The following is a 56,716-nucleotide window of genomic DNA, read 5'->3' as shown; positions in this document are numbered from 1 at the left end:
GATCGCCTGCGTGACGCGGCCGGCCTTGATGTCCTCGATCAGCTGCGGGAACGGCCGCAGCGTGGGGACGAGCTCGACGACGCCGGCGGTGTTCGGGTTCTTGTCCTCGTCGATGAGGATGTCGTCCTGGTAGCCGGGGCCCGCGCCGGTGACGTACACCGCGTCGGCGCCGCAGAGCTTCGCGAGCTCGCGGAGCGCCCAGTTGTCCTCGAGCGAGTGCTGCGCCGAGAGGACGAACGCGACGCCGCTCTTGTTCGCGTCGCCGAGGCGCTTCGCCGTCTCCGCGATCGCGCCCTCGATCGTCGCCTTCTTGCCCTTCACCTTCGCGCCGGTGACGCGGCCGACGTGCGCGGCGCGGTACGAGAGCATGCCGCCGTCGCACATCCAGTACTTGTTCACCGCCTCGTTGTCGCGCGGGCGGTAGCGGTAGGCCTTGTTGTAGCGCGGGTCGTAGTCGAGGTGCGCGTTGCAGCCCGTCGCGCAGCCCTGGCACACGCTCTTCGCGGTGCGGAGGAACCAGACGCGCGCCTTGAAGCGGAAGTCCTTCGTCGTCAGCGCGCCGACCGGGCACACGTGCTCGGTCATGAAGGTGTAGTGCCCCTCGAGCTGGCGGCCAGTCGCGACGAAGACCTCGTTCAGGTTCCCGCGCTCGCGCATGTCGAGCACCGCGTCCTTCGCCACTTCATCCATGAAGCGGATGCAGCGCGTGCACATGACGCAGCGCTCGGCGTCGTAGACGATGGTGGGCCCGAACACGACCGCCTTCGGCTTGTGCACCGGCTCGTCGCGCATGCGCTTCTGCGTGCCCTGGTGCTCGAGCCAATAATCTTGCAGCTTGCACTCACCCGCCTGGTCGCAGATCGGGCAGTCGACGGGGTGGTTGAGGAGCAGGAACTCCTGCACGTCGGAGCGCGCCTCGCGGACGTGCGCGCTCGTGTCGCCGAGGACCTCCTGCCCCTCCGTCGCGGGGAGCTGGCAGGCGGGCTGGAGCTTCGGCTTCTGCACCGGCTTGTAGTCGCCGAGCGCGGCGTCCCACTCGACGATGTCGAGCATCATCGCGCGCTGGTTCGGGCCAGGCTTCACCTCGACGAGGCACATCCGGCAGTTCGCCGGCACGCTCAGGCCCGGGTGATAGCAGTAGTGCGGGATGTCGCCGCCCTGGCGTTGAACCGCGCGGATGATGCTATCGCCCGGCTCGAAGGGGATGTCTTTGCCGTCGTACTTGAACGTGGGCATGCGCGCCCGCGGGATTTACGACGAATCCCCCCGCGTTGGAAGCGCGTAATTTTCGGCGTCGCATCGCGCGACGCCGGGTGCGCTTCAGGGGACCGAAATGAGGCCCAGGCGGGCGAGGCGGGCGAGGACGCCGATGACCTCGTCGGCCGGCATGCCGGCGGCGTCCACGATCGCGGGGACGTCGCTCGACCCGTCGACGAGCGACAGGATGAAGGCGGTCCGCGAATCGAGCGGCGCGTTCGAGATCATCGACTTGGTCGCGACGACCTTCGGGGCGGTTTGCCGCGTTCCGCGCGCGATGCGGGTCGCCGCGGGTCCGACCGAGTCGACCGCGAGCGGCTTCCGCGACCGCGGCCCGCTCGGCGCCTCGTCTCCCCACGACGCGGTGGTGCGCTGCCCATACCGCTGGGACCGAGGCGGCTCGTCCTCGTCCTCGCGTGGAACGCGGGCGCGCGAGCTCGGCGGCGGCGTGATCGCCTCCGGCTTGAGCGCGGCGGCGCGCGCTTTCTCCAGCTCCGCGCTCTCGAGGCGCGGGATCCGATCCTCGGGGTCCATCCCGAGGCCGGGTCGCGTGGCGGTTTTCTTCGGCGGCTGCTTCGGGATCATGTGCGACCTACCCCCGGTCGAGCCCGTGAGGGCCAGCTCCGATGAAGCTCCCGTTCGGCCCGCGCGTCAACCCCCTGAGGGCTTAAAGCAGCTACGATCGGACTCACATCCCGACCGAGATGAAGAAACTCCATCATTGCCCCAAGTGCTCCAGTCGCAAGATCTGGGTCATCGAGCGCTACCGGATCCCCGGCGGTGAGACGATCACCGGGAACCCGCTCGCGGTCGTTCCCCATCAGCCCGATCCGACCGCCAGCCGCTTCAGCTTCGCGAAGGCCAATCCGGTCGGATCCTTCGACCTCTACCTCTGCGACGGCTGCGGCTATTCGGAGCTCTGGGCGGAGGACTTCCGGGGCCTCGCGGTCGATCCGGCGCGCGGGATCCGCCTCCTCGACACGTCCGACGCGAAGGCGGGGCCCTTCCGGTGACGCTCGTCCGTCACGTCGTCGCGAGCATCCTCGGCGTCGCCGCGGCGGCGGCCCTGTTCCTCAGCATCCGGGCCGCCGAGTGGTACATCCTCAGCCTCCCGCTCGGGCTCCTCCTCTCGTCGAGCGTCCTCATCCACCGGCCGTCGCTCGGCCCGCAGGTGCTCGCGCGCGCGATCTGGTGGGCGAACCTCGCGCTCGGCGCCGTCCTCGCGACGGCGGGGAGCAACCGCGAGCGGATGGCGGGCGGGCTCCTCGCCCTCGCGTGCGGCGCCGCGCTCCTCGTCGCCGGCCGCCGCGCGCTCGGCGAGACGAACGCGCGCGGCGCGGCGGTGCCGGCGGCGCTCCGCAGCATGCTCCTCCTCCTCATGATCTTCGCGCTCGCGGACGCGCAGACCTTCCTCCTCTTCGGGAGCGTCGGCCTGATCGAGGAGTCGGCGAAGCTCGGCGTGCCCGCGATCATGCTCGCGATCGGCGGCGCGTACGTCGCCGGCTTCGTCGGCCTCTACCGCCTCGAGCTCTGGGGCGCGATCGTCAACATCGTCGTCTCGCTCGCCGTGCTCGTGATGCTCCTCGGCACGCGCATCATCCACAAGTCCGACCTCGTGACGTTCCTCGCGATCCTCGCCGTCGTCCACGTCCTCGTCGCCCTCCCCGTCGTGCTCGCGGCGGTCCGCAAGGTCGAGCTGCCGGGGCTGCCGCCGCGCGTCCGCGCGACGCTGACGAACGTCGTCGTCGTCCTGCTCATGGTCTTCGCGACCGTCAGCTGGGCGTCCCGCTGAGGCGGCGCCCTCGCGCTCTCAGTGGTCGCACTCTCCGCCGATCATGTTCAGCGAGCCGAACGTCGGGACGATGTCGCTCAGCATGCCGCCGTTGATCAAGTCGGAGAGGCCCTGCGTGATCGGGAAGCACGGCGGACGGATGCGGACGCGCCACGGCGTGCCGGTGCCGTCGGAGACGAGGTAGAACCCGAGCTCGCCGTTGCCGCCCTCGGTGTACGAGTAGCACTCGCCCTTCGGGACCTTCGCGCCCTCCATCACGAGCTTGAAGTGCTGGATGGTGGCCTCGATCGTCGTGTAGACGTCGCCCTTCGCGGGGAGGATGACGCGCGGATCGTCGACGTTGACCGGTCCGTCGTCCGGCATGCGGTCGCACGCCTGGAGGATGATGCGCGCGGACTGGCGGAGCTCGCCGAGGCGCACGAGGAAGCGGTCCATGTTGTCGCCCGACGTCCCGACCGGGACGTCGAAGTCGACCTCGTCGTACTTGAGGTACGGGTGCGCCTTGCGCACGTCGTACGGCACGCCGGTGGAGCGGAGGCACGGCCCCGTCCACGAGAGCGCGATCGCGTCCTTCTGCGAGATGTTCCCGATGCCCTCGAGCCGGTCGATGAAGATCCGGTTCTTGAGCAGCATCCCCTCGCCTTCCTCGACGAGCTTGAGGATGGCGGGGATCGCGGTGCGGCACATCTCCTTCAGCGCCGGCGTCGGCGGGCTCGCCATCCCGCCGATGCGGCCGAACGAGTGCGTGAGGCGAGCGCCGGTCTCCTCTTCGAGGATGTCCCAGACCATCTCGCGCGCCTTGATGTACCAGAGGAACGGCGTGAACGCGCCGAGCTCCATCGCCATCGCGCCGTTGCACGTGAGGTGATCGCTGATCCGCGCGAGCTCGCCCAGGATCATGCGGTACCACTGGCAGCGGTCCGGCACCTGGATGTCGCACATCTTCTCGACCGCCAGCGCGTAGCCGACGTTGTTGAGCATCGGCGACACGTAGTTGAGGCGATCGACGTACGGGAACACCTGCGTCCAGGTCCCGCGCTCGCACATCTTCTCGAAGCCGCGATGCAGGTACCCGATCTGGACGTCGCTCTTCACGATCGTCTCGCCGGACAGCTCGAGGACGATGCGCACGGTGCCGTGCATCGCCGGGTGCGACGGGCCCATGTTGAGGTGCATCGGCTCCGACGGGAGCTCGAGCTCGCTCTCCTCGAGATCGAGGTCGATCGGCTCCATCTCAGTTGTCCCTCTCGTCGAAGGTCCGGCGACCGAAGGGCATGCCCTCGTCGATGCCGAACGGCGCTTGCTTGTCGAGCGTGAGGCCGGCCTCTTCCTCCGTGCGGTACGGGACGAGCGGCTGCGTCTTGTTCGCGGGGTAGTCCTTGCGGAGCGGGTGCCCCTCGAACTCCGGGTACATGAGGATGCGCCGGAGGTCGGGGTGACCCTTGAACTGGATCCCCATCAGATCGTAGGTCTCGCGCTCGTACCAGTTCACGCCGACCCAGACGTCGGTGACGGAGTCGATCGCCGCGTCGTCTCCCTCCGCGTCGCCGACGCGGGCCTTCAGCCGGAGGCGCTGGCGCTTCCCGACCGAGTAGAGGTGGAGGACGATCTCGAAGCGCGGGCTGCGCTCGGGGAAGTCCACCGCGCAGAGGTCGACCGGCATGTCGAAGGCCATCGAAGGATCGTCGCGGAGGAAGCGGCAGACCTCCTTCCAGCTCTCGGCCTTCACGACTGCGGTGTCGTCGCCCCAGTCGGAGTGGGTCTCGACCACGACGTCGCCGAACCGGTTCTTCAGCGCCTCGAGCGCGCGGACGCTCATGCGTTGTCTTCCTTGTCTTTGCGACGCAGCTTCACGAGGTCGCGGATGGGGTCTTCACGCGGCTTGACGATGCCGGGCCGGCGGTCGCCGGTCGCGTTCTTCGTGATCTTGTCCTGGAGCAGGATCAGGCCGTCGAGCACGGCCTCGGGGCGCGGCGGGCAGCCCGGGACGTAGACGTCGCACGGGATGATTTTGTCGATCCCGGGCACGGTCGTGTAGTTGTCGTAGAAGCCGCCGCAGCTCGCACAGGTGCCGAACGCGAGGACCCACTTGGGCTCCATCATCTGCTCGTAGATGCGCTTGAGCACCGGCGCCTGGCGCTGCGAGATGGTGCCGACGACCCAGAGCAGATCGCTCTGGCGCGGCGAGAAGCGCGGGGCCTCGGCGCCGAAGCGGGCGGAGCCGTCGAAGCGCGGGCTCGTGAGCGCCATGAACTCCATCCCGCAGCAGGCGGTGACGAAGGGGTACTTGAAGAGCGACCACTTGCGCGCCCACGCGAGGAGCGCGTCGAGCTTGGTCGTCGCGAAGCCGGAGGTGCCGCTCGCGCCGCCCTCGATCGTGATCTTGCTCGTCCCCTCCGCCGCAGCGCCGGGGCTCTTCAGCTCTCCCATTCGAGAGCTCCTTTCCGAACGACGTACACGAGCGCGACGATGACGACGGCGAGGAAGCCGAACATCGACGCGAGCCCGATCCAGCCGAGCGATTTGAACTGAACCGCCCACGGGTAGATGAAGACCGCCTCGATGTCGAAGACGACGAAGAGGATGGCGGTCAGGTAGAATTTGACCGAGAGCTTGAGGTGATTGCCGCCGGAGCTCTCCGAGCCGCACTCGAACGGCTTCATCTTCTCGGGCGTCTTGTCGAGCTTGCCGCCGAGGAAGGTCGCGCCCGTGAAGAAGAGAGCCGCCAGGATGACCGCGACCGCGATCATCATGAACATCGGCAGGTAGGTGGCGATCATCGGGCCTCCCTTCTCTCTCAACTCTGGGCGCGGGTCAATGTCAGCCAAGCCTTTCGCCAGCTTGCGCGAAAGAATTGCGGGCGTACGCTATGGGGTATGGCCGAGCCGCCGGAGCGCCTTTTCCGCGACGAAGCCGGGGCTGCGTTCGAGCGCGCGGCCCGGCTGGAGGAGGAAAACCAGCAACTTCGTGCGGAGATCGCGCGGATGCGCGAGCACGGCGGGGCCCCCCACCCGCGGAGCGCGCGCGACGCGACGACGGTCCGGACCGACCGGCACGGGGCGGCGCGGGCGGCGGTAGTGGTCGCCGTCGGCCTCCTCCTCGCGGGGACGATGGTGATGGCGCGGGCCTCGCGGCCGTCGCGCTGCCGCACGGCGCCGCTCCCGCGCATCGCGGTGACGTCGCCGAAGATCACGCCGGCGCCGACGCTCGCGGTCCCGGTCACGACGAGCGCCGCGACGGCGGACAGCTGCTCGCCGCCGTTCTGGTACGACGAGCACGACGTGAAGCACTACAAGATGCATTGCATCCACCCCGAGCGCGCGCCGCGCTGAGGCACGCGCATGGCCATCCGCAAGATCGCGACGATCGGACACCCGGTGCTGCGCGAGGTCGCGCGCGCGGTGACGAAGGAGGAGCTCGCCTCGGAGCGGGTGCAGCGCTTCATCGACGACCTCGTCGAGACGATGCGCGACGCCGCGGGCGCGGGCCTGGCGGCGAACCAGGTGTACGAGCCGATCCGCATCACGGCGATCGAGATCAACAAGAACCCGCGTTACCCGTACAAGCCGAACTACCCGCTCACGATCCTGGTGAACCCGGTCCTCACGCCGACGACGGACGAGCAGTTCCTGAACTACGAGGGCTGCCTCTCGGTCCCGAACCTCCGCGGCGAGGTGAAGCGGTACACCGGCGTGCACGTGAAGGCGTGGGATCGCCACGGCAACGACCTCGCCTTCGAGGTGAAGGGCCTCACCGCGGGCACCTTCCAGCACGAGTGCGACCACCTCGACGGCAAGGTCTTCCTCGATCGCGTGCATGATACACGCTCCCTCACGACCTGGACCGACTTCGAGCGCCACCACATGGCCGCCTTCGTCGAACGCGCCAAGGCCCTCGTCGCGAAGCACGGCGCCTGAGCGACGGGCTTACTCGCTACTCGCTACTCGCTACTCGACGAGGATGTCGTCGAGCTCGACCTGGGTGTTGCCGGCGGTCTGGGTATCGAAGACGCCGACGAAGAGGTTCGCGGCGGAGGGGTAGACGTCGGCGGCGGGGAACGCGTCGGCCTCGCGCGTGCCGACGACGACGCCGCCCACGGTGATGGTGGCGCCCCAGGTCACCTTCCCGCCGACGAGCTTCGGGACGTACTGGATCGCGGCGCGGTACCACGCGTTCTGATCGAAGGGCCGCCGGTTCACGACGTCGGGCTGCGGCGGCGGTCCGTGGGTGCTCTCGCCGAGGCAAGGCGGCGCGACGCAGCCGGTCGGGTAGACGGCGAGGCCGTGGACGTCGTTGCCGAGCGCCATCGCGCCGATGACGGCGTAGGTCTCGACGAGCGGCACGTGGAACGAGAAGCTGAGGGTGAAGCCCTGCGTGTTGTCGGCGAGCCCGGTGATGAGGTAGCGGAGCGCGACCTTGTGCGGCCCGTCCCCGGCGCTACGAAGCACGGTCGAGCGCAGCGCGCGCTGTCGCGCGGGGGGCCCGCCGCCGAGGAACTGCTCGTGGGTGCCGCCGGCGTCGAAGACCTCGTTCCACCCGCTGATCGCGGTGGCTTCGTCCGTGAAGTCCCAACAAAACTCCCACGCCGTCCCCAGCCCATCGCAATACCGCTCCGAGGCAACATCGAGCGACGCATCCCGCGGGTTGTCCTCCCGGTTCCACGCGGGTGGATAGAGCGTCTTTGGATCCACCGCGCCGGAGTCATCGGGCCCCGTCGGATTGCTCGGCGGCGGCAGCTTCTCCGGCGGCTTCCGCGTATCGGGCCCCGCATCCCGCGCCGGCGCCACCGCATCATCCTCCTCCCCACAAGCCGCCACGAACGAGAACGACGCAACCGCAACGGGGACCACGACCCATCCAAACCGCAAGACCAAGGAACGCGCAGGACGACGCATGGCTGGATCGTATCTCCAACGTCATCGACCGTCAGCGTGATGTCATCGAAACTCGGACATGCTCATGGCACGAAGCGAACAAGTCGGATGTCGTCGATGTCGACGGCGGTCTCTCCGGTCGTGCCAGCCTCGAGCACGCCGAACTCGAGCTGCTGCACGGTGGGGGCACCGGCTCTGAAGATGCCATCCTCACGCGTGCCGAGGGTCCGGTCCCCGACCACGACCTCCCCGCTCCATGTCTCCGCATCCGACAGCGGGCGCCGCGCAACGATGCGAACGCGGTATCTCCCGCCCACTTTGAACCTCGTCGCGTAGACGACATCTGCCCTGCCCGGCGTCACCGTCGCGAGACAAGGCTCTTCGCCCGGACAATCCGCGGCCGGAAGGACGCCGAGGGCGAGATACTCGTTGGCCATGCGAAGGACGCCGACGAGGCCCTTCGCCGCCGCTGTCCTGATCGTCAGGGAGAACCTGAGCTCGAGGCTTTCGCCAGGTGCAACGGGAAGCGGTGTCGTATCGCTGCCCGCCGCCCATTGGTGCCATGCGATCCCTGCGCTTCGGTTCGCCCCCATACCCGTCACGGTCGCCTGGAGGTATCCCTCCGGGTTCGGGGAAGACGCATCGACCTTGACGTCGAGAAAGTGCGAACCGCTGGTGAGCTTCAGGTTGAATCCGAAGTTCGGCCTGCCGAGGTCAGCGGGGTCATTGAAATCCCAGCAGAACTGCTGCCCGGCCACTCCTGTCTTGCAGTTGGTGCCGCCGTCGAGCTCGACCGGCAGCGACGCGTCGAAGGCCGGGGCACCGGTGTCGAGCACACCCGTGTCCGTGACGTCCGCGCTGTCGATCGTGCCCGTGTCCGTAGAGTCGCTCACGTCGTCGGCGGCGTCGTTCGGGGAGCCCTCCATGGGGAGGTCGGCGTCCGCGTCCGGTGAGGGCGGCTCCTCCGCGTACTCGTTACTGCATGCCACCGCGATGAAGAGCGGACCAATCAAGACGCCCGCCGCCAGCGCGACGCGTTGCGCACGACGGGCGCATGCGTTCATGGCGCGAAGCGAACCAGTCGGATGTCGTCGATGTCGACGGCGGTCTCGCCCGTTGCGCCGGCTTCGAGCACGCCGAACTCGAGCTGCTGCACCGCGGCGTCACCAGCTCTGAAGATACCGTCCGCACGCGTGCCGAGCGTCCGGCCCCCTACGATCACCTCCCCGCCCCAGGTCCCCGCGTTTGGACGCCGCGCAAAGATGCGAACGCGGTATTTCCCACCGACTCTGAACCTCGTCGCGTAGACCACGTCCGTCCGCCCCGGGGTCACCGTCGCGAGGCACGGTTCATCGCCCGGACAGTCTGCAGCCGGAAGGACGCCGAGGGCGATGTATTCGTCGTCCATGCGAATTACACCGACGAGGCCCATGGCCGTCGCCTGCTTGATCGTCAGCGTGAACCTGAGCTCGAGACTCTCACCGGGCGCGACGGGGAGCGGTGTCGTATCGTTGTCGTCCGCCCACTGACGCCACGCGAGACCCGCGTTTCGGTTCGGCCCCGTACCCGTTATGGCAGCGTGAAGGTAGGCCGCCTCCGGGAGCGGCCCACCATCACGAACCTCGAGGAGCCACGAGCCGCTCCTGATGCTGCGGTTGAATCCGAAACGCGGCGGCACATTGTCATCGGCCCCGTTGAAGTCCCAACAGAACTGCTGTCCAGACGTTGTCGTGTCGCAGTTGTTGTTCCCTCCTTCGAACTCGATCGGCAGCGACGCATCGAACGCGGGCGGGCCGGTGTCGACGATCCCCGTGTCAGCGACGTCTGACGTCGAGCCATCGGGTACGTCCCCACTGCTTGAGCTGGTACTCGACGTGCTCGTGCTGCTCGTCGTGCTTCCGTCATCCTCGCGTCCGCCGTCGGGGACGACGAGGTAGTCGCCGTCGATGCCTGCGATGGCCGTGCACGCTGCGGCCCCGAGGAGGAGCCCCAGCGTGGCGAGGCCGAGGAAGCGTCGAGCGCGCATCAGAAGCGCCCTCGCAGCACGAGGTTCGTCGGCCCAAACCCGACGTCGACCTTCGGCTCCGTCTTCTTGCCGCCGGTGAGGAGCCCCACGACGCCGACTGCAGCGCCGACGCCGCCGACAATGAAGGCGACGGTCGATACCGTTCCGAGCGACTGCGCCGACTCGGCGTTGTCGCGATCGGCCGAGTCGCGGCATTGCTTGTTCGGGCACGCGTCGTTGATCTCGCTCGCGCGGCTGAGCGTCATGAGCCCCGTGATCGTGCCGGCGATGATGCCGACCGCGCCGACGCCGAAGCCGATCGGGACGAGCGGGCTCATTCCTCCGCTCTTGGTCTCCTCGACCGGAAGCTTGGGCGGAGGGGGCGGGGGCGGCGTCGCCAGCGCGGGCCCGGCCTCGACCTCGATCGTCTGCTTCTCGCCTTCCGCGAGCGTGACCTCCTTGCTCGCGGGCTCATGGCCGCGCGCCTTCACCGTGATGGTGTGGGGGCCCGGGTCGAGCGGCAGCGGCACGCCGAGCGACGGCGAGCCGAGCGCGATGCCGTCTCGCTCCACCGTCGCGTCGGGAGGCGCGGTGCTCGCGAGGACGATCGTGAGACGCGGCATCTTCGGCTCGAGCGCCGCGGCGCGCGCGGAGGCCTCTTCTTCGATCGGTCGCTGCCCCTCCGCCGCGGCGCGGGCTCGTGCGTCGGCCCAGTGGACCAGCGCGTCGGTGAGCTTGCCCGTCTTCTCCTCGCAGTCGGCGAGGTTGAGGAGCGTAATCGCGCGCGCGTCGAGACGAAGGCTCTCGAGGAGATGCGGCAGCGCCTCGGCGCACTTCCCTTCCTGCGCGAGGCCGTAGCCGATCTTCAGCTGCTCCCGCGCACCCGCAGGATCGATCGGCCCGGCCGGTTGCGGCGGCGCGGCCGCCGCCGTCACTTGCCAGAAGAGCGCAGCGAGCCCGAACGCGCAGACGCGAAGAAAGCGCATGGGTGGATGGTAGCCCGGTTCCGGGCCGGAGATCACGGACCCGTAATCGTCACGACCACGTCATCGATCTCTACGCCTGTCTTGCTTCCGTTGCCGCCGGTGTTCGCGCCACCGACCAGCACCTTGATAACGCCGGCCGCATCATTGGGAAGCCCGCCCGTTGCACGCTGATTCAGGACCTTCCCAGCGCGACCGACCTTGCTCTCCCAGACGCCGCCCGCTCGCTTCGTCACCGAGATCTCGGTCTCGACCGTCGTTCCCGGTGTCAGGACGTCGTTCTTGGTGCCTTGCGTCCCGTCTTCGCCGTCGTTTTCCATGAGGCACATGCCCGTGGCGCCCGTGCAGGTATGAACGGCAAGACCGCGGAGGGCGACCGGAGTGAGCTGAATGACCGACACGTTCGCGTACGTGTTGCTCCCTGTGTCCAGCTTCAGCTTCATGCGGACAGTGATCGTTTGACCGACGGTGAGCGTGCTCGAATTGGGGCCCGTCCAGAGGAGCGCGGTGCTGGGGAAGTTGGTGGTGATGTTCGGGGCGTGGGGCGTCACCACGACATGCGCATGGCGAGAGGGTTGATCGGCCGCGCCCTCGAACGTCACATTTCCCTGTGGCGCTCCGAGCTGTTCGATCGCCCAGCGTCCCGCCCCGACAGGGTTCGGCGGCTCCGTGAAGTCGGAGCAGAAGAGCGCCGTCTTGAATGCGTCACAGAACTTCGTCGGCCCGACCGGTGCGTCGGCCTTCGCGTCGCCGCTCGAACCGCCGTCGCCCGAACCGCCCGTGGAGCTCGTCGAGCTCGTGCTGCTCGTGGTGCCGTCGCCGCTGCTCGTCGACGTCGAACCGCCGCCGTTCGAGGAGGAGGTCGACGTCGACGTGCCCTTCTCTGCCTCCGTCGCGTTTGGGTCGACGCGGAAGTCGCCGTCGAGGCTCGGGACGATGCACGCGGCAGCGACGAGCGACGTCGCGACCGCCAGAGGCAGCATCGACACCAGCGCTGGACGGAGACGGGCGCGCATCTTCCTTCATCGTACCGGCTAGAACCGGCCCCGCAAGGCGAGGTTGCCAGGACCGAAGCCGACTTCGACCTTCGGCTCCGCCTTCTTTCCCCCGCCGATGATGAGGCCCACCACGCCCACCGCCGCGCCGACGCCGCCCGCGATGAAGCCGATCGTCGCGATCGTGCGCCAGGTCTTGCCCGCGTTGACCTCGTCGAGCGCCTCCTGCGTCGGGCACGCCTTGTTCGGGCAGGCCTTCTCCGCGTCCGAGCCCTTCCCGAGCGCGATGACGCCGCCGATCGCCCCGACCGCGACGCCCCCGATCGCGAGCCCGAAGCCGATCGGCACGAGCGGGCTCATGCCCCCTCCCCCGCCCTTCTCCTCCTTCTTCGCCGGACCGGCCGGCGCCACCGGCGTGGCCGCCGCGGCGGCGTCGACGTCGACCGTCTTCCGATCTCCCTCGAGCAACGTCACGTTGAACGTCGCGTCGGGGCGGCCCTCCGCCTTCACGATGATGACGTGGTCGCCCGGATCGACCGGCAGCGCGACGCCGAGCGACGGGGCGCCGAGCGGCACACCGTCGCGCTCGACGGTGGTGCCCTCCGGCGCCGTCCGCGCGAGCGCGACGGTGAGGCGCGGGAGCTTCGGATCGAGCGCCGCCGCGCGTGCGCTGGCCTCCTGCTCGATCGCCGACTTCCCCTCCGCGCGCGCCTTCAGCTTCGCGTCGCTCCAGTGCGCCATCGCGTCGGCGAGCTTGCCCGTCTTCTCCTCGCAGTCGGCGAGGTTGATGAGCGTGACCGCGCGCGGGTCGAGGCGAAGGCTCTCCTTGAAATGCGAGATCGCCTCGTCGCACTTGCCCGCCTGCGCGAGGTTGTAGCCCGTCTTCACCTCCTCGCGCGCGACCTCCGCGTCGTTCGGCGCCGCGAGCGCAGGCGCGCTCCACGCGACGCACACCGCGAGCGCTCGGACCGACCGCCACCGCATGGTCCACATTCTACCGCTCAAAAAGGACGATAGACGTCCTTGCGCGAAGCGGGCCTCGCCGTCGACGCCGCCGGCTTCGGCGCGGCGACGGTCGTGCTCGGCGTCGTCGGCGCCGACGCGCGCGGCGGCGTCGCGAGCGCCGGCTTCGGCGGCTCGGGCTTCACCTCCGGCGCCGGCTCCGGCTCCGCCGCGGCGACCGGCTCCGGCGGCGGCGGGATGCTGCGGTCCTCGAGCGTCGGCGCGGGCGCGGCCTCGGGCTGGAGGCTCACCGCCGCGGCGGCGACCTTCCCCGTCGGCGACGGCGCGCGGAACGCGAAGACGAGCGCGCCGATCGTCGTCGTGAAGAGCAGCGCGGAGGTCCCGATCGCGAGCGGGAGGAGCCACCGGCGGCGGTGCACGCCGGGCAGGTCGTACGCTCCCGGGTTCGACGAGAGCGCCATGTTGGCGACGCTGTCGATGTACCGATCGCTGTTCACCGGGAGCATCGGCTCCGAGTACGTCGTCGGCGACGTGTCGTACGAGAGCATGCGCCCCGACGACGGAGGCCCGATGCGCCCCGACGACGGAGGCCCGACGCGGCCCGACGACGGAGGCCCGGCGACGGCGCGGAGGCGCGCGGACGACGACTCGCCGATGACGGTGGGCATCGACGGGTTGCTCGGCGTGCGCTCGGGCGGCGGGGCCGACGTCGTGCCGAGGCGGCGCCCCGGATCGTCGCGCACGCCGCGGAGCTCCGCGCGCATCACGCTCGCGGAGGGCCAGCGCTCCTCTTTGTCGAACGAGAGGCAGCGCGCGACGAGGCCCTCGACGTTCGCGGGGACGCCCGGGAGCGCCTTCGCGAGCGAGCGCGCGTGCAGCGTCGCCGCCTTCACGAGGTGCTCCGAGCTGGTCTCTGCAATATGCACGTGCTCGCCCGAGAGCAGCGTGAACAGCGTCGCGCCGACCGACCAGATGTCCGTGCGCGCGTCGACGTCGCGCGGGCGCGAGAGCGCTTGCTCCGGCGGCATGAAGGCGGGTGTGCCGACCATCTGCCCCGTCTTCGTCGAGGTCGCGGAGGTGTCGTCGACGAGCCGCGCGATGCCGAAGTCGAGCACCTTCAAGCGGCCTTGCTTCGTGACGAAGAGGTTCGAAGGCTTGATGTCGCGATGGACGACGCTCTTCGCGTGCGCGATCTCGAGCACGGCGAGGAGCTGATCGCAGTAGTCGAGCGTCTCCCAGAGATCGATGCGGCCGCCGCTGCGCACGCGGCGCTCCTCGAGCGACTCGCCTTCGAGGAACTCGAGGACGAGGTACGGACACCCTTCGTCGGTGGAGCCGTGATCGAGCACGCGCACGGTGCCTGGATGCTCGAGCACGTTGCCGAGCTGGCCTTCGCGCACGAAGCGACGACAGACCTCCTCGCTCCTGCTCAAGTGATCATGGAGGACCTTCACCGCGACCTGCGACCCGTCGAGCGAGTCGGCGCGGTACACGACGGCGGTGCCGCCTGCGCCGAGCACCTCGCGCAGGTGATATTTTCCGCCGAGCGTGCGCCCGAGACGATCTCGAGCGGATCCGCAATCGACGTTCATGCTGATCAACGTATCAGGTCGCTGTCGACCTGCGACCTAAACGTGATCGAAAGTCCTCGAATATCGGCGAGAATTCCGGGCCGCACGTGAGGCAAACGACATTCAGCACCTTTGTCCCACACGGCGCTTATTGATGCGTGGTTTCGACGGTGAGGAGCTTCGCCTTCCACGCGGTGAGGGCCGGACCCAGCTTGGTCTCGACCTCGCGGATGTCCTCGGCGAGCTCCTTCTCCGGCGCGCCGGCGGCGAGGGCGTCCTTCAAGCAGGCGAAAGCGGCCACGAATCGGCCGCGCTGGAGGAACGCCTTCGCGAGCGGCGGCATCACCTCCTGCGGCAGACCGCCGAACGCGAGCGCGCGGCGTAGCGGTCCAATCGCCTCGCCCGGCCGATCGTTCAAGAGCAGCGCCTCGCCGAGGCGGCGGAACAGCTCCGCCGCCGCCATGCCCTCCTGCGCGTACTGGATGCCGATGCGGAAGACCTCCTCCGCCTGCTCGATCTCGCCGACGTGCACGCACGCGGAGCCGAGGAGGCCGAGGCCCTTCGCGATGAGCGCGCGCGCCTCGGGCGCGAGCATCTGCCCTTCGGGCGTGCGCAGGAAGATCGCGAGCGGCGCGGGCCACGTGCCGAGGAGCGCGATGACCTTCGGCCATTCCTTGCGCAATGCACACGCCTCGGCGTCCGCGACCTTCGAGAGATCGATCGCGGAGCGCGCGCCGGTGGTGACGCGATCGAGCTCCTCGCGGACGTGCGCGCGGATGCGCAGGCGGAACGCGTCGAGCTCGTGCTTCTCCTCCACGCCGTCGTGGAGCACCGTGATCTCGGGCTGCTCGTCGTCGAGCGTGAGCGCGGTCAGCGAGTAGCCGTAGAGCGGCGCGAGCAGGAGGTAGCGGACGCCGATGTAGAGCTGGATCGCCTCGATGTCCGTGTCGCGCTCGGGCGCGGGCGCCTGCTTCTCTTCCTCGACGAGCAGCGCGCCGACGAGCCGGCGCCGAAAATCGGCGAGGGTGAGGCGTTGCGGCTCGAGGTCCCCCTCTTGCTCCGCCGAGCCGACGACGAAGTCGACGAGGGTCTGGTCGGGGCTGCGCCGATCGATCGTGAGCGCGGTGATGCGGGCGCCGACGATGATCGAGAACGCGAAGAAGCGCTCGCCCACGATCTCGCAGAGCGCCTGAAAGCTGCCGATGCCCTCGCCGATGCGCTCGAACCAGCCGTCGGTCCGAAGCGCGTCGAGCGGGAATTGTTTTTTCACTGCCGCCATCGAGAGATCGAGAGGAAGACCTGGCGGATGATCTCATCACATCCGCTCGAAGTCACGCCGTTCTTTGGGAGGTTTGCCACCGAATACAGACCGGCCGTACTCCGCAGCCCTCGCAGCGCACCGGATCGCGCCTCGACGGGCATCGCTGGAGCATCCCCATGTGGCAGAGCGAGAAGTCGTACCGCGTCGGATCCGTCGGATCGAAGCGGGCGAGCGCGGTCGTGATCTCGACCGCGGTCTTCCACGAGACGTCGCTCCGCCGCGTGAGCCCGAGGTTCAGCGCGAGCTTGTGGATGTGGACGTCGACCGGCATGAGGAGCCGGCGCGCGGGCACGCCCCAGAGGCCGAGGTCGATCCCGTCGGCGGGCCGCATCATCCAGCGGAGGAAGAGGAGGAGCCGCTTCGCTCCCCCGCCCGCCCGCGCGTTCGAGAGGATGCTCACCGGCCCGCGGCGATCGGTCCTCTTCGACGCGCCCGGGAGCGGCAGGCCGCCCGCGACGCGGAGCCGATCGCAGAACGCGGCGAGCGCTTCGCGGAGGGCCTCGTGCTCGTCGTCGATCGCGCGGTCCGCCGCCTTCAGCGCGGCGGCGAAGGCCTTGCCGAGCGAGCCGGCCTCGCGCTGCACCTTCCGCGCGCCGGCGAGGAGCTTCGCGACGTCCTCGCCCTTGAACACGCGGTGCTTCCAGCCGTCGAGGAGCTCGTGGAGCCGCGCCGGATCGTCGGCCGCCTTCGACGGCGAGGGCCCGACGCGGTCGAGCAGCTCGGCGACCTTGAGCCGGATCGCCTTCACGTTCCCGAACGCGAGGTTCGCGGCGACGAGCGCGACGAGCTCGCGATCGACGCGCGCCTGGTACCGATGCACGAAGTCGACCGGATCCGCCGCCCGGCGCGCGCGCAGGTCGGCGCGCGCGCGCACGTCGTCGAGCGTCTTCCGGAGGAGCGCCTCTCGCGCGTCCGCCTTCGCCGTCTTCACCGCCCTTGCCGCTTTCGCCGTCTTCGCCGCCTCAGCCTTCACAGGTGGAACGTCTTCGACGCCGAGTCTTCGTGCACCGCGGGCGGCTCCTTCTGCACCGCCGCCTCCGCCCTCACGACCTCGGCCTTCACGCGCGCGTGTCGCGCCTTCGCCATCGGGAGCCAGCGGTCCTTCTCTCTTCGTTTCTCGGCGCCCTCGATCCAGCGGCCGAAGGCGCGGTCGGCCTCCTGCCAGTGCAGGAGCGCCGCGCGCGGCGAGCTCAGCCGGCGCGCCATCGCGATCTCGCCGAGCCCCAGGTACCAGTTGACCTCGTAGTCCGGCACGAAGAAGACGGAGCGGCTCCGCACGAGCGGGACGTTGTTGCGCATCGGGGTCCGGAAGCCGAGGGAGAGCTCGAGCTCGAGGGCGAACTTGGCCTCCTTCTCGGCCGCGCCGTGCTCGCCGGAGCGATCGAGCGCGACGGCGAGCCCCCACGTCGCGAGCGGCGAGGTCGTGTTGGACGGCAGCAGCGACGCGATGCGGAGCGCCTCGCGGTACCCGTCCATCGCCGCGCGGAGATCGCCTTGGTGCATCATGCTCTCGGCGAGGTTGAGGAACGGGATGCCGCGCTGGAAGTCCTCCGTCTCGCGACGAAGGACCTCGTCGTAGGCCTCGATCTCGCACGGGTGATCGCCGGTGTAGCCGCACGCCATCGCGAGCGCGCGCCACGCCTCGTCGGCGAGCGGATGGTTCGGGAACTCCGCGAGCGCGCTGCGGTACAGCTCCGCCGACCGCGAGAAGTTGCGGAGCGCCTGGTGCGCCTCGGCGACGTCGAAGCGGAGGAGCGGGTTCTTGCTCTTCTCCGCGCCCGCCGCCTGCAGCATCGCGAGCGCGCGCGCGTGCTCGGCGCGCATCAACGCGCGGATGCGCTCGTTCTCTTCTTCGCCGTCGAAGCCGAAGCCGGCCCCACGGAGGCGCCGCTGCACGGCTTCGTGGAGCTCGAACTCCTCCGCCTCGGTCGGGCTCTTCGCGCGATCCCACACCGACGGCGGCGTATCGGCCCGCGCCGCCCCCGCGATCGTGAGCAACGCCGCGACGACGGCCACGCGCGCGCACCTCATCGCGCGCCTCCGGGCGCAGGCTTGGCGGGTGCGGGCTTCGCGGGCGCGGGCTTGGCGGGCGCGGGCTTGGCGGCGGGGCGCGCGGGGCCGTTGCCGGCGCGGTCGCGCGCGTGGTCGGCCCACGGACCTTTGCCGCCCTTGCCGTCGAGGTAGCGGCGCCACGCCTCCTTCGCCGCGGCGGCGTCCTGGCCTTCGAGCGCGATCGCGAGCATGGCGTCCTGCTCCTCCTGCGTGCCGGCGTCGTCGAACGCCTCGCGGACGCGCACGTCGCCGACGATGAAGGGCTTCGGATCGGTGCGGATGCGGTCGGCGAGGAGCGCCTTCGCCTCCTCCTTCTGTCCCGCGCGGTCGAGGGCGAGCGCGAGCGCGGCGACGGATGCAATCTGCAACGAATCCTGCGCCTCGCGCCGCGCCTGACGGAACATCGCGATCGCGTCGTCGATCGCGCCCGCGCTCTGGGTCATCACCGTGAGCCCCGCCTCGAACGCCGCCGCCGCGCGCTCTTGCGCGGTGAGCGCCGACGTCCGCGGGAGCGCCGCGCGGTACGCGGTCGCCGCGTCGGCGACGCGCCCGGTCCGCGCGTTGGCGCGGGCCCACGCGAGGAGCGCGACGGGATCGTCGAGCGCGCGGTCGTCACGGCGCTTCGCCTCGGCGAGGGCGGTCAGCGCGTCGCCCGGCTTGCCGAGGCGAAGGTACGCGCGCCCCTTGAGCACGCTCGGCGCCGCGCGCCCGGGCAAGAGCTTGTCGGCCTCGTCGGCGATCGCGGGCACGTCCTTCACCAGCACGGAAGCCCCGGATCCCACGAGCTTGGCGGTTCCGCTCGCAAGGAGGTCGCAGTAGCGCCGCAGGTTCGGCTCCTTCGCGCGCTCCCACGGATTCGCCGCGCGGAACCCATCCGCGAGCCCACACTCCGCCGGCCGCGCCGTCCCAAACGCCCCCTGCGCCGCCGCCGGCTGAAGGAACAATGCAAGGGCCACCGCAAGTGCGCTCACAGGCAAGACGCTACGCGTCTTCCCTGATTCTCTCAACTCATGGTCGGGGCTCTTCATGGTCGGGGCTTCGCCCCGACGCCCCACCCCAGACACGGCCCTCGCGCTTCGCGCTCGGGGCGCTTCGCGCCCGCTTGCGCGGCCGCTTCTGGGGCCCCGTTTCGACGTGGCGTCGAGGCTTCGCCTGCTTGCGCGGCGCGACTGTTTCGATGTGGCGTCGAGGCTTCGCCTGCGGCGCGGCGCGACCGTTTTGAGGCGGCGTCGAGCCTCCCCACACCTGCGCGGCGCGGCGTCGAGCCTTCCCACGTGCGCGGCGCGGGCGGCGGGTAGCGGATGGCGGCGATGCGGCGTGGTGGGCGGGGCCGTGCGTATTTTTTTGGCGTGCACGACTCTCCAGTCCGCTGCGATGTCTTCGGTATGCGGCGTCGCGAGGATCTGCCTTTTCGCTACGCATCGCGCCCACATCCCAGCCATCGATCCATCGCCGAGCCCACAACCCAGCTCCGCGCGCGAGGCAAAAGCCCGGAGCTTGACCGCCGGCCCTCGCCACGGCGGGCGACGACGGACGTGGTTCAGGTCGTGAAGGTTCGCGGAGGACGACGGCGCGGCTCAAGCGGCGCGATTCAAGGCGCGACGGGTCGCGAACGATGACGGCGCAACGCGAGTAGCGACGGAGACAGAGGCGGTTCAGGCGCGACGACGACGGGCGCGGGCGACGGCGCGGCTCAAGCGGCCACGGACGCAGCTCAGGGCGCGGACGACGCGCGGGACGGCGCGGCTCAAGCGGCCACGGACGCAGCTCAGGACGCGGACGACGGCGCGGGACGGCGCGGCGCGAGCGCGACGTGGTTCACGGCGCGAAAGGGTCGCGGAGGACGATCGTCTCGGCGCGGCGGGGGCCGGTGCTGACTAGGACGAGGGGACAGGCGAGCTCCTTTTCGATGAAGGAGAGGTACTCGCGGGCGGCCGGCGGGAGGTCGTCCATTTTTCGGGCGGCGCCTAGCTCCTCCTTCCAGCCCTTGAAGGTGCGGAGGACGGGCTTCGCGGTGTCGAGGTCGTCGATCGGCAGCTCCGTCGTGCGCCCCGACGGCGTGTCGTACGCGACGCAGACGGCGACCTCGTCGAGGCCCGTGAGCACGTCGAGCTTCGTCAGGGCGATGCCGTCGAGGCCGTTTACTGCGACCGCGTAGCGTACGGCGGGGAGATCGAGCCAGCCCGTGCGGCGGGGGCGGCCGGTGACGGAGCCGAACTCCTGGCCGACCTTGCGGATGCGCTCGCCCACGTCGTCGGAGAGCTCGGTGGGGAACGGGCCGCCGCCGACGCGCGTCGTGTACGCCTTCACCAGGCCGATCACGTCGTCGATGCGGGAGGGGCCCACGCCCGCGCCGACGCACGCGCCGCCCGCGGTCGGGTTCGACGACGTCACGAACGGGTACGTGCCGTGGTCGACGTCGAGGAGCGTCCCCTGCGCGCCCTCGAGGACGACCTTCTTCCCCGCGCGCACCGCCTGCTCCACGAGCGGCTGCGTCGCGCGCAGCATCTTCACGATACGGACGCGCGCGGGCTCGATCTTCGCGAGCACCTCGTCGACCGACGGCGCCTCGTCGCCGAGCGCCGCGATCGTGGGCGCCCACGACTCGAGCGCGCGCGCGACGAGATCGCGGAGGCGGGCCGGATCGCGGAAGGCGCCGAGCGGGACGCCGCGGCGCGCGACCTTGTCCTCGTAACACGGGCCGACGCCGCGCTTCGTCGTCCCGATCGCGCCCTTGCCCTTCTCGCGGAGGCCGTCGACGAGCACGTGGTACGGCAGGATCGCGTGCGCGCGATCGGACACGATGAGCCGCTCCTCCGCGCCCTGCCCCCGCTTCGCGAGGTCGTCGAGCTCGCCGACGAGGCTCGACGGATCGATGACCATGCCCTGCGCGAGCACGCACGTGACGCCCTTGCGGAGGACGCCGCTCGGGATGAGGCGGACGACGATCTTCTCGTCTCCCACCACCAGCGTGTGGCCCGCGTTCGGGCCGCCTCCGTAACGCACGACCATGTCGGCGTGCTCGGTGAAGATGTCGACGATCTTCCCCTTACCCTCGTCGCCCCACTGCGCTCCTACGATCACGACCGCCGGCATGGGAGGCTACTTAGCATGCCCGCCTTGCGACTCGAGCGCCCATTCGAGCGCGTCGAGGTCGAGGCCGAAGCCCACCGCCGGCTGCGGCGCGCCGTAGCGGGAGAGGAGATCGTCGTAGCGACCTCCGCCGCCGATCGGCTCGCCCGGCCCCTCGGCGTAGAGCGAGAAGATCGTGCCCGTGTAATATGCAAGCGATCGCACCTCGCCCGGATCGGCGGAGAGGCGCGCGCCGAGCCCGCGCGCGGCCGCGGCGTCGAAGAGCGCGAGGAGACGGCGCGCGGGCTCCTCCGCCGCGGTCCCGCCGAGGAGCGCGATCGCGTCGACGATCGCGTCGCGGCCGCCGTGGAGGTGCGCGAGCGCGAGCACGCGCCGTCCGTGCGGGAGGTCGGCGGCGAGCTCGTGGAGCGTCGGCTCGTCCTTCTGCGCGAGCGCGTGCGAGACCTGCGCCGCGAGCGGCGGCGCGACGCCGGCGAGGAGCGCGCGCACGATCCCCGCGTCGGAGAGGTCGATCGTGAAGCGCTGGAGGCCCGCGCCCTCTGCGAGCGCGTCGGCCGCCGTCTCGAGCAGCTCGAGGTCGCCGTCCGCGCCGGCCACGCCGCAGAGCTCGACGCCGACCTGCGGGATCTGGCGGTGCTTCTTCGCGCGCGACGTGCGGCGGCGCACGACCGTCCCTTCGTACGCGAGACGAAACGGCGGCGCGCGGCCGGCGAAGCGCGTCGCGACGATGCGCGCGATCTGCGCCGTCATGTCGGGCCGCAGGATGCAGACCTCGCCCGAGTCGGGCTCGACGAACTTGAGGTGGTCCTCGCTCCGGAGGCCGCGCTCGAGGACGCTCGCGAGCTCGAAGATCGGCGGCGTGACGACGCGGTACCCGCGACGCGCGAAGCGCGCGAGGAGCCGTTCGACGAGGTCGCGCCGTCGCTCCGCCTCTTCCGGGAGGAGGTCGCGCATCCCCTCCGGGAGCGGATGCTCGAGCGTGCCCTTCATCGATCGACCCTCCCTCGAGCAGCGCGGTCAGAACGTGCCGCCGAGGCCCGCCCACGACGGCCCGACCGTCACCTGCGCGCTCCGGCCCGAGCTCGACGGCGCCGTGATCCAGAGGACGACCGCGCCGGCGACGAGCACGCCGCCCGCGATGAAGCCGATGTTGGAGATCATCGCCTCGCGGTTGGTCCGCGCGAGGTCTTCGTCACCGCAGAAGCCGCCGCCCTCCGACCTCGGCCCGTCGCTGCATGGTCCCGTCACCGTCTTCACGCCGAACACGGAGCCGACCGCGACGCCGCCGAGACCGAGCACGCCCGCGACGACCGCGAGCGTCTTCTGCCCCGACCACGACGACTTCTCGCCGCGCGCCGGCTCGCCGCCTTGGGGAGGCGGCGGCGTGTCCGTCGTCACGCTCGCGGAGGAGCCCAGGTCGTCGTTCACGAGCTCGGGGATCGTGACGTGCTGGACCTTCCCGTCCTTCGCGAGCGGAGGGACGTTCACGAGGAGCACGCCCGGCTTCTTGCCGCGCGCGTGGAACACGAACTTCCGTTGTCCGTTCGGCTCGACCGCGAACGGGACGCCCTTCTCGGCCTCGTAGACGCGCCGGTCTTCGACGTCGACCTGCGCCAGCTCCACGCCCGCCTTCGGATCGACCACGACCTTCGACAGGCTCTTCTCGAGCTCGCGCATCTTCTCGCGCGCGAAGTCGCGGCGGTCGGTGCGTTTGAGCTCGACCGCCTTCGACTCGGCCTCGCGGAACTCCACCCACGAGAGCCAGGTCGAGCCCATCTCCTTGTGGCAGTACGCGAGGTTCAGGAGCGTCCCGAGCTGCTGATCCTTCTTGTACGCCGACTCGAGCTTCGGGCACGCCTCCGCGAAGCGGCGCTCCTCCATCAGCTTCTGCCCCTCCTTGAAGAGGCGATCGGCGTCGGCGTCCCGATCGAGCGGCTGCGCCTGCGCGCCAGCGGACCACGCGAGTACGGCGAGGGAGACGAGGACGGAGCGAGAGCGAGTCACTGTCGGCTGTTGCCAAGAACGGAAGGCAGCTTTTGCGGAGACGGAGAGGGTGATGCGGTGGAGGCTTTGGGCGTCGTCGCGGGGCGCGAGGCGTGCGTGCTGCGCGGGGTCTTGCCCGTCGTCGGCGCGGCGCTCGGCTCCGGCGGCATCGGCGACGCGCCGATCAGGTTGCCCGGCGTCGGCGCCGGCGGCGGCGCCACCGGCACCGTCTCGGCGGGCGGCGGCGGCTCCTCGATCGCGACGACGGGCGCCTCGGCCGGGAGCGGGGTGACGCGGGTTTGCATGTACCATACACCGATCAGGCCGCACCCGATCGCGAGGCACGCCCCCATCGCCGCGACGACGGGGAGCAGCCACTTCTTCGGCTTGCGATCGAAGCCGATGACGACGGTGTTCGCGGTGCCGTGCAGCTCGGCGGAGTCGAGTCGTCGCTGGTTCGCGATCGGCATCCCCGGGTGCGAGGGATGCGAGTGCGACGACGACGGAGGGCCGGCGTGGATGCGGCCGGTCGAGACGGGCCCGCGCAGCCGCGTGCCGCTCGAGCTCGTGATGTCCTCCATCAACGCGCGCGCGAGCGTGGCCTGGATGCGGTCGGGCGCCTGGATCCACGCGCCGGAGCCGAACGGAGCGAGCGCGCGCGCCAGCTCGGCGACGTCGGTCCAGCGGTCCTCGCGCTTCTTCGCGAGGCACTTCATGACGACCTGCTCGAGGCCTTCGGGGATGCCGTCGACGAGGCGCGTGAGCGGCAGCGGCTGCTTCTCGAGGATCTGCGCGAACGTCTCCTGGATCTCGTCGCCGCCGAACGGCATCGAGTTCGAGAGCAGCTCGTACATGCAGACGCCGATCGACCAGATGTCCGTCCGATGATCGACCGTCTTCGGCGCGCGCACCTGCTCCGGAGACATGTACGGCGGCGAGCCGAGCACGCCCCTCCCGCCCGTGAGCTGCTTCTGATGACGATCGCCGGGGTCCTGCGACTTCGAGATCCCGAAGTCGAGGATCTTGATCACCTGCGTGCCGTCGACCTTGTTCGTGAGGAACAGGTTCGACGGTTTCAGATCGCGATGAATGATCCCGCGACCATGCGCGTGCGCGAGGCCTTCGAGCGCCTGCAGGATGTAGTCGACGACGAGCCAGCGCGGCAGCGCACCGCGCACGTCGACGAGCTGACAGAGGTCGCCGCCTTCGAGCAGCTCCATGACGATGAACGGCAGGCCGTCGGGCCCGACGTCGACGTCGATGACGCGCGCGACGTGCTCGCTCTGGAGCTTCGCCGCCGCGCGCGCCTCCATCAGCAAGCGCTGCTGCGCCTCGCGATCGGCAACCTCTTGATAGAGCAGCTTTACCGCGACGCGCTGATCGAGCAGCTCGTGGTACGCCTCGACGACGACGCCCATGCCACCTTCTCCGAGGAGCCGCTCGACGCGGTACTTGCTCGCGAGTAGGTCGCCGACCTTGAACCCCGCCGCCGGCAACTTGCCGGAGACACGGGGCTGCGAGGCGGACTTCGCCGTCATGAGTCTCTCATCGTAGCGGCCCGTCGTTCACCCCTCCAAGGAAGAAAGCGAAGTTTTCGCGCGAGCTTGGAGATACTTACAAGCTCGCACCGCCGGCCTGTCCGAGCGCACGGCAGATGTCGGAAAGGAGACATGCGGCGGAGGACCCGGCGCCGGCGGAAACGCTCGGAACCACGTGCTTCGATGCTCGCCTCCCGTCTTCGGGGGCGGCGGCACGATCGTCGCAATGGGTGCTGGCCGTACCCCGAAAGGACTCGATTCATGGCCTTCGCCATCCAGCGTGAGATTCTCGATGCAGCGGTCGCGGGCGACTCCCAGGCGCTCGACCATGTCCTCAAGACGGTCACCCCGCACGTCGAGCGCCAGCTCCTCCGCTATCCGGTCAGTGACGAGGACCGCCGCGACCTCCTCCAGACGACGCTGATGCAGATCGTCCGCCGGCTCGGCTCCTTCCGCGCGGAGGCGAGCTTCTCGACCTGGCTCTTCCGCGTGACCGCGAACGAGGCGCTCATGCTGATGCGCTCGCGCCGCCGCCACCGGACCCGCTTCATCGAGGGGCTCGAGTGGGAGGAGCTCGCGACGCTGCCGGCGATGAACGACAACGAGGACGCCGACGTCGAGCGCGGCCTCGAGAACCGGGAGCGTGACGAGCGCGTCCGCGCGGCGCTCGGCGAGCTGCCGGAGGACTACCGCGACGTCGTCATCGCGCACTACCACCTCGACCTCGGCCTCCAGGAGATCGCCGACCGCCTCGCCATCACCGAGAGCGCCGTCCGCTCCCGCCTCCACCGCGCCCGCTCGCGCCTCCGCACCCTCCTCGAGAAGCAGGACTTCGCCGCCGCGGCGTGACCGCGTGCGCGGCGGGACTTCGCCGCCGCGGCGGGACCGAGCTCACCGCCTCGCGTGCGCGGCGAGCTCGAGGAGCGACGCGACGACGAGGTCGGGCGCGGCCGCGAGGAGCCGCGCGTCGCCGGCGATGCCCCCGCGGACGCCGACCGTGAACGCGCCCGCGGCCTTCCCCGCGAGCACGTCTTGCGGGCCGTCGCCGATCATCCATGCATCATGCACGGAGACGCCGAGCCGCGCCGCGACGGAGAGCACGCCGTCGGGCGCGGGCTTGAGCGGCCCGTCCCCGCCCGCCCAGACCTCGCGGAACGCGTCCCGCACGCCGAGCCGCTCCAGCACGAGCTCGGTCACCGCGCGAGGTTTGTTCGTCACGAGCGCGCACGGGAGCCCGAGCGCGAGCGCCTCCTTCGCGCCGGGGAGCAGCGTCGTGTGGACGCAGGGCGCCGCGAGGTACGCCTCCTGAAACGCGGCGAGCACGGCGTCGTCCGGCCCCCGCCCTCGCGCCGCGAGCGCGCGCTCGACGAGGACGCGCGCCCCGTCCCCGACGAGCGGCAGCACCTCCGAGAGCGCGAGCGGCGCCATCCCCGCCCCCGCGAGCGCCCGGTTCAACGCCTCCGCGATGTCGCGCCGCGAATCGACCAGCGTCCCGTCGAGATCGAAGAAGAGCGCCCTCACTTCGGCTTCTGCTCGATCTCTTTCAAGCCGCCGCGGAAAGCGTTCATGCGGGCGATGGCCTCCTTGAGCTTCTCCTTGTTGCTCGAGAGGTCCTTCTTCTCGCCGGGGTCTTCGCCGAGGTCGTAGAGCTGGTAGTTGAAGCCGCCCTGGTGCGTGAGCTTCATGCCGGGGGTGGGGCCGAAGACGAGCGCGCGCTTCGCGCCGTTGTACGGGCCCGCCGGCATGTCGACGTAGACGTCGCGCTCCTCGAGCTCCGCGTCCTTCGGGGCGAACACGTCGGCGAGCAAGGTGTGGCCGCGCAGCGAGCCGTCGTCCGGGATCGTGACCCCCATCAGGTCGATGATGGTGGGGGACACGTCGATGTGCGAGCGCTTCTGCTTCACGCGGCGCGGAGGCACGCCCGGCACGTAGACGAAGAGCGGCACGTGCACGAGCTCGTTCCAGATCTCCCGGCCGTGCATCGCCATGCCGTGCTCGTAGAACGCCTCCCCGTGATCGGCCGTCATCACGATCGCGGTCTCGTCCGCCCACGGCTGCGACGCGACGTAGTCGAGCACGCGGCCGATGTGCTTGTCCGTGAACCAGACCTCCTGATCGTAGATCGCGCGCTGCGGGGTGTTGTCGGAGGAGAAGTCCGGCGCGTCCTTGTGCGGGACGTACTGCGCGTGCGGATCGAAGAAGTGGAACCACGCGAAGAAGCGGTGCGGCTTCTTCTGCCCGTCGGCGCCGACGTTTCCGCCCTCGGTCGGGAGGTCCTCGCCGAGCGTGTTCTCCGGCTTCTGGAGGAGCTTCAGCGCGAGGTCGCCCATGCCGACGCTCGTCACCGTGTTGTCGTTGTCGCCCATGCCCGCCGGGATCGCGGAGGTGTCCCAGACCTCGAAGCCCTGCTTCAGGCCGGACGACGGCTTGAAGTACCAGTGGCACATCCCCGCGAACGTGCGGGCGCCCACGTCGCGGACGCGCTCGGCGGTGAAGACGTTCGCGTCGCCGTAGGAGTTGAAGTGGCTGAACTCCGTGATCGTCTCGCTCGGGTACCGGCCGATCAGCATCGGCCCGACCGCCTTGCCGGTGTACGACGCCATGGAATAGGCGTTTTCGAAGACGGTACCTTTTTCGGCGATTTTGTCGAGGTTCGGCGAGGTCGGGTGGCGCCAGCCCATGAAGCCGAGGTCGGGCCGCAGCGTGTCCACCGTGATGAGGATCACGTTGTACGTCTTCTTCGGCCGCTCCACCGCCGCGACGGGCGCCTTCTTCTCCGGCGGCGCCGTGAGCGGCGTGTCCTCGCCGGAGCAGTCCTCGTCGATGCCGTTGCCGGGGACGTCGACCGCGCCGGGGCTGATGCCCTTGTCCGCGTCGTTGCAGTCGCCGCCCGCGAAGCTCGCCGAGAAGCCGTCCTTGTCGTGATCGGTCGCGGTGCGCAGCGCGGCGAGCGCGATCTTCCCGAGCGGGGCCTGCTTCTCGATCCCGCGCGCGACCTCGGGGGGCTCGCCGATCGTCGTCGCCGCGCGAACGGTGAGCGCGAGGAGGAGGAGGTTCAGCGCGACCGAGCCGCCCGCCCCGCCGTAGACCGCGCCGCTCACCCGATCGCCGGCCGCGCTCGGCAGCTGCCGCGCGAACGCGGCCTGGAGCACGAAGGCGCCGAGCGCGAGGAGGCCGATGTTCGCGACGGGACGGAGGTCGAGCTCCGTCCGCTTGAGCACGCCGAAGATCCCGAGCATGCCGCCGTTGCCGCCGCTGTTGTCGCCGACGAGCACGCCGACGATGAAGAGGAGCGTCACGACGACGAGCGCGACGCTGCCCGTCAGCGCCGGATCGAGGAGCTGCGGGATCGACTCCCCGCCGAGCGCGATCAGGCGGCGCGCGAGCGGCAAGCACGCGAGCGCGACCATGAGCGCGGCGACGAGCGTGCCGACCGTGGCGGCGCCGACCGCGAGGCCCGACTCCGCCGGCTTGCCCGCGCTCATCGTGACGCGCGCGACGTGGGCGGCCGCGACCGTCCACCCGAACACCGCGAAGATGCCGACCGGCACCGCCGCCGCGGCCTTCACCCGGTCGTGTCCGCCGCGCTCGCGGATGACGGCGAGGCGCGCGAGCGCCCCCGAGTCCGGCGTCGGCTGCAAGAGCAAGAGGAGCACGCCGATGCCGCCGCCGACCGCGAGCGCGACCGGCGCGAGGATCCCGAGCTCGCCCACGAACACGCCGCCCCACGGCGGGACGTTCGTCTCGTTCGCGTCGACCGCGACCCCGACCACCGTGCGCGTCTCGACGAACGCGACGGCGAGCGAAGCGACGGCGGCGCCACCGAGGGCGAGGATCAGGCGCAAGAGCGCGCGAAGCAAGGGCGTTTCCGGGCTCGAGAGAGGACCCTCAGCCTACTCGGAACGCTTCGATTTCGCGAGCGGGTGCGCCGCGTCGTAGACCGCGAGCAGGTGCGCGACCGAGACGTGGGTGTAGCGCTGGGTGGTGGAGAGCGACGAGTGGCCGAGCATCTCCTGGATCGCGCGGAGGTCGGCGCCGCCGTCGAGCAGGTGCGTCGCGCAGGTGTGGCGGAGCGCGTGCGGATGGAGGTCCGCCCTCCCCGCCCCGACGAGCCCGTAGCGACGGACCACGAGCTGCGCCGCGCGAGGCCCGAACCGTCGCCCCCGCGTCGAGACGAAGACCGCCTTCGGATCGAGGAACCCCGTCTTCGCGTGCGCGAGGCGCGGCCGCGCCGCGAGCCAGGCGCGGAGCGCGGCGTCGGCCTTCGTGCCGATCGGCACGATCCGCTCCTTGCGGCCCTTGCCGAGGACGCGCGCGGTGCGATCGTCGAGCGAGAGGTTCACGAGGTCGAGGCCGCACGCCTCCGAGACGCGGAGGCCGCTCGAATAGAGGAGCTCGAGGAACGCGCGATCGCGCAGCGCGACCGCCTCCTCTTCGCGCAGCGCGCCCGTGTTCTCGTCGTTCGGCGACTCGACGACGAGGGCGGCGTCCTCCGCCGAGAGGAAGGTCGGCAGCTCGCGCCGCGCCTTCGGGCTCGCGAGCTCCTGCGCCGGGTTCACGTCGGCGTGGCCCTTCTGCTTCATCCAGCGACCGAAGGCGCGGACGCTCGCGATCTTCCGCGCCACGCTCGTCGGCTTGCACGTCCGCGCGAGCTCGCCGAGCCAGCCGCGGAGCACGTAAATGTCGAGCCGCGGCGCGCGCTTCGATCCCGCGCGCTCCCCCACGAACGCGAGCAGCGCGTCGAGATCGCGCGAGTACGCGAGGACGGTGTTCGGCGACGCGTTCTTCTCCGCCGCGAGGTGGGTCACGAACGCCGCCTTCAGCTCCGCGAGCTGCATTCATCGACGTTATCGCCATGCCTGCGCGGCGGGCCAGTCTTTGCGCTAGCCTCTTCGTCGTTGTTCCGCTGGCTGTGGACCAAGACCAAGGCGGTGTGGGAGCGCGCGAAGGCGGAGCGGGCCGAGCCGAAGGAGATCGGCTGGGCGGTCGCGATCGGCGTCTTCGTCGGGTGCAGCCCGTCGATCCCGTTCCACACCGTCGTCGCGCTCGCCGCCGCGACGCTCTTCAAGAAGAACCGCCTCTTCACGTGGATGGGCTCCCGCGTCTGCAACGCGGTGACGCTGCCGTTCATCGCGATCGCCGAGGTGCAGGTCGGCCATCGCCTGCGCACCGGCGAGTGGATGACGATCGATCGCCACGACGTCCTCGATCAGGTCGCCGCCCTCCTCGTCGACTGGATGCTCGGCCTCCTCCCGGTCGGCGGCGCGATGGCGCTCCTCTTCGGCGTCCTCGCCTGGCAGCTCGCGCTGCGACGCGATCGGCGCCGCGCGGCCGCGGCGGCGTTGCGCGCGAGCGAAGAAGCCGGCACGATCGGCTGATGCGGAGCGTCGCGGTCGCGTCGGTCATCGTTGCAGGATGCATCCTTTCGCTCGGCGCCTGCAGCGGCGACGAGACGAGCAGCGCCGAGCCCGACGGCGGCGCGTCGAGCGGCAACTCCTCGAGCGGAGGCTCCTCCTCCGGATCCAGCACGTCGAGCTCGTCGGGGAACGCGAGCTCGAGCTCGTCCAGCGGTGAGGTCGACTCCGGGCTCGTCCCCGTCGGCGACGGATCGCTCGGCGCGGGCTGCAACAAGGACGACGAGTGCAACTCGAAGGTCTGCGGCGCGGGGCGCAAGTGCGTCGCCACGAAGTCGTGCCGTCCGTCGACCGGCAGCGCGCCCGGCATCGACACGTGCGGGCCGAAGGAGCCCGGCGACGAGAGCTGCTGCAAGAGCCTCACGCTGCCGGTGACGAAGACGCGCACGCTCGACAAGTACGAGATCACCTCCGGCCGCGTCCGCGCGTTCATCGACGACCTCCAGGCGAACCACGGCGGGAACCTCCGCAAGCTCACGACCGACTTCGCGACGGCGAACCCGACCTCGCAGCTCGGCAAGCTCGCGACCGACTTTCCGGGGTACCTCGACGTGGTCGTCCCGAACGACGACAAGGTCTTCAGCGAGGCGCAGCTCCCGCTCTGGCTCGGCGCGTTCCCGCACGACGCGATCAACCGCTACGACGGCTGCTACCTCAACTCCGGCGGCTACGGCGCCGCGACGTACTGGCAAGACCCCGCCGTGCTGAAGGAGTACGGCATCGGCTACACGAGCCCGGGCAACGGCGTCCGCAAGTACGGCAAGGACGTGCTCGACAAGAAGCCGGCGAACTGCATGCCGCCCATCTTCCTCGCGATCTTCTGCGCGTGGGACGGCGGCGAGCTCGCGCGGACGAGCGACTACCGCGAGGTCTACGGCAACCAGCCCGCGACGGTCGGCGCGGCGCAGGTCTTCCATCCGTGGAGCACGCTCCTCTCGTGGGGCGAGTTCAACTGGGCGAACGGCCACGGCCAGGCGTGTTTCATCCCGGGATGGCCCGGCTGTCCCGCCGGCGCGCAGACGCAGTTCTATGCGTTCCCCACCGGAGGCACGCTCGCCGACGACGACTCTCCGTCCATCGGCGCGCCCGGCCGCTTCCCGAAGGACGTGACGAAGGCGGTCTCCGAGGACGGCGGCGAAGGCTGGTTCGACGTCGGCGGCAACCTCCTCGAGGCGATGTGGCCGAACACGAAGCCGATCCCCGCGATCAAGGGCTACTGCGACACCGCCGCCGGCGGCGGCGCAGGCGCGCTCGCGTGCAACCGCAACCAGCCCGCGTCGGGCGCCATCCCGGCGGAGTCGCGCCCCGGCACGCTCCGCTTCGCGGGCGACACCCCGCCGATCTTCCTCGAGGGCTTCAGCTTCGAAGGTCACTCCCTCTACTCCGCCGCCTACCTCGCCTCCGACGACGGCGACGAGGCGAAGCTCGGCGGCGCGACGCCCGCCCACTTCCAATACGGCAAGGTCGGCGGCCGCTGCGCCCGCGTGAAGAAGTAGATCAGGCGCAGGCGGCGAGGAGCTCGGACGGCTTCTTCGGGATCGACGCGGTCAGGTTGTCGGGCTCGCCTTCGGTGACGAGGATGTCGTCCTCGATCCGGACGCCGATGCCGCGCCACTCGGCGGGGACCTTGTCGTTGTTCTTCGCGATGTAGATGCCGGGCTCGACGGTGAGCACCATCCCGGGCTCGAGCGTGCGCGCCTTGCCGCCGACGTAGTAGTTGCCGACGTCGTGCACGTCCATGCCGAGCCAGTGACAGGTCTTGTGCATGTAGAACGGCTTGTACTTCTCTTCCTTGATCAGCGTCTCGACGTCGCCCTCGAGGAGGCCGAGCGTGACGAGGCCGCGCGTGATCACGTCGACGCACGTGTTGTGGATCTGCTCGAGCGAGCTCCCCTTCCGCGCCTTCTCGATGCCGGCGAGCTGCGCGTCGAGCACGAGGTTGTAGATCGTCTCCTGCTGCTTGTTGAACGCGCCGCCGACCGGGAACGTGCGCGTGACGTCGCTCGCGTAGTAGTCGTACTCGCAGCCCGCGTCGATGAGGAGGAGCTCGCCGTCCTCCATCTTCTTGTTGTTCTGGCGGTAGTGGAGGATCGTCGCGTTCACGCCGGAGCCGACGATGCTGCCGTAGGCGGGGCGCTCGGAGCCGTGCATGCGGAAGGTCTCGAGCAGCATCGCCTCGACCTGGAACTCGTGCATGCCCGGCTTCGTCGACCGCATCGCGCGGAGGTGCGCCTCGGCCGTGATCTCCGCGGCGCGGCGCATCGCGGCGAGGTCCTCGCCGTGCTTGAAGAGGCGCATCTCGTGGAGCACGGTGCCGGGATCGACGATCTCGGTCGGCCACGCGTGACCGAGCTTGCCGCGCGCGCGGGCGCGATCGATCCCCTCCAGCACCTTGTCGTCCATCGCGCGGTTCGGGCCGAGGCGGTAGTAGAGGCGCTTCTTGTTCTGGAAGAGCTTCGGGAGCTCCTCCGCGACCTTGTCGATCGTGAACGCCTCGTCGGCGCCGAAGTGCTCCTTCACGCCGTCGACGCCGTAGCGCGGCCCGTCCCACGTCTCGCGCTCGGGATCGCGCGCGCGCACGAACATCGTCGTCTTCTCGGCCGTCACGACGAGGACCGTGCCCGGCTCGCTCCAGCCGGTGAGGTAGAAGAGGTCCGAGTCCTGGCGGTACTCGTGCTCGACGTCGTTGTTGCGAGTGAAGACCGGGGCCGAGGCGAACACGGCGACCCAGTCGTCCCCCTTCGCCGCCACCGTCTCCATGAAGGCGCGCCGACGCTTTCCGTGGACCTCGCTGTGGCACGTGCACATGCCTCCTTCTTCTATCACGCCCCGTCGTCGGATCTCGGCGTGCCGATCCCCGCGATCAGGCGGCGCTCGTTCCGAGCGAGCCTCGATCGCGCCGCGCGCCTCGAAAATCGCGCCAAAACGGCGGGTAAATCGCCGATCCAGGGGTCTCCGGCGCCTGGCACGGCGGTCGCTATGACCCGAGGCATGAGCATCCTCTCCCGCGCCGCCGTCCTCGCGTTCGGTACCGTCGCCCTCCTCAGCCAGGCCTGCACCTTCGCGAGCCCGACGACGGTGAAGTACGAGCCCGCCGAGGACGTCGACGGCACCGAGGACGCGACGACGAAGGGCGCGCCCTCGAGCGGCGACGCGCCGAGCGGCGGCGGCGCGGCGAGCACGTGCTCGGGCGCGTGGGCGAAGCCGGACCTCTCGAAGCTCACCGCGTGCGGCGGCGGCAAGGGCCACTGCTACCCGAAGAACAAGACGCCCGGCGGCGAGCGGCTCGTGGCGTGCGAGGACGCCGACGAGGTCTGCGTCCTCGACACGATCCTCGAGGCCGCGGGCGGCAAGCTGAAGTCGTGCAAGGTCGCGATCCTCGGCGACGTGCCGGGCGCGTGCACCGCGCTCGACGTCCTGCCCGAGGCCGAGCGCAAGCTCGCGGAGCCGAACCTGAAGCAGGACGCCTGCGACGCGGGCGAGGTCTGCGCGCCGTGCAAGAACCCGCAGGAGAACAACGCGGACACGGGGCTCTGCGGCGAGGTCGGCGTGAAGGAAGAGGAGTGCAAGGGCGGCGGCGCGACGAACGAGGCGCCCGCGAAGCCCGCCGAGCCGGCGGAGGCCTGCTGCGGCGGCGAAGGCCAGTGCATGGCGGTCGGCGGCGACATCGCGAGCAAGATGGTCAAGGACACGTGCTCCGGCGAGAAGATGTGCGCGCCGAAGTCGTCGCTCGACGGCGGCAAGGTCTGCAACGCGGGCCTCCTCGCCGGCGCGGGCGTCTGCATGGGCCACTGCTTCAACGCGACGCTCGCGAAGGCCTCGTTCCTCCTCAAGCAGGACGTCTGCAGCGAGACCGAGTCGTGCATCCCCTGCAACATCGCGAAGCAGATGGCCGGCGGCGCGGTCCCGGGGTGCCAGTGATGAAGGCCGTCGTCGTCGTCGTCGCCGCGCTCGCGGTCGGCTCCGTCGCGTGCACGATCGGCCAGGAGCGCTACGAGGTCGTGAAATACGAGGTCGTGAAGGCGCCGAAGACGCTGACCTGCGACTCGCCGTTCGTGAAGGTCGACCCCGCGTCGCTCCCGAAGAAGTGCGGCGGCGGCGAGCGCGGCGACGGCCACTGCTACGACAAGACGAAGGTCAACATGCCGGAGGAGGAGTTCGCCGACGACGCGTGCGACGCCGCGACCGAGATCTGCGTGCCGGACAAGGTCCTCCTCGCCGACGGCAAGAAGGCGACGTCGTGCACGGCGTTCAACGGCAAAGACGGCGGCTGCATCAGCCGCCTCTCGAAGCAGGCCGAGCAGAACAAGGCGGTCCTCGGGCAGAAGAACTGCGCGGAGGACGAGCTCTGCGCGCCCTGCATCGATCCGCGCGACGGCGTCACGGAGACGGGCGCGTGCAGCGAGGGCGGCGTCCACGAGAAGGCGTGCACCGGCGGCAAGGACGCGCCGAAGGTCGAGATGTGCTGCCACGGCATGGGCGTGTGCATGAACCTCGACGGCGTCCCCGAGGAGCAGCGCGACAACATGAACGTGGACAGCTGCAAGAAGGACGGCCAGGTCTGCGCCCCCGCCGCGCAGATGACCGGTAAAACCGTCAAATGCGACGTGTTCGGGATGCCCGGGGTCTGCCTCGACGTCTGCTTCGCGACCCAGCTGCGGTCGGTCCAGAAGACGACGCGCTCGAGCTGCAAGCCGACGGAGCTCTGTCTCCCCTGCGCGATCGGCAAGGGCCAGGGGATGCCCGGCTGCGACTAGCGAGTGGGGGCTTCCCCACCCTGGTCGGCGGTGTCACTCGCGCGGTGACACGTTGCGCATCATCCGCGCCGCGGGCCGCGCAAGTTGCGCAACGTGACGCCGTGAAATTGCTGACAAAAGACGGCAAGGCATGTGCATCGGGGTAGGACATGATGCGTTTCAGCAGGCTCGCTCCGGTCGCCGCCGGCGCCGTCGCCCTCGTCGCGGCCCTCGCGAAGCCCACGCCCTCCCGCGCCGACGGCGAGGCCGAGACGACCGCGCTGAAGGAGCGCTGCGCGACCCGCCTCGCGATCGCCTTCACCGGCAAGAGCGCGTCGCCCGAGCTCGCGGCGTCCGCCAATCCGCAAGACGGCGTCGAGGCGCTCCTCGCCGATCCGCTGTTTTTCGAGCGGTTCGCGCGCTTCATCAACTCCGAGCTCAACCCCGAGGCCGGGATGATGCCGGGAGAAGATGCAGCCTACACGCTCACGAAGCACGTCATGACCGACGGCAAGCTGCCGTGGAAGGACATGTTCGTCGGCGCCTACGACGTGACCGACGCGGTCACGCCGAACGCGAACGGGCTCGGCTACTTCCGGAGCAAGGCGTGGATGGAGCGCTACGCCGGCAACGAGGCGCAGGGTTACCGCCTCGCCGCGGCGTACCGCATCATGCAGAACACGACCGGCCTCGAGCTCGTCGCGACGACGAACGTCGAGGGCGTCGACGACACCGCCGCCGGCCGCCAGAACGTCGCGTGCGCCGGCTGCCACTACACCGGTTGGTTCGCGCTCGACCTCGTCGCGAAGACGCTGACGAAGACGAAGCGCGACAAGGACGGCGTCGTCACGTTCCCCGCCAATTCGGTCGACGGCCCGCAGACGGTCCTCGGCGGCAAGACGATCGCGAACGACAAGGAGCTCGTGCAGGCGCTCGTCGACTCCGACAACTTCAAGGTCAACACCTGCCGCCTCGCCTTCAAGTTCCTCTACGGCCGCGCGGAGACGACGTGCGAGGGCCCCGTCTTCGACAAGTGCGTCGACGCGTTCTCGAGCGCCGGCACGATGCAGTCCGCCCTCTCCACCATCGCGAAGGACGCGACGTTCTGCCAATGAGCACCCCGATGAAGACCAACGACGCCTTCACCCTCTCCGTCGCGCTCGTCACCACGTTCTTCGTCGCGTGCGCCGACGAGAGCGGCGAGCTCTCGCGCCGCCCGAACGACGGCGACGCCCCGGGCGCCGCCGACACGGCCGCGACGCAGGAGGAGCAGGACCCGAACGATCCCGCGCTCTGCAAGGCGAAGAGCCGCGACTACCAGAGCTTCGACCACTCGTCGCTCACCGAAAAGCGCGTCGTCACCCGCCTCGGCAACGACCGCGGGCGCGTGAAGCCGTTCAGCGCGCTCCAGACCGAATACGCGCGCGTCCTCGGCGCCGCGCCCGCGCGCCTCGCCGGCTCCGGCGCGACCTTCGGCCAGGTGCCGAAGAACTGGTACGAGGAGCCGCACGCGAGCGCGATCGCGCTCCAGACCGCGTACGACATCGCGTTCGACGGCTGCCTCGACTACACGAAGACCGACGCCGCGTTCGCCGGCGCGCCGGACGCGACCAGCGCGCCGGCGCAGTGCGGAGCGATGATCCGCAAGTTCTGGAGCCGCGTCGCCGCTCCGCAAGAGGTCCAGGCCTGCGTCGACATGGCGACGACGGGCGCCGCCGCCGAACCCGATCCCCGCCGCAAGTGGGCGTACGCGTGCGCGTCCGTCCTCTCGTCCGCCGGCTTCATGACCTACTGAGGAATCGAAGATGAACTTCTCTCGTCGTGGGTTTCTGAAGGCACTCGGCATCGGCGCCGGCGCGGCGATCGGCACGCGCATCCCGGGCGCGCGCTTGATCGGCGAGGCGAACGCCGCCGTCACGGAGCCGACCTCGGTCGTCGTCCTCCACCTCCAGGGCGGCTACAACGCGCTCTTCGCGAGCGCCGACTCGCTCGTGGGCCGCTTCGGCGTCACCGGCAACGGCAAGGACAACGGCAACTGGCGGGCGCTCGCGAACGGGAACGGCCCCGGCATCGACCTCGCCTGGTTCAACTCGATGTCTCCCTTCACGCGACAGCACATGGCCGCGGTCGGCGTCCGGCACGGCATCTCGAACCACCCCGGCGCGCGCCGCGCGCTCTGGGACCACCAGAACCGGAACGCGGGGCTCCTCCTCGCGAACGCGATCGGCGGCACGTCGCAGCTCAAGGCGGCGGTCGTCGGCCCGCGGCTCCTCGACTCCTCGTACACGCCGATCGGCCAGACGTCGTTCCAGTCGATCACGGACATGCAGAAGACGATCGACGCGCTCGGCGGCGGCAAGCCGGACCCGCGCGTCCCCGACCGTACGATCGCGGCGGCCGGCGTCGAGGCGGCGCAGACGATGAGCGGCAACGCGCTGACGGGGAGCCCCGAGTCGCTCGACTCGCTCGAGAGCGGCTACGTCGCGGCGATCGACACGCTGAAGGCGCCGGTGAAGAAGTTCAGCTTCGACGAGCTGAAGACGGCCTACGCGCTCGGCGACGCGACCGCGGTGAACAACCTGAAGTCGAAGTTCGCGGCGGCGGAGCTCATGGTCCGCGCCGGCTCGAACGTCGTTCAGATCGTGGACGCGGGCTGGGACACGCACGGCGACACCGACGGCGCGACGGTGCGCAACAAGATGCGGACCGTGCTCCCGCCGCTCAACGCGTTCATCAAGCGGATGGTCGAGGACAAGACCCGCAACGTCACCGTCGTCATCATGGGCGACTTCGCGCGCAGCCTCCCGGGCTCGGATCACCAGCCGAACCTGACCGCCACCGTCATCGGCAAAAATGTGAAAGTCGGCACAACCGGACGCACCGCCAAAGGTGCCGTCACGCTCGCCCCCGGCACCCCCGGCATCGCCGGCCTCTGGTCGTACTTGGCGACGCTCGCGAAGGTCGACGACAACCCCTTCGGCGCCAACCCGCACAGCAAGCTCGTGGCCTAGTCTTGCTCAACGTCGGGGGCTTCGCCCCGACACCCCACCCCAGATACGGCCCTCGCGCTGCGCGCTCGGGTCGCTTCGCGACCGCTGTGGCGGCCGCGTCTGGGGCCCCGTTCCGCCCGCAGCCATATGCACCCGGGGCCCCGCGACTGCGGCCGCGAAAGCGGTTTGCGAAGCAAACCCGAGCGCGCAGCGCGAGGGCCGTGGTCGCGGGGTGGGGGTGTCGGGGGCGAAGCCCCCGACGTTGAGTAACCTACTCCATCAGGGAGAAGACTACGAAGAGGGCGCCTAGGATGGCGACGCCGGCGACGAGCAGGAGCAGGAGGCCGGAGCCTTTGCCGATCTTCGTGCCGCTGGCTTTCCAGCCGCCGCGCTCGAGGGCGCGGGAGGAGCTCGGGGTCGCGGGGAGCGCGCCTGGCGTGGAGGGGACGATCGCGCCGTCGTTCTGCGGCTTCGCCTCGTAGTGGTAGACGCCGACGTTCGTGGGTGGGCCGGCGGCGAGGACCTCCGGCGACGGGGTGAAGGTCTGCGCGGCGGGCGCCGATCGCGGAGGCGCGGTCATCGGCGCGCTCGGGATCGCCGACGGCGCCGCGCGCCGGAGCTCGGGCGGCAGATCGAGCGCGAGCACCGTCGCGCCGATCTTGAGCATGCGTGGGACCTCCCACTCGATCGTGGCGCCTTGATAGACAGCGGAGCGGCCGAGCCACGAGCCGCGCGTCGAGGCCTGATCGTGGATGAGGATCGTCGGGCCGCGACGGACGATCTTGAGGTGCTCGCGCGAGACCTCGCGGTCCTTCAAGACGAGGTCGGCCGTCTTCGCGCGGCCGATGATGTACTCGCGGTTCTCCTCCGCGAGGACGACCTCGCTCCCCGCGCTCTGGCCCTCCACCACGCGGACGCGCGGTCCGTGCGCGCCGCCGGGGAGCGCGCGCGGGGCGCCCTCGACCACGAGGACGATGGGGCCGATCTGGATGTCGTCGCCGGGCATGATCAGACGGCGCACCCCCGCGTCGAGCGGGACGTCGCCGATCGCGCAGTCGGGGCCGATCGAGATCAGCGCGTCGACGCTGATCGTGGCGTGCTCGTCGTCGACGCCCGGGACGTCGACGCGGATCTCGCATTTCTCCGCGCGGCCGATCGTGAGCGGCCGCGCTCCGAGAGGAATGCGGCGTGGCTCGCGGAACGATCCTCCCGGCGGAACGACCAATTGCACGCTCCACGAGTGTCGCATGCGCTCGCCGGAGGTGAGCATTCTTTTTGGCCCATCCCGGCGCTCCGGACTTTGATACGCGCCATGGATGAACGCCGCCGCCGCCGCAGCTCCGACCCGCTCGTCGCTTTGCATTACCAGCTCAGCTCCGTGCGCTCCGCCGGTGACCTCGATGCGATCGTCGTGGCCGATCCCTCGGGGGTCGTCGTCGCCGGCGCCGGGTCGTGGCCCGTCTGCGAAGAGCTCGCTGCCTACGCGCCGCTCCTCGCCGACGGGGAGTGGTCGTCGCTGAGCACCACCGTCTCTTCGCGCGTCGAAGCCCTGCGGCACGAAGTCGACGTCCGCACCGTGTCGATCGCGGGCCAGGACGTCCTCCTCTGTACACGGCAGAAGCGCCGCGACCCGAACGCCGACACCCACGTCGATCACGCGGCCCGCGGCATCACGCGGATCCTGACCGAAGCTGCAGCCTGACGCAGCGCGTTGACGTCGCTCGACGCGACGACTAAGAGCCGTTCATGATGAGCGACTCGGAAGCGCCGCCGAGAGAGCGCGACGACACGGACAGCGTCCCGCCCGAGGGCTCCGAGAAGAGCCGGCGCCGCCGCCTCGAGGGCGTCATCCCGGAGATCGTCCGCCGTGCCGTCGAGCTCGGCGTGGAGAAGGCGCAAGAGGCGCCCGACGATCTCCGCGAGATGGTGAAGGGCCTCAAGCTTCCGAAGGAGGTCGCCCACTACCTCCTGCAGCAGATCGACGACACGAAGAACGGCCTCTTCCGCGTCGTCGCGAAGGAGATCCGAGATTTTCTCGAGCACACGAACTTCGCCGGCGAGGTGCAGAAGCTCCTCACGACCGTGCAGTTCGAGGTGAACACGACGATCCGCTTCACGCCGAACGACGGCTCGCCGAAGAAGAAGACGACGAAGAGCCAGCCGCCCGGAGCCTCTGCCTCGGGCGAGATCGGCGCCGTCGAAGGCGACGCGGAGCCGCAAGAGACCGTCTCGGGGCTGCCCAAGCCCGAGGTGAAGACGCAGGTCACGGTCGAGAAGCGGAAAGATCGCGATCGCGACGGCTAGCGCACGGGGTATGCTGCCGGCCCCATGACGAAACCGCTCAAGACGGGTGGCGAGGCCGACAGCTGGTGCACCAAGTGCAAGCTGGTCCTGAACCACCGCATCATCGCGATGGTCGGCGGCGTCCCCGTGCGCGTCGAATGCTCGACGTGCGGCTCCCATCACAACTACCGGGCGCGCGCGCCGGGGGAGAAGGCGCCCAGCACGTCGACGCGCAGCTCCTCCTCTTCTGCGGGACCGCGTTCGACGCGCGGGTCCACGATCACGAAGGCGGCGCAGGCGGCGCTCGATCGCGAGAAGTCGTGGTCGCAGGCCGTGAGCGGCAAGCTCGCGAACGACTTCAAACCTTATCGAGTCGATCAGCTCTTCAACGAAGGGGACTTGATTCGACACAAGAAATTCGGGGACGGCGTGGTCACGCGGGTACTCGATCCGAAGAAGGTGGAGATCCTCTTCAAGGACGAGCCGCGTACCCTCGCGCAGGGGCTTACGGATTAGGAGGAACCCTTCGGATGAAGCAGCTCTTTCTTGGCATCGTGGTCGCAGGCATCGTCGTCGCGTGCAGCAGCGAAGACCCGGCGCAGACGGCGGAGGCGGACGTCGTCAACGTGTCGATCGGCGGCGCGAACGGCTTCGTGTTCGAGCCGGCGCAGGTACGCATCAAGGTCGGCCAGACGATCCGCTGGACGTGGATGGGCGGCGGCGAGCACAACGTCGTCTCGGGCGACAACTGCACCCAGGACGACAAGTTCCCGCGCAGCGGCGCGCCGCAAGGCGGCGGCACCTACGAGCGCAAGTTCGATGTCGCCGGCACGTTCCCGTACTTCTGCGAGCCGCACTGCAGCATGGGCATGAAGGGCGAAGTCATCGTCGAGTAGCGCTCACCATGCTCCGCGGAAAGCTCGCCGACCTCGCTTCACCTCCGCGCGAGCTCTCCCTTCGGCCCGCGGCGCGTGAGCGTGGGCTCGCGGCGCGCGAGCGTGGGCTCGCGGCGCGCGAGCGTGGGCTCGCGGCGCGAGGGCGCGGGCTCGCGTCGCGAGGGTGCGGGCTTCCCTTTCTCCTTCACGTCGCGGCGCGCGGGCGCGGGCTTCCCTTTCTCCTTCACCTCGCGTCGCGAGGGCGCGGCCTCCCCTTTCTCCTTCACCTCACGGCGCGCGGGCTCCTCTTTCTCCTTCTCCTGGGTGGTGGGGCGGCGCGGGCGGAGGTGGTCGCACCGGCGAGGGTGCAGCTCGCGCCCTCGGCGCGCGGGGTGCTCGGGGCGTGGATCGTGGCGGGGCCCTTCGCGGCAACGAGCGCGGAGGCCGCTACCCCGCCGGCTTATGGATGGAAGGTCGTCGCCACCGGCGGCGACAAGCAAGATCCGGGGAGCGAGGGCGCGCGCGTCGTCGATCTCAAGGCCGCGCTCGGCGCGAAGAACAAAGACGTCGTCGCGTGGGCGAAGGGACGGCTTCACGTCGAGGAGGCCGGAAAGCACTTCTTGCTCCTCGGGGTCGACGACGGCGTCCGCGTCTCCGTCGACGGCAAGGTCGTCTACACGCGCGACGAGGCGCGACCGCTGCGCGACGACGCCGACGTCATCCCGCTCGACCTCGCCGCCGGCGATCACGATCTCTTATTGAAGCTCCACCAGCGCGACGGCGCGTGGGCGTTCCGTGCGCGCTTCGTCGACGCACGCCTCGAACCGCCCGCGGGCGCGTACCTCGAGCTCCCCGACACCACCAGCGACGACGCGCGCGCGCTCGCGAACAAGATGTCCTGGCTCGTCGTCGATCGCGCGTTCGACTCGCACGCCGACCCTCCGCGCTACCGACCGGTGCTGACCGTGCGCTACCCGGACGGCGCACCGCGCGGCGTCCCGCTCGCGGTCGCGGCGAAGATCGACGGGATGTTCGACGTGACGGCGGGCGGCGTGACCGGCCCCTCCGATCTCGTCGTCGCGCTCCCGCCGATCGAGCCGTGGAGCGGGACGGTGACGCTCGAGAGCGTCGTCGCCGGGCGCGTCGTGAAGTCCTCGCTCGTCGCGCGGCCGGCGACGGAGCAAGCGCTCACGCGCATCGATCGCGCGCTCGCGAAGGTGTCGGGTCGGGAGCCATGGCTCCAGCCCGGCTCGCTCGACTCGGCCCGCTTCGTCGCGCAGCGCCTCGCGCGTCTCCTCGCGCGCGGCGACGCCGACACCGAGGCGCAGGCCGACGAGGCGAAGGACGTCGACCGCATCGCCGCGAACCTCGAGAAGGGCCTCGACCCGTACGACGGGCGCACGGGCATGATGCGGCGCGCGCTCGTCACGCCGTTCGACGCCGCGCCGAGCGAGTACGGGCTCTACGTCCCGCCGAGCTACAAGCCCGGCGCGGCGCGGAAGTACCCGCTCATCGTCGGCCTCCACGGCATGAACAGCGCACCGCTCTCGATGATGCGCGCGCTCTTCGGCCAGGACGACGAGAAGAAGGACCCCTGGTGGAAGGACCGTCACGCGGTCCCCCTCCCTCCCGTCGACGCGTTCGTGATCACGCCGTACGCGCACGGCAACACGATGTACCGCGAGATCGGCGAGGACGACGTCCTCTACTTGATGGAGTGGGCGAAGAAGACCTTCCCGATCGACGAGACGCGCATCACCGTGACGGGCCCATCGATGGGCGGCATCGGCTCCGCGTCCCTCCCCTTCCACTACCCGCACGTGTTCGCGGCGGCGGCGCCGCTCTGCGGATACCACAGCTATCTGATCCGCCCCGAGCTCTCGTCGCGCATCCGTCGCGGCTGGGAGCGCTCGCTGCTCGAGGAGCGCTCGAACGTGCTGTGGGCGGAGAACGGCGAGCACCTGCCGCTCTACATCGTGCACGGCACGCGCGATCTGCCGGAGGCGAACAGCGGCGTGCTCATCGAGCGCTACGAAAAGCTGAAATACTCGGTGAAGCACGAGCACCCGGACCTCGGCCACAACGTCTGGGGCGTCACGTACGGCGAGCTCAAGGGCATCAAGTGGCTCCTCGAGCAGCGGCTCGATCGCCACCCCGCGCGCGTGCGCTTCCGCACGATGCGCTCGCGCTACGCCACGAGCGCGTGGGTGACGGTGGACGAGCTCGCGAGCGAGCTGGGGTGGGCCGACGTCGACGCGCGCGTCGCCTCGCGCTCGCGCATCACGCTCACGACGACGAACGCGCTGGCGCTCACCCTCACGCGCGACGAGCGCCTCGTCGACGCGAGCGCCGCGATCACGGTCGTCGCGGACGGCACCTCGCTCACCTTCGCCGCCGACGAGCCGCTCGTCCTCCACCGCGCCGGCGCGACCTGGGAGAAGGGCCCCGCGACGCACGCGGGCCCGTACAAACACGGCCACGTGACGGGCCCGCTCCGCGACGTCTTCCACGAGCCGATCACGTTCGTGTACGCCGACGGCGACGAGGCGCGCGCGAACGCCGAGGTCGCCCGCGCGTTCGCCAACCGGCCGGGCGTCCCGACGCACTACCCGGTCATGAGCGACACCGAGTTCCTCGCCCGCGGCGAGCCGCTCGCGAACGATCGCGCGCTCTTCCTCCTCGGCCGCACGAACAAGGTCCTCGCCGCGCTCGGCGGCTCGTTCCCGATCCGCGTCGACGGGACCGGCGTCACGCTCGGCGCCCAGACCATCACCGGCCGCGAGGTCGGCGCGGCGTTCATCCACCCCAACCCACTCCGTCCGGATCGCTACGTCGTCGTCATCGCCGGCGCCGACGTCGCGGGCATGCTCCGCGCGCGCTCCCTCCCCGATCTCCTCCCAGACTACGTCGTATGGGACGCGGCCCTCGCCCCCGCCCAAGGCCAGGTGATGCTCGGCGCCACCCCCATCCGCGCCGCCGGCCTCTTCCACAACGACTGGACGCTCCCGCAAGAGCCACCCCCGAAGTAGCTCCCGCAGCGACCGGACGCTCCCGCAGGAGCCACTCCCGAAGTCGCGTCCCGCTCGAGCTCGGCGTCGTGCTTCGCCTTCGCGCCAGCTTTCCCGCGAGAGCCGCTCCCGGCGCGTCACGCTCGAGCTCGCTTTTCGCGACGCGACGCTACGCCACGTCAGGGCGTCGCACCGTGACGTGGCGCGCTCGCCGGATTACATTCCACGCCGGTGCTGCGTCGCGTCTTTGGAGTCCTCTTTGCGTTCGCGCTCTTCTTCGTCGCGACGTCGGCGCGCGCCGCGCCGTGGACGCCGCCCCCGCTCAACGGCCACGTGGTCGATCAAGCGGGAGCGCTGACGCCGGAGCAGCGGCGCGCCCTCGACCTGAAGCTCGACGACGCGAGGCAACAGACGGGCTTCGCGGTCGTGGTCCTTCTCCTCCCGCGCCTGCCGGACGGCCTCACGATCGACGACGTCGGCTATACGGCCGGCAACGCGTGGGGAGTCGGCTCGGCGAAGGGCGACGACGGCGTCCTCCTCATTCACTCCGCGGCGGAGCGGAAGCTGCGCATCGAGACGGGCAAAGGCGTCGGCGGTGCGCTGACGGACGTGGAGTCGAGCCACATCAACACCAAGGTCATCGCCCCTCTTCTCGTCGAGGGCCGCACGTACGACGCGATCGACGCCGGCACCGACGCGATCTTGAAGGCGCTCGTCGAAGGCACGCCCGGCGGAAAGAGCGAGCCAGGCCGCGCCCCGGCGCACGAGGGCAAGGGCAAGAGCGCCATCGAGGAGGCCACGCCCGCCGATCTCGCGAAGATGGGCGCGTGGATCGTCGCCCTCATCGGCATCATCGCCCTCGCGATCTACTCCCCGACGTTCCGTTCCCTCCTTTTCTGGCTCCTCTTCTTCGGCCGCGGTGGCGGAGGTGGTGGCTCGAGCGGCGGCGGAGGCGGCGGCTCCGGCTACGGAGGCGGCGGCGGCCGCTTCGGCGGCGGCGGCAGCAGCGACGGCTACTGAACCCCGACTCGGCAGCAACGGCCCGACTTGGCGCGACGGCCGACTTCGGCCCGACTTGGCGCGACGGCCGACTTCGGCCCGGCAACCACGACGGCCGACTTCGGCCGGCAGCCACGACGGCCCGACTTCGGCCCGGCCACGACGGCCCGACTTCGGCCGGCAGCCACGACGGCCCGACTTCGGCCCGGCCATGACGACCCGACTTCGGCCCGGCCATGACGACCCGACTTCGGCCCGGCCATGACGACCCGACGCCCGACTTCGGCCGGCAGCCATGACGGCCGAAGTCGGCCCCTCAGCCGCAACGGACGGCCGGACGGCTCTGTAGCCTACGACCGACGGACGGACCCCCCGCGGCCGCGACGGACGGCCGGCCCCTCAGCCGCGACGGCCGGCCGGACGGCCCGGGCAGCCGCAACGGCCGGACGCCGACGTCAGCCCCGCAGCTGCGACGGACAGCCCACTTCGACACCGCAGCCGCAACGGTCCGCACGGCGATGCCGCGTGCATCCGGTCCCGCGCCGCTGGTGCTCCGCCGCATTTGCACAACCTTGGTTGTGCAATCCCTCAGCGGGGACGGCGAGCGCGCGGTTTTCCGCCCGCGGAGGCGTTGTCGCGAGGACGAGCTCCGCCTCGGGTCGACGAGCCTGCCTGTGCGTCGCGGCCCCAACCTGCATCCGACGACCGACCGCGTCGTGACGTGCGCTCTCCGCCGCCCTCGCCTCGACGCCCACCCTCGACGCTCCCCCGCGTCTCACGGTCGCCACCACTGCCCGTACGCCCACCACCGGCGCGGGGCGTGGGACGTGCGCGGTCGCCACCACCGGCGCGGGGCGTGGGGCGATCGCCCCAGTTTTCGTCGGGGGACTTGCGAGGTGTGCGTGGCTGGGCTTCGGCGCCGGCGTTGCGGGTCGTGCGGCCGGCGGCGCCCTTGACGGCGCCGCGGACGAAGACGGCCTTTGTCTGCAGGCGCTTCGGGCCTGCGTCGGGGGCGGACGGGAGAGACCGCGGCACGCCGTACGTCTTGCGTAGGTCCACGAGCTCGTCGCGTGTGAGGTGGCGCCAGCGTCCCGGCGCGAGGCCCTCTGCGCTGATCTCGGCGAACGCGACGCGCGCGAGGCGCATCACCGGGAAGCCCGTCGCTTCGCCCATGCGGCGGATCTGCTGGTTGCGGCCCTCCGTGATCGTGAGCTCGAGCCACGTCTTGTCCGCCTCGTGGCGCAAGAGCTTCGCTTGCGCGGGGAGCGTCGGACCGTCCTCGAGACGCACGCCCTTGCGCCAGCGCTCGATGTCGTCCGGCTTCATCAAGCCCTTCACCTTGAGCACGTACGTCTTCGGGACCGCCTTCCGCGGATGGAGGAGGCCGTCCGCGAGCTCACCGTCGTTCGTCGCGAGGAGCACGCCGCTCGTCGCGAAGTCCAGCCGGCCGACCGGATACACTCGACCAGGGATGCTCTTGAGCAGCTCCTGCACCGTGGGACGACCCTCCGGATCATGCATCGTCGCCACCACGCCGCGCGGCTTGTGGAGCACGACGTAGACCAGCTCCTCCGCGACCACACGCTTGCCGTCGACCTCGACGCGGTCACGCCGCGCGTCGGCCTTCGCGCCGAGCTCCGTGACGACCTTGCCGTTCACGCGGACGCGGCCTTCGAGGATGAGCTGCTCGGCCGCGCGACGCGATGCGACACCGCCGTGAGCGAGGATCTTCTGGATACGTTCCATGGCGAATACCGTCGGGCGGGTCCTAGCACGGACGCGCAGCGCTTGGTTCGAGGCGCCGACTCGCTACTTCGCCGTGGCGCCCTTCTTCGCGCCCGCGTCCGCGGGAGCGCCGGCGTCCTGCGGGCCGATCGTCGGCGCGGACTGGGTCTGCACGCCCGCGTCTTCCGTCTGCTCGCGCGCCTTCCTCTCCGCGGTGTCGGCCTCGTACTTCAGCTGCTCGTCGCGGTCCCAGCGGTCGACGTGGCCGTCGAACGTCTCGTCCGTGCCGATGCGCTCGAGGCGGCCCTTCGAGTACATCTCCCAGATGTCGGGCTTGCCGTCGCCGTTACGGTCGCGGCGGATGCGCTGGAGCTGGCCGTTCACGTAGAACTTCCAGACGTCGGGCTTGCCGTCGTGGTTCGTGTCCACGTCCTCCTGGGCGAGGCGGCCGTCGACGAAGTTGAGCCACACGTCGATGCGACCGTCGTAGTCGCGATCGGCCTCCTCGTGGAGGGCCTCGCCCTTGTTGTTGAAGGTGCGGACCACGTCCTTGATGCCGTCGAGGTTCGTGTCGATCTCGCGGCACGCGAGCGTCTTGTGTCGGTTCTCGCCCTCGCCGAAGATCTTGTAGACGCGGCGGACGTTCGGCTTCAGCGCGCCGGGGCCGACGGTCTCCGATACCTCGAGCTCGGGCTTGTTGCGCCAGTCGCACATCGACCGGTCGTCGGCCGGCCACTTCGAAGGGTCCTTCGAGCCGCCGGGGGCGGTCGGCGTCTTCGCGGCGGTGGGCGCCTTGTCGCCGCCGCACGCCATCGCACCGGCGGTGCCGAGCGACACGAAGACACCGAGCCAGAAGACGCTCCGCCCGTTCATCGCTGCGCGCCTCCGCGCCTCGGGGGACCTGCGTCCGGCACCGCCGCAGGGGACGGCGACGGCGGCTCGGGCTCGGACCCGGGCGCCGACGGAGGCGCCGGGGGCGGCGGCAGCCCCGCGTCGGCCGGTGCGGCGGCCGCGCTGCCTCCCCCGCCCGACCCGCCGAGCGTGACGATGGAGTCGGGATCGGGCTTTCCGTCGCCGTTCTTGTCGGAGGCGATCGTCACCTTGTCGCCCTCGTAGGTCCACCACTGGTCGACGCGCCCGTCGCCGTTCGTGTCGCGCTCGCGCTTCGTGCGTTTTCCACTCGCGTCGAACGTGTCCCACGTGTCGATCCGGCCCTGGCTCGTCGCATCGAGCTCGGCGCGCACGATCTTCCCGTTCTCGTAGATCTCGATCGAGTTGACGATCCCGTTGTCGTCGTAGTCGGCCTCGCGCCGACGGAGGTTCCCGGCCGTGTCGTAGTACTCGAACATGTCCGGCTTGCCGTCGCGATTGAGGTCGCTGATGCGACACACCTCGTGGTTGCCCTCGTAGACGCGCTTGATGTCGGGGCGCCCGTCGTTGTTCACGTCGACTTGCTCGACGCGATGACCGCTCTCCGAGCACGCCTCGTGCTCGATGGACTGCGAACGGACCCCCTCCGGCAGCTTCGCGTTCGCGGTCGCCGAGCTCTCTCCCCCGCACCCGAACCCGACGGAGGCCGCGACGGCCAGTGACGCGGCTCCGAGAACGCCGAGGACGACACCGCGCATCCGCGTCACGATAGACCCCGCCTCAGCTGGTCCGCAAGCCGCACCGTGCCGCACCGCCGCCCCTTCCCCTACACACCGCTAATTAGTGGAAATTACTATGCTTACATTGTGCACAAACGTGCTTCTTCCAAAGGTTCTCCACAGGTTCACGGTCGCCCTTGACCGTCACGTATGTTCACGTAGTGTATATCCATGCGGATGGGTGCGCGCGGCCCCAACTCAAGGAGCTAGTGGCCGAGCGACCCGTGCGTTAGACCTCTCAAAGACGCGGAAACAACAGACGAAAAACGCGGACCATGCGGAAGAAGATCTCGACCACCATCTACGTGACGCCGGAGCAGGCCGACAAGCTGAAGCTCCTGCACGATCGTACGAAGGTGCCTGTCGCCGTCTACATCCGTGAGGGCATCGATCTCGTTCTGCGTCACTACGCGCACCTCCTTCCCGGCCAGCTCTCCCTCGTCGAGACACCGGAGAGCGACTCACCGCGCCCCCCCGACGTCCGCGAGCGCGACGCGCTCCACTCCGACGCGCCCCCGCCCATCGCCGCCGCCGGCAAGAAGTAGAAGACCGCGCACGCCATCGCCGCCGCTGGCAAGAAGACCTCGGCGAGAGTGTAGGCGGGGGAGGCGTTGAGTGACGGGCCGCGGGCTTTCCTTCGGGCACCGCGCGGGAGATGCAAGGCACATCGAGCCACCACGGGCTAAGCATGTCGCCCTTCAGCGGCTTCCTTCGAGCACCCGCGCGGGAGATGCAAGGGGCGCGTTGAGTGAAGGGCCGGGCTCCATGGGCCCCACGCGGCGATGCCTGCGTGCGGTGATGGGAGAGCGCGTTGAGTGAAGGACCGCAGGCACCCACGCGGGATATGCCTGCGATGCAGGCGTTGAGTGAAGAGTCGCGGGCTCGCCGGGGCCAGCCGCGCGCGAGATGGGCGCGATTGAGTGACGGACGATACGGAAGCACCCGCAGAGGGCACGAGGCCGCCATGAAACGGGGCCCCAGAAGCGGCCGCGCAAGCGGTCGCGAAGCGACCCTCGCGCGCAGCGCGAGGGCCGTGTCTGGGGTGGGGTGTCGGGGCGAAGCCCCGACGTTGAGAAGATGATATGAGTAGCGCGCCGTGCCGACGACGCCTCAGTCCAAGATTCGAAACTTCTCGATCATCGCGCACATCGACCATGGGAAGTCGACGCTCGCCGATCGCATCCTCGAGGTGACGGGGGCCCTCACGCAGCGCGAGGCGCGGGAACAGTTCCTCGACAAGCTCGACATCGAGCGTGAGCGCGGCATCACCGTCAAAGCCCAGAACGTCCGCCTCAAATTCAAGGCCAAGGACGGCGAGACCTACCAGCTCAACCTGATCGACACCCCCGGCCACGTCGACTTCAACTACGAGGTCTCCCGCTCGCTCTCGGCGTGCGAAGGCGCCATCCTCGTCGTCGATTCGACGCAGGGCGTCGAGGCGCAGACCCTCGCCAACGTGTACCTCGCCATCGACCAGGGCCTCGAGGTCATCCCCGTCCTCAACAAGGTCGACCTCCCCTCGAGCGATCTCGACAAGACCAAGCAGGAGATCGAGCAGATCATCGGGCTCGACACCTCCGACGCCGTGCCCTGCAGCGGCAAGACCGGGGTCGGCGTCCCCGAGATCCTCGAGCAGATCGTCGAGAAGTGCCCGCCGCCGAAGGGGAACCCCGACGCCCCGCTCCGCGCCCTCATCTTCGACTCCTGGTACGACTCGTACCGCGGCGCGATGGTCATGTTCCGCGTCGTCGACGGCAGCATCAAGCGCGGCGACGTCGTGAAGTTCATGTCGACCAAGGGCCAGTACGAGGTGACCGAGCTCGGCACCTTCACGCCCTTCTCGACCGCGCTCGACGAGGTCGGTCCCGGCGAGGTCGGGTTCCTCGCCGCCAACATCAAGTCCGTCCACGACACGAAGGTCGGCGACACCATTACGCATCCGCACGGCCAGACCTCGCGCGAGGCGACCGACGCGCTCCCCGGCTTCAAAGAGGTGAAGCCGATGGTCTTCGCCGGCGTGTTCCCGACCGACGCCTCCGACTACTCCGCCCTCCGCGACGCGCTCGAGAAGCTCCACCTGAACGACGCCGCGTTCAACTTCGAGCCCGACTCCTCCGAGGCGCTCGGGTTCGGGTACCGCTGCGGCTTCCTGGGGCTCCTCCACATGGAGATCATCCAGGAGCGCCTCGACCGCGAGTTCAACCTCGACCTCATCACGAGCGCGCCGTCCGTCGTCTACCACGTGTTCAAGACCGACGGAGAGAGGGTCACGGTCGACAACCCGACCAAGCTCCCCGCCCCGCAGCTCATCGACCGGATGGAGGAGCCCTACGTCAAGCTCACCATCCACGTCCCGCAGGAGTACGTCGGCGCCGCGATCACGCTGTGTCAGGAGAAGCGCGGCACGCAGGTCAACATGACCTGCCCCAGCGCCGACCGCTACATCATCGTCTACGAGGTCCCCTTCGCCGAGGTCCTCTTCGACTTCCACGACAAGCTGAAGAGCGTGTCCCGCGGCTACGCCTCGATGGATTACGAGTTCATCGACTACCGCGTCGGCAACCTCGTGAAGGTCGACATGCTCGTCAACGGCGACCCGCTCGACGCGCTCTCGATCATCGTCCACAAAGATCGCGCCTACAACCGCGGCCGCGGGCTCGCCGAGAAGCTCAAGGAGTTCGTGCCGCAGCAGCAGTACGAGGTCGCGATCCAGGCCGCGATCGGCGGCAAGATCATCGCCCGCGAGACCGTCCGCGCGCTGCGGAAGGACGTCACCGCGAAGTGCTACGGCGGCGACATCAGCCGCAAGCGGAAGCTGCTCGAGAAGCAAAAAGAGGGGAAGAAGCGGATGAAGCAGGTCGGCAACGTCGAGATCCCGCAGAAGGCCTTCCTCGCGATCCTCAAAGTCGAGCAGTGATCCGGAGGGCGCTCGTCGCGTTCTTCGTCGTCGCCGCCGGGAGCGGCTGCCTGCCCTTCATGACGCCCCCGCTCAAGGGCGACGTCGGCTACGCCGCGCGGCTGGGCGGCGATCACGGTTACCGCTTCTCCGTCGGCACGCACGTCGCGAGCCTCGTCCCGAGCAAGGACTTCCCGCTCGACGTCGGCGGAGGCTACGTGCAGACGAGCAAGGACTACGGGCTCGGCCGCCTCCCCGTCCACGGCCTCTACCTCGAAGGCGGCCCTCGCATCGCGGGCGGCCGCTTCTGGCGCGCGTTCGCCGGACCGCGCGCGGAGTATTACTTCCGTCCCGGCGCCGACTTCGCCGCGAGCGGGATGCTCCGCGCGTCGATCGAGCTCTTCAACGGCACCGAGGGCGATCCGCTCGAGTCGACCTCGTCGGGTCCCAGCTACTACTGGGGCGTCGCGTTCGGCACGTTCGCGCTCGGCGCGTACTTCGAGGGCGGCTACCAGAAGCTGCCGAGCGACGCGGGCTACCCGCTCCTCGGCGCGGGCCTGCTCCTCCGCATCCCCGCCACCGCCGGCGTCCTCTGCTGCGCCTGGGACTTCTCGCGGTCACGATCGCGATCGCGCTCACGCTGACGAGACCTGGTACGCTGGCGAGAGCCGGTGAGGAAGACGCCGAAGAAGAAGAGCGTCACGCGCGGCTCGAGGCCGCGCAGCAACGTCGACCCGACGCGCCTCGCGCTCGCCGCGCTCGAACGCATCAAGACCGTGCTCGTGAAGAGCGGCTACAAAGACCGCCTCGGCGATCCCCTCCCGATGAAGGAGCTCGCGGCGCAGTCGCAGCTCCTCGGGACCGAGCTGCCCCCCAGCTACGTCGCGACGATGCGCGTCGCGAGCGCGATCGGCGAGCCCGACGTCTTCCTCCTCACGAGCGAGATGGAAGCCGAGGCCGACAAACTGATCCTCGACGGCGTCAACGAGGCCACGCGCTACGCCCCGTTCTGCCGCGCCTCCGACGACCGCGTCATCTGCTTCGACAAAGGCGGCGGCCGCCGCCTCGTGAGCTCGATCCGGCATCAAGGCGAGCTCCCGATCGTCGAGTGGCAGAACGGCCTCGCGACCCCGCTCGCCGCGCACTTCGGCGAGTGGCTCGACGCGATCGCGGACGAGCGCGAGGAGCAGGTCGAGCGCGCGGCGAAGATGCCGGAGCGGCTGAAGCGCCTCCTCTACGAGCTCGGGTTCCGCTTCGAGTACCCCGTCGTCGGGCGGATGGAGAGCGCGGACGCGGAGGCGATCGGGCTCCTCATCGGCCGCGAGATGGAGCGCCAGATCCGCGGCGACGTCGATCGCCTCTTCGACAACAGCGGCAAGGCCTCGCTCGCCCTCAACGTCGACGACTTCAAGCTCACGATCGCGCTCCGCACCGGCGTGTACACCTTCGAGGCGGAGGACGTCTTTCGCTGGCTGCGCACGTTCCGCGACGAGAACTTCTTCAGCGACGCAGAGAGCCAGCCGAGCCACCCCGACGCGGTGCGCGACCTGCGGCGCGCGCCGCGCGAGGCGCCGCTCGTGCAGCGCGGGGTGCTCCACGTCGCGATCAGCCCCGCCGGACGGCTCTCGTTCAAGGCCGCGAGCGGCGCGTCCGCCGACGACTTCTACCTCCTCGGCCGCGCGCCGGGCGGGCAGAGCGTCGTCCTCCACGTCGTCGAGGGCGTCGCGTCCGGGACGCAGGAGGTCGGCGAAGCGCTGAACGATCTCTACGTCGCGCGCGACGGCACGGTGTGGGGGCTCAGCACGACGCACGCGGTCAAGCTCGCGCACGGGCGCGCGACGTCCTACCCGCTCCAGCGCCCGACCCGCGGCCGGCCCTGGTGGAGCGGCATCGGCGGCGCCGGCGATCGCGTGCTCGTCTACGGCACCGGCGCGCTCCTCGAGTTCGACGGCCGCCAGTTCCGTCGCTTCGTGCCGGATGCGCACCTCGACGAGAACGAGTCCGTCGTCGCCCTCCACGGCCGCGGCCTCCGGCTGTGGATGCTCGTCTGCGGCGATCGCGTCGGCGCGGTGGCGCGCTTCGACTCCGCGGAGTGGGAGCCGATCACCGAGAACCAGGTGATCGACGGCGCCCTCGTCGACCTCGACGTGTGGCGGAACAACTCGTACGTGCTCGATCGCGACGGCGGCGTCTGGACGATGGACCCCGCGAGCCCGCCGCGACCGGTCGGCCTCCTCACCTACCACCAGGCCTACCTCACCGAGCAAGGCACGCCGCGCCCGCTTTACGGGCTCCGCGCGTACGACGGCGGGATCTTGCTCGCGAGCGACGGCGGCGTCATCGCGGTCGGTCACGGCGAGCCGCTCTTCCACGCCGTGCCGAACGGACGCGACCCCGCGCGGCTCGTGCGCGTGGGTGGGATGAGCGAGGCCGACGCGCGCGACTCTGCGATCGTGGCGCTCAGCGGGGGCAACGCCTGGGTCTGGAGAGTGTCGGGACGGGACCCGGCGGGTTTTAGCGTCGTCGACCTTCACGCCTGGTAATACGTACGGCCCATGTCCGACGCGAAGCTCGCCGCGCTCATCGCGCGCCTGAACGAAGACGCCGCGGTCCCCACCGCGCACTGGACCTTCGAAGGATCGGTCCCGTTCGGCGAGACGGGGCCGACCGGAGAGGCCGCGCCGCGGCTCCTCCGCTTCCTCCTCGGCAACGGGCTCCGCCTCCTCCTCCTCGTCGACAAGAGCGCGCCCGTCCTCTCTTATTTTACCTGGTTCCGCGTCGGGTCGCGCCACGAGCGCGAGGGCAAGACCGGGCTCGCCCACCTCTTCGAGCACCTCATGTTCAACGAGACGGAGGGGCTCGCGGCGGGCGAGTTCGACCGGAAGCTCGAGGAGAACGGCGCCGAGTCGAACGCGGCGACGTGGCTCGACTGGACCTACTACTACGAGTCGCTCCCGAAGGACCGCTTCCCCCTCGCGGTGAAGCTCGAGAGCGAGCGCATGGCGCGCCTCGTCCTCCGCGAGCCGCAGGTCGCGAGCGAGAAGGACGTCGTCGCGAACGAGCGGCGCATGCGCGTCGACGACGACGTCGAGGGAACCGCGAACGAGATCCTCTACAAGACCGCGTTCACGGTCCACCCCTACCACTGGCCCACGATCGGGTGGATGAAGGACATCGAGGGCTTCACCCCCGACGACTGCGTCGACTTCTACAAGACCTTCTACGCCCCCAACAACGCGACCGTGGTCGTTGTCGGCGATGTCAACGAAAAAGACGTCCTCGCCAAAATCCGCGATGCGTACGGTCCGATCCCCACCTCGAGCATTCCCGAAGAGGACACGCAGCCGGAGCCGCCGCAGGCCGGGCGCCGCGAGCTCTCGATGAAGAAGCCCACCCCGAGCGAGAAGGTCCTCGTCGGCTACCGCGGCCCCGCGCTCGGCGACGCGGAGCACGCCACCCTCGTCGTCCTGAACGAGGTCCTCTTCGGCGGCCGCGCCTCGCGGATCTACCGCGAGCTCGTGATCGCGAAGGAGACGTGCACCGAGGTCCGCGGCTGGGTCTCGACCTTCCGCGACCCCGGCCTCTACGAGCTGTATTTCACCGCGCGCCCGGGCGTCTCGGGCGACGCGATCCTGAGCGCGGTCGACGCGCAGCTCGAGCGGCTGAAGACGGAGCTGATCGAGAGCGAAGAGATCGACCGCGCGAAGGCGCGCCTCGAGCTCGGGCTCCTCCAGTCGCTCGAGACGACGAGCGGCAAGGCCGAGCAGATCGGCTTCTACGACACGGTCCTCGGCGATCCGACCGCCGCGTTCCGCCGGCTGGAGCGCTATCGCCGCGTCACCGCCGGCGAGCTCCGCACCGCCGCGCGGCGCTGGCTCGTCGACGAGGCGCGCACGATCATCCGCGTCTTGCCCGAGCCGGAGACCGAGGCGGATCCGATCGCGGGAGCGGCCGAATGACGGCGCACCAGCCGGTGCGGTTCGACCTCGACGGCGGCGGGGTGGGCTTCGTCGAGAGCTCGGCCGCGGTCCCGCTCGTCTCGATCGTCGTTTCGGTCCGGAGCGGCGCGATCGCCGACCCCGCGGGCAAGGACGGCGTCTGCCGCTTCGCCGCGCGCATGCTCCGGCGCGGCGCCGGCGGGCGCAGCGCGCAGGAGATCGAGGCCTCGATCGATCGCCTCGGAGCGGAGCTGTCGCTCGACGTCGGCCCCTCCACCGTGTCGTTCCACGGGCAGGTCATCCGCCGCAACGTCGACAAGTTCGTCGACCTCCTCACCTCGCTCCTCGGCCAGCCGACGTTCGATCCCGCCGAGGTCGCGCGCCTCAAGCGCGAGACCTCGGCGGAGATCGTCGAGGCGCGCGACAGCGACCGCGCCCTCGCGAACCTCGCGTTCCGCCGCGCGCTGTTCCCCGGCCACCCGTACGCGCGCTCCGCCGCCGGCCGCCTCCCCACGATCGACGCGATCGGCCGAGACGACGTGGTCGCCGCGTACGACCGCCACTTCGTGCGGAGGGACCTCGTGCTCGGCTTCGCGGGCGCGATCTCGGTCGACGAAGCGAAGGTGATCGCGGCGCGCATCACGAGCGCGGTGAAGGAGGGCCCGCCGCTGCCGATGAAGCCGCCGGAGCCGACCGCGCCGACCGGCCGCCGCCTCGTGTTCGTCGACAAACCGGAGCGCACGCAGACGCAGACGCTCATCGGCTCGCTCGGGACGTGGCCGCACGACGAGGACCACGTCCCGCTCGTCACCGCGACCGCGGTCCTCGGCGGCACGTTCACGTCGCGGATGATGCGCGAGATCCGGAGCAAGCGCGGCTGGTCCTACGGCACGAGCGCGCGCCTCTCGATCGAGCGGCGGCGCCACGCGTTCACGATGGCGGCGGCGCCGGCGGCGGCGGACTGCGCGCCGTGCACCGAGCTGATGCTGGAGCTCCTCGAGGACTTCGTCGCGAAGGGGATCTCGAAGCGCGAGCTCGGGTTCATCAAGAACTACCTCGTGCGCTCCTACGCCTTCGAGATCGACACCGCGCCGAAGCGCCTCGGGCAGGCGATCGAGACGGAGCTCCTCGAGCTGCCGGCCGACTACCACACGCGCTACGTCGATCACGTGAAGGACGTGACGCTCGAGCGCGCGAACGCGGCGGCGAAGATGCGCCTCGATCCGCAGAACCTCGTCGTCATCGTCGTCGGCACCGCCGCGGACACGCTCGAAGCGGTGAAGGCAAAGATCCCCGGGCTCACCGCGACCGACGTCGTGCCGTTCGACGCCGACTGAGTCACGTCGTCAGAGCCGCGGCCGCTTGGCGTCAGACTCACGCGCGGCGGCGTCGCCCATCTGGCGGTAGGCCGCGGTCTCGATGCGCACGATACCGGTGTCGCACGTCGCCGGCCCTCCGAACGGCGAGTACACGACGTGGAGCCCGGGCAAGGTCCAGCTTCGGATCGTCGCGTGCTCCGTGGCCGTGACGCGCACGCCCTTCTGCGTGAGCGCGCAGTGCGACGGTGTCTTGGTCGCCGGGGGCCGGCCGTACTTCGTGGTGAGGTCCTTCTCGATGTCACACGCGAGGAGGAAGGCTCCCCCCATCACCGCGAGGACGAGCCCCGCTCCGCCCCTCCCCGTTCGCTTCGCATCACTCATGTGTCGTCCCTCCTCGTCTCCACCTGCTCGGCACGACCGCGTCGATCCGGCCGAGACCCGAAGCTCCGTTTCGACG

55 protein-coding genes and 1 pseudogene (1 of these 56 running past the window's edge) are annotated in these 56,716 nt (G+C 70.2%); 25 read left to right on the top strand and 31 right to left on the bottom strand.

Annotation, left to right across the window (positions count from 1 at the left end):
• Positions 1-1,236, bottom strand: the 5' portion of a protein-coding gene (locus KF837_22705) for a (2Fe-2S)-binding protein (protein MBX3230150.1). The gene continues 366 nt to the left of window position 1, outside the view; the window shows 1,236 of its 1,602 coding nt (coding positions 1-1,236); its start codon is at positions 1,234-1,236; the stop codon falls past the left edge of the window.
• An 84-nt stretch (positions 1,237-1,320) separates the two neighbouring features.
• Positions 1,321-1,842 carry a hypothetical protein gene (locus tag KF837_22700; GenBank protein MBX3230149.1) on the bottom strand — a complete coding sequence of 174 codons (522 nt, stop codon included), beginning with the start codon at positions 1,840-1,842 and terminating at the stop codon, positions 1,321-1,323.
• Positions 1,843-1,961: 119 nt separating this feature from the next.
• Between KF837_22700 and KF837_22695 the strand changes: the two genes are divergently transcribed.
• Positions 1,962-2,270: a hypothetical protein gene (locus KF837_22695; GenBank protein ID MBX3230148.1), complete on the top strand. Its 309-nt coding sequence runs from the start codon at positions 1,962-1,964 to the stop codon at positions 2,268-2,270.
• A complete protein-coding gene (locus tag KF837_22690) occupies positions 2,267-3,049 on the top strand; it encodes a hypothetical protein (GenBank protein ID MBX3230147.1) in 783 nt (260 codons plus the stop codon). The genes KF837_22695 and KF837_22690 overlap by 4 nt, the downstream gene beginning before the upstream one ends.
• Positions 3,050-3,067: 18 nt before the next feature.
• Here the strand turns inward: KF837_22690 and KF837_22685 are convergent, their stop codons facing one another.
• Genes KF837_22685 through ndhC form a run of 4 tightly spaced genes read right to left on the bottom strand, consistent with a single transcriptional unit; the run spans position 3,068 to position 5,826 of the window.
• A complete protein-coding gene (locus tag KF837_22685; GenBank protein MBX3230146.1) occupies positions 3,068-4,282 on the bottom strand; it encodes an NADH-quinone oxidoreductase subunit D in 1,215 nt (404 codons plus the stop codon).
• A 1-nt stretch (position 4,283) separates the two neighbouring features.
• Positions 4,284-4,868, bottom strand: a complete 585-nt coding sequence (locus KF837_22680) for an NADH-quinone oxidoreductase subunit C (protein ID MBX3230145.1) — start codon at positions 4,866-4,868, stop codon at positions 4,284-4,286.
• Positions 4,865-5,479: an NADH-quinone oxidoreductase subunit NuoB gene (nuoB, locus tag KF837_22675; protein ID MBX3230144.1), complete on the bottom strand. Its 615-nt coding sequence runs from the start codon at positions 5,477-5,479 to the stop codon at positions 4,865-4,867. The genes KF837_22680 and nuoB overlap by 4 nt, the downstream gene beginning before the upstream one ends.
• Positions 5,467-5,826 carry an NADH-quinone oxidoreductase subunit A gene (gene ndhC, locus KF837_22670; GenBank protein MBX3230143.1) on the bottom strand — a complete coding sequence of 120 codons (360 nt, stop codon included), beginning with the start codon at positions 5,824-5,826 and terminating at the stop codon, positions 5,467-5,469. The genes nuoB and ndhC overlap by 13 nt, the downstream gene beginning before the upstream one ends.
• Before the next feature lie 99 nt (positions 5,827-5,925).
• Between ndhC and KF837_22665 the strand changes: the two genes are divergently transcribed.
• Together KF837_22665 and def are read left to right on the top strand one after the other, a co-directional pair.
• Positions 5,926-6,381, top strand: coding sequence for a hypothetical protein (locus KF837_22665; protein MBX3230142.1), 456 nt, complete (start codon positions 5,926-5,928; stop codon positions 6,379-6,381).
• 9 nt (positions 6,382-6,390) lie between these two features.
• Positions 6,391-6,966, top strand: coding sequence for a peptide deformylase (def, locus tag KF837_22660; protein MBX3230141.1), 576 nt, complete (start codon positions 6,391-6,393; stop codon positions 6,964-6,966).
• 30 nt (positions 6,967-6,996) lie between these two features.
• Here def and KF837_22655 read toward each other — a convergent pair whose 3' ends face one another.
• From KF837_22655 to KF837_22635, 5 genes are all read right to left on the bottom strand, one after another.
• Complete coding sequence (locus KF837_22655) at positions 6,997-7,836, bottom strand: hypothetical protein (GenBank protein ID MBX3230140.1); 840 nt, start codon at positions 7,834-7,836, stop codon at positions 6,997-6,999.
• Between the two features lie 170 nt (positions 7,837-8,006).
• The gene (locus tag KF837_22650) at positions 8,007-8,987 is read right to left on the bottom strand and encodes a hypothetical protein (protein MBX3230139.1); all 981 of its coding nucleotides are present in this window, start codon (positions 8,985-8,987) and stop codon (positions 8,007-8,009) included.
• Entirely contained in the window at positions 8,984-9,949 is a 966-nt protein-coding gene (locus KF837_22645) for a hypothetical protein (protein ID MBX3230138.1), read from the bottom strand. The genes KF837_22650 and KF837_22645 overlap by 4 nt, the downstream gene beginning before the upstream one ends.
• Positions 9,949-10,914 (bottom strand): PEGA domain-containing protein, encoded by a 966-nt coding sequence (locus KF837_22640; protein ID MBX3230137.1) that lies wholly within the window; start codon positions 10,912-10,914, stop codon positions 9,949-9,951. Before KF837_22640 ends, KF837_22645 begins: the two co-directional genes overlap by 1 nt.
• A 32-nt stretch (positions 10,915-10,946) precedes the next feature.
• Entirely contained in the window at positions 10,947-11,513 is a 567-nt protein-coding gene (locus KF837_22635) for a hypothetical protein (GenBank protein MBX3230136.1), read from the bottom strand.
• 94 nt (positions 11,514-11,607) lie between these two features.
• Between KF837_22635 and KF837_22630 the strand changes: the two genes are divergently transcribed.
• Positions 11,608-11,949, top strand: coding sequence for a hypothetical protein (locus KF837_22630; GenBank protein ID MBX3230135.1), 342 nt, complete (start codon positions 11,608-11,610; stop codon positions 11,947-11,949).
• Here KF837_22630 and KF837_22625 read toward each other — a convergent pair.
• The 10 genes from KF837_22625 to KF837_22580 all read right to left on the bottom strand — a co-directional run bounded on the left by KF837_22625 (position 11,946) and on the right by KF837_22580 (position 24,427).
• A complete protein-coding gene (locus KF837_22625; protein ID MBX3230134.1) occupies positions 11,946-12,890 on the bottom strand; it encodes a hypothetical protein in 945 nt (314 codons plus the stop codon). The two genes, KF837_22630 and KF837_22625, sit on opposite strands and share 4 nt — an antisense overlap.
• A gap of 17 nt (positions 12,891-12,907) precedes the next feature.
• On the bottom strand, positions 12,908-14,461 hold the full coding sequence (locus KF837_22620) for a protein kinase (protein MBX3230133.1): 1,554 nt from the start codon (positions 14,459-14,461) through the stop codon (positions 12,908-12,910).
• 127 nt (positions 14,462-14,588) lie between these two features.
• Positions 14,589-15,719: a hypothetical protein gene (locus KF837_22615; protein ID MBX3230132.1), complete on the bottom strand. Its 1,131-nt coding sequence runs from the start codon at positions 15,717-15,719 to the stop codon at positions 14,589-14,591.
• A gap of 52 nt (positions 15,720-15,771) precedes the next feature.
• Complete coding sequence (locus tag KF837_22610) at positions 15,772-16,692, bottom strand: TIGR02757 family protein (GenBank protein MBX3230131.1); 921 nt, start codon at positions 16,690-16,692, stop codon at positions 15,772-15,774.
• Between the two features lie 38 nt (positions 16,693-16,730).
• Positions 16,731-17,777 carry a hypothetical protein gene (locus KF837_22605; protein MBX3230130.1) on the bottom strand — a complete coding sequence of 349 codons (1,047 nt, stop codon included), beginning with the start codon at positions 17,775-17,777 and terminating at the stop codon, positions 16,731-16,733.
• Between the two features lie 11 nt (positions 17,778-17,788).
• Positions 17,789-18,784, bottom strand: a complete 996-nt coding sequence (locus KF837_22600) for a hypothetical protein (GenBank protein ID MBX3230129.1) — start codon at positions 18,782-18,784, stop codon at positions 17,789-17,791.
• A gap of 847 nt (positions 18,785-19,631) precedes the next feature.
• Positions 19,632-20,909 (bottom strand): adenylosuccinate synthase, encoded by a 1,278-nt coding sequence (locus tag KF837_22595; GenBank protein MBX3230128.1) that lies wholly within the window; start codon positions 20,907-20,909, stop codon positions 19,632-19,634.
• 6 nt (positions 20,910-20,915) lie between these two features.
• Positions 20,916-21,896, bottom strand: coding sequence for an ATP phosphoribosyltransferase regulatory subunit (locus KF837_22590; GenBank protein MBX3230127.1), 981 nt, complete (start codon positions 21,894-21,896; stop codon positions 20,916-20,918).
• Positions 21,897-21,923: 27 nt separating this feature from the next.
• Positions 21,924-22,910, bottom strand: a complete 987-nt coding sequence (locus tag KF837_22585) for a hypothetical protein (GenBank protein ID MBX3230126.1) — start codon at positions 22,908-22,910, stop codon at positions 21,924-21,926.
• Positions 22,907-24,427 carry a protein kinase gene (locus KF837_22580; protein ID MBX3230125.1) on the bottom strand — a complete coding sequence of 507 codons (1,521 nt, stop codon included), beginning with the start codon at positions 24,425-24,427 and terminating at the stop codon, positions 22,907-22,909. Before KF837_22580 ends, KF837_22585 begins: the two co-directional genes overlap by 4 nt.
• Positions 24,428-24,610: 183 nt before the next feature.
• Here KF837_22580 and KF837_22575 point away from each other — a divergent pair, with 183 nt between their 5' ends.
• The gene (locus KF837_22575) at positions 24,611-25,276 is read left to right on the top strand and encodes a sigma-70 family RNA polymerase sigma factor (protein MBX3230124.1); all 666 of its coding nucleotides are present in this window, start codon (positions 24,611-24,613) and stop codon (positions 25,274-25,276) included.
• A 42-nt stretch (positions 25,277-25,318) separates the two neighbouring features.
• Here KF837_22575 and KF837_22570 read toward each other — a convergent pair whose 3' ends face one another.
• The 3 genes from KF837_22570 to KF837_22560 are packed head-to-tail and all read right to left on the bottom strand — an operon-like array spanning position 25,319 to position 29,265.
• On the bottom strand, positions 25,319-25,948 hold the full coding sequence (locus tag KF837_22570) for an HAD hydrolase-like protein (GenBank protein MBX3230123.1): 630 nt from the start codon (positions 25,946-25,948) through the stop codon (positions 25,319-25,321).
• Positions 25,945-28,272: a sulfatase-like hydrolase/transferase gene (locus KF837_22565; GenBank protein MBX3230122.1), complete on the bottom strand. Its 2,328-nt coding sequence runs from the start codon at positions 28,270-28,272 to the stop codon at positions 25,945-25,947. Before KF837_22565 ends, KF837_22570 begins: the two co-directional genes overlap by 4 nt.
• A 48-nt stretch (positions 28,273-28,320) precedes the next feature.
• The gene (locus KF837_22560) at positions 28,321-29,265 is read right to left on the bottom strand and encodes a tyrosine recombinase XerC (GenBank protein MBX3230121.1); all 945 of its coding nucleotides are present in this window, start codon (positions 29,263-29,265) and stop codon (positions 28,321-28,323) included.
• 60 nt (positions 29,266-29,325) lie between these two features.
• On the opposite strand from KF837_22560, the gene KF837_22555 reads away from it, so the two are divergent.
• Positions 29,326-29,805: a DUF2062 domain-containing protein gene (locus tag KF837_22555; protein MBX3230120.1), complete on the top strand. Its 480-nt coding sequence runs from the start codon at positions 29,326-29,328 to the stop codon at positions 29,803-29,805.
• Positions 29,805-31,337: a hypothetical protein gene (locus KF837_22550; GenBank protein MBX3230119.1), complete on the top strand. Its 1,533-nt coding sequence runs from the start codon at positions 29,805-29,807 to the stop codon at positions 31,335-31,337. Before KF837_22555 ends, KF837_22550 begins: the two co-directional genes overlap by 1 nt.
• Before the next feature lies 1 nt (position 31,338).
• Here KF837_22550 and KF837_22545 read toward each other — a convergent pair whose 3' ends face one another.
• Positions 31,339-32,649, bottom strand: a complete 1,311-nt coding sequence (locus tag KF837_22545) for an aminopeptidase P N-terminal domain-containing protein (protein ID MBX3230118.1) — start codon at positions 32,647-32,649, stop codon at positions 31,339-31,341.
• A 183-nt stretch (positions 32,650-32,832) separates the two neighbouring features.
• Between KF837_22545 and KF837_22540 the strand changes: the two genes are divergently transcribed.
• The 5 genes from KF837_22540 to KF837_22520 all read left to right on the top strand — a co-directional run bounded on the left by KF837_22540 (position 32,833) and on the right by KF837_22520 (position 37,588).
• Positions 32,833-33,762 (top strand): hypothetical protein, encoded by a 930-nt coding sequence (locus KF837_22540; protein MBX3230117.1) that lies wholly within the window; start codon positions 32,833-32,835, stop codon positions 33,760-33,762.
• A complete protein-coding gene (locus KF837_22535; protein MBX3230116.1) occupies positions 33,762-34,598 on the top strand; it encodes a hypothetical protein in 837 nt (278 codons plus the stop codon). Before KF837_22540 ends, KF837_22535 begins: the two co-directional genes overlap by 1 nt.
• A gap of 149 nt (positions 34,599-34,747) precedes the next feature.
• Positions 34,748-35,692 (top strand): hypothetical protein, encoded by a 945-nt coding sequence (locus tag KF837_22530; GenBank protein MBX3230115.1) that lies wholly within the window; start codon positions 34,748-34,750, stop codon positions 35,690-35,692.
• Positions 35,689-36,372 (top strand): hypothetical protein, encoded by a 684-nt coding sequence (locus KF837_22525; GenBank protein ID MBX3230114.1) that lies wholly within the window; start codon positions 35,689-35,691, stop codon positions 36,370-36,372. Before KF837_22530 ends, KF837_22525 begins: the two co-directional genes overlap by 4 nt.
• A 10-nt stretch (positions 36,373-36,382) precedes the next feature.
• Positions 36,383-37,588 (top strand): DUF1501 domain-containing protein, encoded by a 1,206-nt coding sequence (locus KF837_22520; protein MBX3230113.1) that lies wholly within the window; start codon positions 36,383-36,385, stop codon positions 37,586-37,588.
• A gap of 250 nt (positions 37,589-37,838) precedes the next feature.
• On the opposite strand, the gene KF837_22515 is transcribed toward KF837_22520, so the two are convergent.
• Positions 37,839-38,798, bottom strand: a complete 960-nt coding sequence (locus KF837_22515) for an FHA domain-containing protein (protein ID MBX3230112.1) — start codon at positions 38,796-38,798, stop codon at positions 37,839-37,841.
• 9 nt (positions 38,799-38,807) lie between these two features.
• Between KF837_22515 and KF837_22510 the strand changes: the two genes are divergently transcribed.
• The 4 genes from KF837_22510 to KF837_22495 are packed head-to-tail and all read left to right on the top strand — an operon-like array spanning position 38,808 to position 40,746.
• Entirely contained in the window at positions 38,808-39,269 is a 462-nt protein-coding gene (locus tag KF837_22510) for a hypothetical protein (GenBank protein MBX3230111.1), read from the top strand.
• 47 nt (positions 39,270-39,316) lie between these two features.
• Positions 39,317-39,871, top strand: coding sequence for a hypothetical protein (locus KF837_22505; GenBank protein MBX3230110.1), 555 nt, complete (start codon positions 39,317-39,319; stop codon positions 39,869-39,871).
• 24 nt (positions 39,872-39,895) lie between these two features.
• Positions 39,896-40,366 (top strand): hypothetical protein, encoded by a 471-nt coding sequence (locus KF837_22500; protein MBX3230109.1) that lies wholly within the window; start codon positions 39,896-39,898, stop codon positions 40,364-40,366.
• 14 nt (positions 40,367-40,380) lie between these two features.
• On the top strand, positions 40,381-40,746 hold the full coding sequence (locus KF837_22495) for a hypothetical protein (GenBank protein ID MBX3230108.1): 366 nt from the start codon (positions 40,381-40,383) through the stop codon (positions 40,744-40,746).
• 38 nt (positions 40,747-40,784) lie between these two features.
• Here the strand turns inward: KF837_22495 and KF837_22490 are convergent, their stop codons facing one another.
• On the bottom strand, positions 40,785-41,012 hold the full coding sequence (locus KF837_22490; protein ID MBX3230107.1) for a hypothetical protein: 228 nt from the start codon (positions 41,010-41,012) through the stop codon (positions 40,785-40,787).
• Between the two features lie 78 nt (positions 41,013-41,090).
• Here KF837_22490 and KF837_22485 point away from each other — a divergent pair, with 78 nt between their 5' ends.
• Positions 41,091-43,754, top strand: a complete 2,664-nt coding sequence (locus KF837_22485) for a hypothetical protein (protein ID MBX3230106.1) — start codon at positions 41,091-41,093, stop codon at positions 43,752-43,754.
• 210 nt (positions 43,755-43,964) lie between these two features.
• Positions 43,965-44,753, top strand: coding sequence for a TPM domain-containing protein (locus KF837_22480; protein ID MBX3230105.1), 789 nt, complete (start codon positions 43,965-43,967; stop codon positions 44,751-44,753).
• 999 nt (positions 44,754-45,752) lie between these two features.
• Here KF837_22480 and KF837_22475 read toward each other — a convergent pair.
• The 3 genes and pseudogenes from KF837_22475 to KF837_22465 form a co-directional block, all read right to left on the bottom strand.
• A pseudogene (locus tag KF837_22475) lies at positions 45,753-46,478 on the bottom strand (rRNA pseudouridine synthase).
• A 63-nt stretch (positions 46,479-46,541) separates the two neighbouring features.
• Complete coding sequence (locus KF837_22470) at positions 46,542-47,330, bottom strand: hypothetical protein (protein ID MBX3230104.1); 789 nt, start codon at positions 47,328-47,330, stop codon at positions 46,542-46,544.
• Entirely contained in the window at positions 47,327-48,085 is a 759-nt protein-coding gene (locus KF837_22465) for a hypothetical protein (protein MBX3230103.1), read from the bottom strand. The genes KF837_22470 and KF837_22465 overlap by 4 nt, the downstream gene beginning before the upstream one ends.
• A gap of 296 nt (positions 48,086-48,381) precedes the next feature.
• On the opposite strand from KF837_22465, the gene KF837_22460 reads away from it, so the two are divergent.
• From KF837_22460 to KF837_22435, 6 genes are all read left to right on the top strand, one after another.
• Positions 48,382-48,651, top strand: a complete 270-nt coding sequence (locus KF837_22460) for a ribbon-helix-helix domain-containing protein (protein MBX3230102.1) — start codon at positions 48,382-48,384, stop codon at positions 48,649-48,651.
• 551 nt (positions 48,652-49,202) lie between these two features.
• Positions 49,203-51,023 carry a translation elongation factor 4 gene (lepA, locus tag KF837_22455; GenBank protein MBX3230101.1) on the top strand — a complete coding sequence of 607 codons (1,821 nt, stop codon included), beginning with the start codon at positions 49,203-49,205 and terminating at the stop codon, positions 51,021-51,023.
• On the top strand, positions 51,020-51,646 hold the full coding sequence (locus KF837_22450) for a hypothetical protein (protein ID MBX3230100.1): 627 nt from the start codon (positions 51,020-51,022) through the stop codon (positions 51,644-51,646). Before lepA ends, KF837_22450 begins: the two co-directional genes overlap by 4 nt.
• Positions 51,647-51,673: 27 nt before the next feature.
• Positions 51,674-53,545 (top strand): hypothetical protein, encoded by a 1,872-nt coding sequence (locus tag KF837_22445; GenBank protein MBX3230099.1) that lies wholly within the window; start codon positions 51,674-51,676, stop codon positions 53,543-53,545.
• 12 nt (positions 53,546-53,557) lie between these two features.
• Positions 53,558-54,961: an insulinase family protein gene (locus tag KF837_22440; GenBank protein ID MBX3230098.1), complete on the top strand. Its 1,404-nt coding sequence runs from the start codon at positions 53,558-53,560 to the stop codon at positions 54,959-54,961.
• Positions 54,958-56,277: an insulinase family protein gene (locus KF837_22435; protein MBX3230097.1), complete on the top strand. Its 1,320-nt coding sequence runs from the start codon at positions 54,958-54,960 to the stop codon at positions 56,275-56,277. Before KF837_22440 ends, KF837_22435 begins: the two co-directional genes overlap by 4 nt.
• A 9-nt stretch (positions 56,278-56,286) precedes the next feature.
• Here the strand turns inward: KF837_22435 and KF837_22430 are convergent, their stop codons facing one another.
• Positions 56,287-56,640 carry a hypothetical protein gene (locus KF837_22430; GenBank protein MBX3230096.1) on the bottom strand — a complete coding sequence of 118 codons (354 nt, stop codon included), beginning with the start codon at positions 56,638-56,640 and terminating at the stop codon, positions 56,287-56,289.
• Positions 56,641-56,716 lie beyond the last annotated feature (76 nt).

The organism is Labilithrix sp., assembly GCA_019637155.1.
Lineage (GTDB): Bacteria > Myxococcota_A > Polyangia > Polyangiales > Polyangiaceae > Labilithrix.
Note: the sequence above shows the minus strand (reverse complement) of the source record. Positions and strands in the feature narration are given on the sequence as shown.

Excerpts from the sequence above, each read along its gene's own strand:
- KF837_22700 (MBX3230149.1), bottom strand. The coding sequence starts at position 1,842 with ATGATCCCGAAGCAGCCGCCGAAGAAAACCGCCACGCGACCCGGCCTC.
- KF837_22695 (MBX3230148.1), top strand. The coding sequence starts at position 1,962 with ATGAAGAAACTCCATCATTGCCCCAAGTGCTCCAGTCGCAAGATCTGG.
- KF837_22685 (MBX3230146.1), bottom strand. The coding sequence starts at position 4,282 with ATGGAGCCGATCGACCTCGATCTCGAGGAGAGCGAGCTCGAGCTCCCG.
- KF837_22680 (MBX3230145.1), bottom strand. The coding sequence starts at position 4,868 with ATGAGCGTCCGCGCGCTCGAGGCGCTGAAGAACCGGTTCGGCGACGTC.
- nuoB (MBX3230144.1), bottom strand. The coding sequence starts at position 5,479 with ATGGGAGAGCTGAAGAGCCCCGGCGCTGCGGCGGAGGGGACGAGCAAG.
- KF837_22665 (MBX3230142.1), top strand. The coding sequence starts at position 5,926 with ATGGCCGAGCCGCCGGAGCGCCTTTTCCGCGACGAAGCCGGGGCTGCG.
- def (MBX3230141.1), top strand. The coding sequence starts at position 6,391 with ATGGCCATCCGCAAGATCGCGACGATCGGACACCCGGTGCTGCGCGAG.
- KF837_22650 (MBX3230139.1), bottom strand. The coding sequence starts at position 8,987 with ATGAACGCATGCGCCCGTCGTGCGCAACGCGTCGCGCTGGCGGCGGGC.
- KF837_22645 (MBX3230138.1), bottom strand. The coding sequence starts at position 9,949 with ATGCGCGCTCGACGCTTCCTCGGCCTCGCCACGCTGGGGCTCCTCCTC.
- KF837_22640 (MBX3230137.1), bottom strand. The coding sequence starts at position 10,914 with ATGCGCTTTCTTCGCGTCTGCGCGTTCGGGCTCGCTGCGCTCTTCTGG.
- KF837_22625 (MBX3230134.1), bottom strand. The coding sequence starts at position 12,890 with ATGCGGTGGCGGTCGGTCCGAGCGCTCGCGGTGTGCGTCGCGTGGAGC.
- KF837_22620 (MBX3230133.1), bottom strand. The coding sequence starts at position 14,461 with ATGAACGTCGATTGCGGATCCGCTCGAGATCGTCTCGGGCGCACGCTC.
- KF837_22615 (MBX3230132.1), bottom strand. The coding sequence starts at position 15,719 with ATGGCGGCAGTGAAAAAACAATTCCCGCTCGACGCGCTTCGGACCGAC.
- KF837_22595 (MBX3230128.1), bottom strand. The coding sequence starts at position 20,909 with ATGCCGGCGGTCGTGATCGTAGGAGCGCAGTGGGGCGACGAGGGTAAG.
- KF837_22590 (MBX3230127.1), bottom strand. The coding sequence starts at position 21,896 with ATGAAGGGCACGCTCGAGCATCCGCTCCCGGAGGGGATGCGCGACCTC.
- KF837_22580 (MBX3230125.1), bottom strand. The coding sequence starts at position 24,427 with ATGACGGCGAAGTCCGCCTCGCAGCCCCGTGTCTCCGGCAAGTTGCCG.
- KF837_22575 (MBX3230124.1), top strand. The coding sequence starts at position 24,611 with ATGCTCGCCTCCCGTCTTCGGGGGCGGCGGCACGATCGTCGCAATGGG.
- KF837_22560 (MBX3230121.1), bottom strand. The coding sequence starts at position 29,265 with ATGCAGCTCGCGGAGCTGAAGGCGGCGTTCGTGACCCACCTCGCGGCG.
- KF837_22550 (MBX3230119.1), top strand. The coding sequence starts at position 29,805 with ATGCGGAGCGTCGCGGTCGCGTCGGTCATCGTTGCAGGATGCATCCTT.
- KF837_22545 (MBX3230118.1), bottom strand. The coding sequence starts at position 32,649 with ATGTGCACGTGCCACAGCGAGGTCCACGGAAAGCGTCGGCGCGCCTTC.
- KF837_22540 (MBX3230117.1), top strand. The coding sequence starts at position 32,833 with ATGAGCATCCTCTCCCGCGCCGCCGTCCTCGCGTTCGGTACCGTCGCC.
- KF837_22535 (MBX3230116.1), top strand. The coding sequence starts at position 33,762 with ATGAAGGCCGTCGTCGTCGTCGTCGCCGCGCTCGCGGTCGGCTCCGTC.
- KF837_22530 (MBX3230115.1), top strand. The coding sequence starts at position 34,748 with ATGATGCGTTTCAGCAGGCTCGCTCCGGTCGCCGCCGGCGCCGTCGCC.
- KF837_22525 (MBX3230114.1), top strand. The coding sequence starts at position 35,689 with ATGAGCACCCCGATGAAGACCAACGACGCCTTCACCCTCTCCGTCGCG.
- KF837_22520 (MBX3230113.1), top strand. The coding sequence starts at position 36,383 with ATGAACTTCTCTCGTCGTGGGTTTCTGAAGGCACTCGGCATCGGCGCC.
- KF837_22505 (MBX3230110.1), top strand. The coding sequence starts at position 39,317 with ATGAGCGACTCGGAAGCGCCGCCGAGAGAGCGCGACGACACGGACAGC.
- KF837_22500 (MBX3230109.1), top strand. The coding sequence starts at position 39,896 with ATGACGAAACCGCTCAAGACGGGTGGCGAGGCCGACAGCTGGTGCACC.
- KF837_22495 (MBX3230108.1), top strand. The coding sequence starts at position 40,381 with ATGAAGCAGCTCTTTCTTGGCATCGTGGTCGCAGGCATCGTCGTCGCG.
- KF837_22470 (MBX3230104.1), bottom strand. The coding sequence starts at position 47,330 with ATGAACGGGCGGAGCGTCTTCTGGCTCGGTGTCTTCGTGTCGCTCGGC.
- KF837_22465 (MBX3230103.1), bottom strand. The coding sequence starts at position 48,085 with ATGCGCGGTGTCGTCCTCGGCGTTCTCGGAGCCGCGTCACTGGCCGTC.
- KF837_22460 (MBX3230102.1), top strand. The coding sequence starts at position 48,382 with ATGCGGAAGAAGATCTCGACCACCATCTACGTGACGCCGGAGCAGGCC.
- KF837_22440 (MBX3230098.1), top strand. The coding sequence starts at position 53,558 with ATGTCCGACGCGAAGCTCGCCGCGCTCATCGCGCGCCTGAACGAAGAC.
- KF837_22435 (MBX3230097.1), top strand. The coding sequence starts at position 54,958 with ATGACGGCGCACCAGCCGGTGCGGTTCGACCTCGACGGCGGCGGGGTG.
- KF837_22430 (MBX3230096.1), bottom strand. The coding sequence starts at position 56,640 with ATGAGTGATGCGAAGCGAACGGGGAGGGGCGGAGCGGGGCTCGTCCTC.